The organism is Metabacillus sp. RB-C-LZQ-3-1 (genome assembly GCF_058315175.1).
The window spans coordinates 230686-288356 of sequence record NZ_JBZFLI010000002.1; the positions used below are offsets into that span (position 1 = coordinate 230686).

The following is a 57671-nucleotide window of genomic DNA, read 5'->3' on the forward strand; positions in this document are numbered from 1 at the left end:
AGATCAAAAAGAATTATTTCCTGTTACAATTTATTTGCGAAATTTAATTGCAGGTGTTTCGGGAGCTACAGCAGCAGGAGCAACTTCTGCCGATAACTTGACACAAATATCTGCAAATATTAAATCCGTAACAATGGTTTTAACGATATTACCGATTTTAACCATTTACCCATTTGTCCAAAAGTACTTTGTATCAGGAGTCATGCTTGGATCAGTTAAATAACAAAATGAGGGTTATCAATAGGTGGTTTTTATCCGTCACTTTGTGGCGATGAGACTCTCATTAAGAGAAAGCAATTACTTTCTTTTAATGAGCGTCTTATCGCCCTAATAGGATTGATAAATACGCTTAGATTAAAGGCTGTGTCAAAACGATTTGTTGATTTATAAGTTAGTTGGTACTCTGCAGAAAGGTTTTTACACAGTCAATAAAAAAGAAAAACATAACAAAGGGAGGAAAAGAAATGGGGAAAGGTCTAAAAGGGCTAAAGTCTGCATTTAGTGTGTTGGCTTTATCAGCACTTGTCATTGCTGGATGTTCAAACAATGAAACATCAAGTACAGAGGAAAGCAAAAATCAAAAGGGAGCAATGGAATCGTATAGTGTAGGGGATACATTTAAAGCAACTGAAGAATTCGAGCTTCCAATCCTTTTCATGGATCAACCTACATATCCTTACAAGAAAGATTGGCTTTTATGGGATCATATTAAAGAAACAACAAATGTTACATTAAAACCAACCATTGTACCTTATAGTGACTACACGCAAAAACGTAGTTTGTTAATAAGTTCTGGAGATGCACCACTCATTATTCCAAAAACTTATCCTGGTGAAGAATCTGCATTCGTTTCTTCTGGAGCAATCTTACCAATTAGTGATTATATGGATAAAATGCCGCATTTCAAAGATAAAGTAGAGAAATGGAATTTAGAGGATGAACTAGAAGGATTAAAGCAAAAAGATGGCAAGTTCTACTTATTACCAGGTTTACATGAGGCTGTGTGGCCGGATTGGACACTATTAGTAAGAACAGATATCTTTGAAAAGCATAATATAGAACTTCCAAAAACATGGGATGAATTATATGAAGCTATGAAAAAATTAAAAGAACTTTATCCGGATGTTACACCATTTTCTGATCAATTCAAGTTTAATAGTACACTTAATATCGCAGCGACCAACTTTGGAACAAAAGCTGGATGGGGATTTGGAAATGGCTTAACGTATAATGAGTCTAAGGATGAGTTTGAATACACAGCAACGACTGATGAGTATAAAGAGCTGCTAACATACTTTAACAAACTAGTTGAAGAAGGTCTTTTAGATAAAGAAAGCTTTACACAAGAAGACGATCAAGCGATTCAAAAGTTCGTAACTGGTAAGTCATTTATTATTAATGGAAATTCGCAAACAATCAATTTACACCGAAATGATATGAATAAAACATTAGGTGAAGGTAATTACTCAATCTCTAAAATTACTGTTCCAGGAGGTCCTGCTGGAGATTTAATGGCTGGATCCAGATTAGAAAACGGAGTTATGATTTCTTCAAAAGTAAAAGAAAGTGAAAACTTTGATGCGATCCTGCAGTTTATTGATTGGCTTTATTATAGTGATGAAGGTCAAGAGTTTACTAAGTGGGGTGTAGAAGGCACAACATATACAAAAGCGGAAGACGGTAAAAGAACTTTGGTTGAGGATATCAACTACAATGGTTTAAACCCTGCAGGAACAAAGGATCTTCGAAAAGATTATGGATTCTCTGGCGGTGTGTTTGCTTATGGAGGTACAACAGAATTACTTCATTCCATGATGAGTGAAGAGGAAATTAAATTCCAAGAAGATATGGCAAATCGCAAAACAGTCGTACCTGCTGAACCGCCGATTCCATATTCAATTGAAGATCGTGAGCAAGTAACATTATTAAGTACACCATTAAAAGATACTACAGACCAAAACACCTTGAAATTTATCATTGGTGACCGTGATTTAAGTGAATTTGATGCATTTGTAAAAGAACTTGAAGGTCAGGGCTTACAACAATATGTAGACCTTGCAAATAAAACATATAAAGAGTATAAAGAATCTAAGTAATATCTCTAGGTTGTCCCTTTTATGAGAAGAGGCAACCTCCTTTTCAATAAAACTATTAAAAGATGGTGATGAAGATGGAGGAAAAAAATCAATTTGGTGAAGGAGTCTTATTTACCTTTACAAATTATGTTTATGCTTTTTTATTAACAAATATATATTTCATATTAGCTAACAGTGTGTTTATCTTTTTCTTTATGACACTAGAGCCTTCATTTTCAAATATTCTTCTCTACTTTCTTGCTCTAATACCCACAGGTCCAGCGATTTCAGCTCTGTTTTATTCAATGGAAAAACTTGTGAGAACGAAAGAGCTTTCTCCAACACATGACTTTTTCTACGGATATAAAAAGAATATTAAAGATATTCTATCCATCTGGTTACCAATTCTTTTGGTTTACTTTATTTTATTCGTAGATTTACAGTATCTTCGACAAACACCAACTGAAGTAAATCAAATTTTATCCATTGTGATTTTCGTGCTTATTTTAGTTTGGACAATGTTGATTTTAAATGCAATTGCGATTAGTTCCCGATATAAATTTAGAATGAGAGATACTTGGAAACTATCCGTTTATTACAGCTTTTTAAAGGTGAAAAACACGGTAGGGAATATGCTTATTCTTTTTATTCTTGCCTTTGTTACAACAGTTACAACTGACTTTTTAATCCTTTTCGTTTCAAGCATTGTGGTATTTTTACTTGCTCTGAATACAAAAGAAATGCTCTCAGATATTGGGATGAACTTCTTAAAAACGAGTCCAAACCAAGCTAACCAAGATCAAAATATTTTCGCCAAAAATAACGAAAAGCAGGGATGAGGATCATGAGCATTAAAGTTAAAGATGTTGTGAAACAGTTGGAATCCCCAGCTGAAAATGTCGAATCAAAGGTGGATTCCCTAATATTTGGAGATGAGAATGATGAAGTAAAAGGAATTCTTGTTTCATTTATTGCTTCACAATATGTGATAGAATATGCACAAAAAATAGGGGCAAATTTGATTATTAGTCATGAAGGAATTTTCTTTAGTCATACAACAAATGAAAGAATTCTCAAAGATAATGAAGTATATACTGAAAAGCTTGAGCTTATTAAGCAATCTGAAATTTCCATTTATCGATTTCATGATTATGTTCATAAATACAATCCTGATCAAATAGCGGAAGGACTTGTTCAAAAATTAAATTGGAATTCATATGTTGAGGCATATAAACCAATATCGACTATTCTTACAATCCCTCCTATGTCAGGGGAAGAAATTGCAAAGTACGTAAAAGATAAGCTAGATATTCCATTTGTTCGAGTTGTTGGTGATTTAGCATCTTCATATTCAAGGATCGGTTTATTGGTCGGATACAGGGGAGGCGGTGAGACAGCCATACCATTATTCGAAAAAGAAGACCTGGACTTGATTATCATTGGAGAGGGACCAGAGTGGGAGACACCGGAATATGTTCGTGATGCAGTATTTCAAGGAAAGAAGAAGGCACTAATCATGCTCGGCCATGCTGTTAGTGAAGAACCAGGGATGGAATTTGCAGCTAACTTGCTTCAATACCATTTTCCCTCGATTCCAGTAACATTTCTTTCTGAAAAACAACATCAGATTAAAGTGATTTAGTGTCTTTATGAATAAAAGGAAAGCAAATTTCATATATTTTGAAAATATCAATGGTAGGCTATCTACCATACTAGTATATGTAGTATACATAATTTTCACCTTAATAAATTGATCAAATCTACAAGATCGAGATTTTTTAATAGGTAAATAGAACAAAGCAGGTTATGGTGATTTCCTCAGAAGGCGAGCATCCTGGCGCGAAAATCCAATCCGCACTACTTGTTAAATAGCAACAAATTACTGCCAATAAAACCAAAACTTTAATAAAAGGAGGCAATACCAATGAAAATTACGTTTCGATGGTTCGGGAGCAAAGATGATAGTGTAACTCTTGATCAAATAAGACAGATTCCAGGGATGGATGGCATCGTAGGTGGACTTCATGATATACCAGCAGGAGAAGTATGGCCGCTTGACCGAATTCTTGAATTAAAGAAAGAAGTAAATGCTAAAGGGCTAAATCTTGATATAATTGAAAGTGTAAATGTTCACGAAGATATCAAACTTGGTTTACCAACACGTGATCATTATATAGAAAATTATCAGCAGACAATCCGTCATTTAGCACAAGCTGGAATTAAAGTGATTTGTTATAACTTTATGCCTGTTTTTGATTGGATCAGATCTGATCTTGCTAAAATATTACCTGACGGATCAACAGCCCTTGCTTATGAAAAAGAGAAGATTGAAAGTGTAGATCCGGATGTTCTTATTAAAAAGGTAGAAAACTCATCAAATGGTTTTTCGTTACCTGGATGGGAGCCAGAAAGAATTAAAAAGATTAAGAGAGCGTTTGAATTATATAAAGATGTCACAGAAGAAGATTTATTTGATCACCTCCAATATTTCTTAGAGAAAATTATTCCTGTGGCTGAGGAACATGATGTAAAGATGGCCATTCATCCCGATGATCCACCATGGTCGATTTTTGGTTTACCAAGAATTGTGACGAATTTTCAGAATTTAGATAGAATTGTTAAGCTTGTTGACAGTCCATCTAACGGTTTAACATTATGTTCTGGATCACTCGGTGTGAATCCTAAAAATGATATCCCTGCGATTATGCGTTATTTCTCTAGTATTAATAGGATACCGTTTGCCCATATACGAAATGTGAAAATTGAAGAAAATGGAGACTTTGCAGAAAGCTCTCATAGAAGCTGTGATGGATCCTTAGATATTTACGAGATTGTAAAAGCTTTACATGATACTGGTTTTTCAGGATTTGTAAGACCAGATCATGGACGTATGATTTGGGGAGAGCAAGCACGTCCTGGATACGGATTATATGATCGTGCACTAGGCATTATGTATCTGCTAGGTATATGGGATAGCTTAGAAAAAGCCAGAGTGTCAGAGAGAAAAAAACGCGGAACCTCAAATTTATAATAAGGAATAGGAAAGATTAAGAGTTATTGGAGAGGATTCAGCAGACATGTTTATATAATGCCAATTAATAAAAATATAAATTTGAACTGTTATTTTGGAAGATTGGAGAGTTTTATATGTATATTGACCACAAACATAAATCATCTACAACAAGCAATCAGGTGTATGATGAATTAAAATCCCAAATTTTAAACTTGCAACTTGCTCCAGGTACAAGTATATCTGAAAAAGAAATGTCTGATAAGTTTAACGTAAGTCGTACTCCTGTCAGAGAAAGCTTTTTGCGACTAGCGAGAGAAGGTCTATTAAATGTGTTTCCTCAAAGGGGGACATTTGTTTCCCAAATTGACTTGAATTTAGTGGAAGAAGCAAGGTTTATGAGGGAACATCTAGAAAGAGCTGTTATTCGATTAGCTTGTGAGGAATTTCCTAAAGAAAAATTACTTGCTTTGGAAATGAATCTTAGTATGCAAAAAGTTTGTATTGAACAACAAGATTATCAAAAGATGTTTGAGCTGGATGAAGAATTTCACCAGACGATCTTTATCGGCTGTCAAAAGTATAATACATGGTCAGTTATTCAACAAATGAATGTACACTTTAATCGAAGTCGAATGCTAAGATTAGCAACAGACTTTAACTGGTACACAATCTTTTTGCAGCATAAAGAAATTTTTGAAGGCATCAAAGAAAAAAAACCTGATAAAGCCGAAAAATTAATGCAAGAGCATTTAATGCAAGCGGTTATTGACAAAGAATATTTAAAACGAACTTACCCGAATTATTTTAAATAGTATTTTTTTCAAGGTGCTTTCATGAACTTGACCTGCATAAAGCGCCTGATTTTTTTATTTATCATAGTTAGTAGGTATAAACATTGTAGTAAATGAGGGGGAAATATGAATAAAAAGGAACTTTTTAATGATGGATGGGAGTTTGCAAAAACAAGTTTAGATAGTGATCTGGATCATAATTTAATAAGCTTTGTACCTATAGATATCCCTCATGATTGGTTAATCTATGATACATTAAATCTGTATGAAAACAGTATTGGTTGGTACCGAAAAAAATTCACAATACATAAAGAAGATCATCAAATTTTATTATCTTTTGATGGAGTATATATGGATTCATCACTGTATGTGAATCATCAATATGCAGGCGAATGGAAAAACGGCTATTCTTCCTTTGAACATGATATCACAAATATGTTAGTAGATGGAGAAAATGAAATTTTACTAAAAGTTGTGCATCAAAGTCCAAACAGCAGATGGTATTCTGGAGCTGGGATTTATCGAAACGTATGGCTAAAAACACGAAATAATAATCATATTGTAACAGATGGAATATACATATCGACTAAAAAAGAACAAAGTAGATGGCAAGTAGAAATCGACACAGAAATTAACAATCATGATAATGTCGTTATTACTCATACTCTCTTGTATCAAGATGATATTATTGCTACTTCCTCAGATGAGGTTGCAGTAAAACCTTCATCTAGTGTAAATCAACAAGTTTTAGAGGTTGAGAATCCAGGACTATGGGATACAGATTATCCTCATCTATATGTGTTGAAAACTCAGTTATTTTTGAAAAACAAGAATGAAAATGAGAGTTTAGAAGAAATTGAGATTTTATCACAAAACATAGGATTTAGAGAAATTCATTTAGATCCGAGTGACGGATTACGCCTAAACGGAAAGAAAATGAAACTAAATGGTGTTTGTGAACATCATGATTTAGGAGCATTGGGAGCTGCATTTAATAAAACGGCTTTGAAGAGAAGATTTCTGATATTGAAAGAAATGGGTGTTAATGCTATTCGAACAGCTCACAACATGCCTGCTAAAGAACTAATGGATTTAGCAGATGAGATGGGTTTTCTTGTTGTAACAGAAGCATTTGATATGTGGGAAAGATTAAAAACACCATATGATTATGCAAGATTCTTTAAAGATTGGGCATATCATGATGTGAAAAGCTGGGTGAAGCGAGATCGAAATCATCCTAGTTTATTGATGTGGAGTATTGGAAATGAAATCTATGATACACACGCTGATGAAAGAGGCCAGGAAATAACTCAGATATTAATTCGGTACGTGAGAGAGTTTGATCCAAAGGGGAATGCAAGCGTTACCATCGGATCGAATTATATGCCGTGGGAAAACGCACAAAAGTGTGCGGATCTTGTGAAGGTAGCAGGTTATAACTATGCTGAAAAATATTATCAAAAGCATCATGAAGAGCATCCAGATTGGGTGATCTATGGTAGTGAAACGGCATCTTTAGTACAAAGCAGGGGTATTTATCATTTTCCTTTTGAAAAATCAATTCTCGCTGATGATGATGAACAATGCTCAGCACTAGGAAATAGTTCAACAAGCTGGGGGGCAAAGTCGGCGGAATCTTGTATTCTAGCAGAAAGAGATACACCATTTTCACTTGGTCAATTTATTTGGACTGGATTCGATTATATTGGAGAACCAACTCCATATCATACGAAAAACTCTTATTTTGGTCAGATTGACACAGCAACCTTTAAAAAAGATTCGTACTATATCTATCAATCAGCATGGACAAATTACAAAACAGCACCAATGGTACATATATTTCCTTATTGGAATTTTAATAAAGGACAAATGATAGATGTTCGAGTTTGCTCCAATGCGCCGAAGATCGAATTATACCTTAATGGTCGTAACATTGGTACACGTGATATAGATCATGAAAATGGTGAAGATCTAGTTGGATGGTGGAAAATTCCATATGAAGATGGTGAATTAAAAGCATTTGCTCTTGATGAAACAGGTAAAGTGATTGCGACAGATGTACGAAGGTCATTTGGTGATGCAAAGAAAATTTGTTTAAAACCTGATAAGAAAAATATCACAGCAAATGGTACAGACCTATTGTTTGTTGAAATATCAATGGAAGATGAACATGGAAACCCTGTTGAGGATGCATCAAGCCGTGTACATGTTCATGTGGATGGAGCAGGGCGACTAGTTGGATTGGATAATGGAGATAGTACTGACTTCGATCAGTATAAGGGAATCAGTAGAAGGTTATTTAATGGAAAACTAATGGTGATGATCGGTTCAATATTAGAACCTGGGAAGGTTTTTCTCGAAGTTTCTTCACGAGGGTTAGAAACACAATCTATTGAAATCGAATCTTTTCCAGCTCAAATTCGATCTATACAAGGAATCACTGTAGCTAGTAAAAATCAAGAATTGCCAATTGTTATGGGAAGTAAGGAAGAAATACCTATCAGAAAAATCGAGATAATAAGTGATTCTGGCCAATTCTTTAACAAATTTAAGACCGAATTGATAGTGCATGCAAAAATTCACCCAAATGATGCAACATATCAAGATGTTGAATGGAGTGTCGTGAACGAATCTGGAATAAAGTCGAATATAGCGACGGTTGAAGGAAATGGAAAGGAAGCAAAAGTCACAGCATTAGGGGATGGAGAATTTCGACTTAGATGTACAAGTAGAAATGGCACTGAAAAAATCAGGCTGATTTCACAACTGGAGTTTAAGGCAGAAGGACTTGGCAAAGCCTATAAAGATCCATATGAGTTTATTTCTGCAGGACTTTATGAGTATAGTAAAGGTGAAGTGACCAATGGGAACGAGAGAGGTGTAGCAACAAGCCGGGATGGTGAAACACAAGTAGGCTTCCGAGAAATAGATTTTGGTCCTTATGGCTCTGACACGATAACCATTCCAATTTTTGCATTGTCAAGTGAAGAATATTCCATCCAAATTTGGGAGGGCATGCCTGATGAAGAAGGAAGTGAATTACTGGCTGATGTCATATATCAAAAGCCTTCCAAATGGAATGTTTATCAAGAAGAAACTTATCAATTATCTAAGCGGCTTCGTGGAATTACATCATTATGTTTTGTTCTTAAGCAAAAGGTTCATATAAAAGGATTCATATTTGAGAAAAAGAATAGAGCGTTTGAAAAGAATATGGCGACAGACTGTGACCATTTATATGGTGATACCTTTACCATTACAGAAAACAGTGTAGATGGAATTGGAAATAATGTATCACTTGAATTCGAGAATTTGAACTTTACCGGTGAAGGCACAACGAAATTGACCATATTTGGTCGATCACATCATGATAAAAATACAATTCAGATTTTGTTTTCAGGTGACGAAGGAGAAACTAAACAGATCATTGAATTCGCAAAATCTGATGAATATGAAGAAAAGATTTTCAATATTGAAAAGATAACAGGCAAACAAAAAGTGACCTTCATTTTTTTACCAGGATGTCATTTTGATTTTGGATGGTTTTATTTTGAAAAGTAAACAATTATGATTAGAGGCGGATGGCAGTTAATAGTCGATTTCCATTTAAGGGAATCGACTTATTTGTCGCATATAGTCATTATATCCTATAAAAAGTAATCGTGTGAATAATTAACTAGGTGAATAGTCTATTTTTAGAATATCAGACAAAATGCATGGTTATTCTTTTGGAAAATTGATATAGTAATTTTAGTGGAAAAGATTTTACAATTAGGCTCTTTTCTAAAAGATTGTTGTTTTTTAATAAGTTCATTGAACATAAACTAATTAAGTTGATTGGAACGGATATGGGAGACTCATGAAGGCACTGTGCGACGAGGGGGGCTCACCGCCTGCCCTATTTAAGATGTGTATCGCTCCAATCAACCATTTTCACGAACTTATTACAAAGCAACAAAGTTTGGGAAAACAGCCTACAATTAATAGTAAGTGAAGGTCGGATACAATATGTTTTTAAAATCATCAATATTAGAAAGAGTTTTTTTTCAATCAAGGATTCCACAAATGATTTTTGAATATAACTTTAAAGAAAATGTAGCAAATGAGGCATTTTACCAATTCATAGGTTACTCAAAAGTGGAATGGGATGAATTAACGTTAGAAGATATTTCACATCCGGAAGATTATCAGCTTGATATGCAATTGTATCATGAAGTATTTACTGGAAAACGTCCATCTTATCAGATGGAAAAGCGGTATTTCCATAAATCGGGTGAAATAATATGGGGGTCTTTAAACGTAACAGCTATCGAAGATCCCTATTCAACTAAAAAGTATTTTTTAGCTCAAATATACGATATAACTGAACAGAAAAATCTGGAAAGAGTATTAACTGACAATGAACAGAAATATAGGCTATTAGCTGATAACTCATCAGATATTATCAATCTGTATTTACCAGATGGCAGATTTTTATATAGCTCACCTTCTATTACTCAAATTCTCGGGTATGAGACAGATGAACTAACCGGAGATGTCCCTTATCTTTATATTCATCCAGACGACATTTCTTATGTCAAAAAGAAGCATTTGTCTTTACTTGAAAACCGAAATCCTATTCTTATTACGTATCGATTTAAACATAAAAATGAATCATATATTTGGGTGGAATCAAGTGTTCGATCCATAGCGGATGAGCGAACAGGTGAAATGACCGGCTTAATTTCTATTTCGCGAGATATTACGAGCAGATTAGAAAAAGATAAGTTATTGCAAAAGTCTGAAAAATTAGCGGTTGTAGGACAGCTTGCAGCTGCCGTGGCACATGAAATTCGAAACCCACTTACATCGATTAAAGGTTTTATGCAATTATTTTCTCAAACAAAAGAATATAATAAAGAATATATGAATATTGTTCGTGATGAATTAGATCGAGTTGAGGATATCATTTCAGAATTTTTAACGATGGCAAGAACGCAGGCAGAAAAGAAAGAAGTGCTTGATGTAGATAAATTAATCAAACAAGTCATAACTCTCTTAAATACACAAGCTATTTTAGTTAATAAAGAAATTAAATATGAAAATGTGATTACAAAGCCGATTGTAAAAGGGGACAGAAGCAAGCTTAAACAAGTATTTTATCAAATCATTCAAAATGGATTAGATGCGATTGAAGAAAAAGGAACTGTCTATGTTAGAATGTCAAGTTATGATCATCTGTTAAAGGTTAAAATTATAGACAATGGTCGCGGAATTTCAAATGATCGTCTCAAAAACATAGGTGAACCTTATTATTCCATCAAGGAAAAAGGAACAGGCTTTGGTTTAATGACAAGCTATCAAATTATTGAAAATCATAATGGGAATATTGAGATCGATTCAATTGTTGGTAAAGGAACTACAGTATCTGTTACACTTCCAATGTGAAGAGTTGAAACAGAGGTGATAAAGAACATGTATTTCGTTGTTTTAGATTTAGGTTGCGCTGAGTGTGGAGAAAGCTCTAACATTCTTGGGATTTTTACTTCTATAGAAAAAGCTAAAAAAGCAAGAGATGATTATAAAACTGTGAATAAACTTGATGAGTATTCAGATCATGAATTTTTTATTTACAAAATAGATGCTTTAGATAAAGTGTACCAAAATAGTTTTGAACATTTAGTTGAAGAATGAAACAAATGACCTTTTTCTACATATATTGATTGAAAAAGGGGAATTTCCTTATGATAAAATATTATTGCTCAAAATGTATGTTATTACATGATCAAGAGCAAATGTGTATGAAATGTGGAAATTCAGAACTTAAACATATATCAATAAGTGTCCAAAATCAAAAGGAAAAGCAAATCGAGGAAAATGGGTATAAATGAATTTGATAAGAAGGCTCTCCAAGTACGGAGAGTCTTTTTATACTATCAGAAAGTATAAGATGATAGTGAAAAACTAAGGTTCTTTGGTAGCGATTACTTTTTTATCTGTAATTGATTACGAGTGGAGAGGGTTGATGAAATGAGGTGAACTTTGATATTTTGACCTCTAAGATGCCATTTGTCAGAGTGGCAACTATTTTTTTCTTTTCGATCGGAAATGGAAGGACGACCGTTCTTCGTCGCTCATTTCCAACTTGTTCTGAATCACAAACTGAGATATGGAGATGATCTTGATTAACTTCTAAGTTAATCCTTTCTATTGTCATTTCTTCTCCAAGCTCTGCTTCAACGATAAACTCTTCACCGGTTTCGAACAAATCAAGACGAAACGTTTGCTCATCTAGTAAATTTGTAAATGGATCTGTAAAAAATTGTGTCATCCATTCCTCGATACCGTTAATGTCCATTGGTTTCGAACATTTTTTTTTATTCATTTCAATTGACCTCCAAGACTTCTTCTCTAAAAAAACTAGATCCCTTTAACATTTACATTATTCAAAGAATCTTATTTTTGTGAGGGTTTTAAAGTCCATTGAAGAAAATTTGAGAAAAGATAACTAATGATAAATTCTGACAGCACTTGATTTTACTTCATTAAAATAAAAAAGAGAATGAGATTACCCATTCTCTACAGTTCCCTACATATCATGACTTTGATTGTTCTTTTGACGAGTATGATTTGCGTTTTTTACTTTTTTGGAGCCATCTAATGGTTCTGGTTGGCCGGGGTTGTTTCCTTTAGGTGCATTTTTGCGCATATCTTTTCCTGTATTTTTGTTTGTCATCTTAATCCCTCCTACCTAATAGGATGAGTCAAAAATAAAAAAACATGCGAAGTGAAGACTGAATAAATTGTTTAATAAAAGCACATCCTAATATATGGTACTAATTGATGATGAAAGGGAAGTGAAGAGTATGCCTTATAACAAAAATAACCAGCAATCATTTCAAGCAGCTCAACAAGGTGCAACCCAAGCATTTGATGCTTATAAAAATATTGTGAAGGATAGCTCAGATTATGGGCATCAACTTAAACACATAACAGAAGAAGTAAACGAAGCTTATCAACAAATTAATAATGCACTAGAAAATGCTTCTGAAACACAAAGGGAACGATTAGAACAATATCAACGAGATCTTGAGCAAATCATTCGCGATGTGAATCAAACAGAATAATACAAAACGACGGAAACCCGTCGTTTTTTGTCGTTATTAAAGAATCATTATTGATTTTTTTTGCGTTTTTTATTGTTCTGCTTTTGAGCTGCCGTTAGAGGTTCATTTTGTAATTCTTCATTATAGCCTGTACCAATTCCTTGAGCGCTTGCATCATTCATGCCCAATCTTACATGGTTTGCCTTACGTTTTGCCATTTCTTCGATCACCTCCCGCCTTAAAAATTAGCTTGTCACAATTCACAAGAAACATTCAAAATGGCATAGATTATCGTTTTTAGTAAAAAATTTAGAAAAAAATGAAAAGTTTTTATCCTTTTTACTTCAAAATTTGATATAGTAGAAAAGTAAAACTAGTACGCTTTCATAAGGAAACCTTATACATATCAATAACATCATTGTTATTTACTTATGTTACTAGTTGTATTAAGATTAAATTGTGAAAATTAATTAAAAATGGGGTACCATCCTTCGACATTTGTCGATCCTTGATCTTTTTAAGGGGGAGAATTTATGACTAATCAAGTGACTACGAAACAAGATGCTTTCCAAGCACGTAAAAATTTTACGGTTAATGGAAAAAAGTACAACTACTACTCATTACAAGCTCTAGAAGATGCTGGAATTGGTAACGTTTCACGCTTACCATATTCAGTAAAGGTTCTTTTAGAATCTGTTCTTCGTCAAGTAGATGGCAGAGTCATTACAAAAGAACATGTTGAAAACTTAGCAAAATGGGGAACAAGCGAATTAAAGGATATTGATGTTCCTTTCAAACCATCTCGTGTTATTTTACAAGACTTCACGGGTGTTCCAGCAGTTGTAGATTTAGCATCATTACGTAAAGCAATGGCTGATATGGGTGGAGATCCTGATAAAATTAACCCGGAAATTCCAGTTGACCTGGTAATTGACCACTCTGTACAGGTTGATAGAGCTGGAACTCCAGATGCTCTTCAATTCAATATGGATCTTGAATTTGAACGTAATGCTGAGCGCTATAAATTCCTAAGCTGGGCAAAAAAATCGTTTGATAACTATCGTGCAGTCCCACCTGCAACTGGTATCGTTCACCAAGTAAACTTAGAGTACTTAGCAAATGTTGTTCACGCAGTACAAAACGAAGATGGCGAATTTGAGGCTTTCCCAGATTCATTAGTTGGTACTGACTCTCATACAACAATGATCAATGGTATTGGTGTTCTTGGATGGGGTGTTGGTGGTATCGAAGCGGAAGCCGGCATGTTAGGACAACCATCTTATTTCCCAGTACCAGAAGTTATCGGTGTTAAATTAACTGGTGAGCTTCCAAACGGAACTACAGCTACTGACTTAGCATTAAAAGTAACACAAGTATTACGTCAACAGGGTGTTGTTGGTAAATTTGTTGAATTCTTTGGTCCTGGTGTGGCACAGCTTCCACTTGCAGACCGTGCAACAATTGCGAACATGGCTCCTGAATATGGTGCAACTTGTGGTTTCTTCCCAGTTGATGAAGAAGCTCTTAATTACATGCGCTTAACTGGACGTGATGAAGAGCAAATTAAAGTAGTTGGAGAATACTGTAAAGCAAATGGATTATTCTTCACACCAGAAAATGAAGATCCAATCTTCACGAAAGTAGTTGAAATCAATCTTTCTGAAATCGAAGCAAATTTATCTGGTCCTAAGCGTCCACAGGATTTAATTCCGCTTTCAATGATGAAGGATAAATTCCATGAACATTTAGTTGCTCCAGCTGGTAACCAAGGCTTTGGTTTAGAAGCAACTGAAATTAACAAAGAAATCACTGTGAAATTCAAAAGCGGTGAGGAAACAAAAATGAAAACTGGTGCTATCGCAATTGCTGCGATCACTAGCTGTACAAATACATCTAACCCATATGTACTTGTTGCTGCAGGTCTTGTAGCGAAAAAGGCTACAGAACTTGGCTTAGAAGTACCGAAATATGTTAAAACATCTTTAGCTCCAGGATCTAAGGTTGTTACTGGATATTTACAAAACTCAGGTCTTCTGCCACATCTTGAGCAGCTTGGCTTTAACTTAGTTGGTTACGGCTGTACTACTTGCATCGGTAACTCCGGTCCTCTTGCAGATGAAATTGAAGAGGCAGTTGCAGCTAATGATTTACTTGTAACATCCGTATTATCAGGTAACCGTAACTTTGAAGGTCGTATCCACCCTCTTGTAAAAGGTAACTACCTTGCATCACCACCACTAGTTGTGGCTTATGCATTAGCAGGTACAGTTGATATCGATCTACAAAATGATTCACTTGGTAAAGACAAAAACGGCAATGATGTATTCTTCAATGACATCTGGCCAACAACAAGTGAAATTAACGAAGTTGTTAACAAAACCGTAACACCTGAGCTATTCAGAAAAGAGTATGAGCAAGTATTTGATGATAATGCTCGTTGGAACGAAATCGAAACAACAGATGAAGCATTATATGTATGGGATGAATCATCAACATACATTCAAAACCCTCCATTCTTTGAAGGCCTGGAAGCTGAACCAGGTAAAGTTGAAACTCTTAAAGGTCTACGTGTTGTAGCAAAATTCGGTGACTCTGTCACAACTGACCATATTTCACCTGCTGGTTCAATCGGAAAAGATACACCGGCTGGACGCTACCTACAAGAAAATGGTGTAACTCCGAGAGAGTTTAACTCTTATGGTTCTCGCCGTGGTAACCACGAAGTAATGATGAGAGGTACGTTTGCAAACATCCGTATTAAAAACCAAATTGCTCCAGGTACAGAAGGTGGTTATACAACTTACTGGCCAACTGGTGAAGTAAAATCAATTTATGATGCTTGCATGGATTACAAACAAGATGGAACAGGACTTGTTGTATTAGCTGGCAAGGATTATGGTATGGGTAGTTCACGTGACTGGGCAGCAAAAGGTACAAACCTTCTAGGTATTAAAACAGTTATCGCTGAAAGCTTCGAGCGTATCCACCGCAGTAACCTAGTGTTAATGGGTGTTCTTCCTTTACAATTTAAAGAAGGAGAAAATGCAGAAGTACTTGGTTTAACTGGTAAGGAAACGATTGAAGTTGAAATCGATGAGACAGTAAAACCACGTGATTTTGTGAAAGTTACAGCTACTGATGAGGCTGGAAACAAAAAGGAATTCAAAGTACTAGTTCGTTTCGATAGTGAAGTGGAAATTGACTACTATCGTCATGGCGGAATTCTTCAAATGGTTTTACGTGATAAATTAAAAGGTTAATGTGTTATGAAAAAGGGAACGGATTTATTCGTTCCCTTTTTGTTGTATAGAATAATGATAAAATGTTTGAACATTGGATAACTGCTTTGACATCCAACTCCAAAGCACAGGATGTGCAAGTGCAGTCTTTGCGACAGGACGTTGCTATCCTAGACTGCCAGCGCCTATCGCCTATCAAACTTCAGATCATCTCCATTCGATAAGTCAACATTGGTTCGCATCGTTTACCCTGTTTCCTAAATCTTTAGTCGATGCTCCTCCAGTTTGTACGGCGATGACCAAGGCGCTTGCGCTTTTCTTATTGTTTTTGGCTAAAATACGAAAATTAATGCGTTATCATTGTTCTTTTCATAAAACCATGCTTAAATGAGAAATAAAGTATACATGAAAGGGCTATTGCATGTACGATGCACTTCAACTTGGACCGTTTACAATTCAATATCTGCTTATTATTTACATAAGTTCGATCTTGGCCACATATTTTATTTTAGATGGCTTCATACATGAATCGGAAGTAAAGACATTTTATAAGCAACATTATATGACTTTTTGGTTTATTCTTTTCATTACTTATAAATTTAGCATTGTAATATTCCAACCACAGCTACTCTTAACGACAAGGTGGTTTTTCTTTACAGGAGGGAAATCAGGTTTTTATCTTGGGCTATTACTAGGAGTGCTATTTTTAGTCTGGAAAAAACAAAAGGATAAGATACCTTATAAAGCCTTTATCAAATCGTTGGTACTTCTTTTTTTGTGTTTTACGGTAGTTTTTCAATTAACGAAATTTGTTGTGTTGTCTTTTCTTTAGGAGGTAAATAAATGAAAAAGGTTTTAGCAATTTCTATTTTAGTATTTCTTGTAGGGTATGCAATTTATTTCGCAATTAATCCTAGTAACCCAAAAGTAGGTGTATCGGAAGGTAGTACAGCACCTGATTTTGAATTAAAAACTCTTAGTGGAGACAGCCTGAGTTTGTCGAGTGTGAAAGGAAAAAAAGTCATCATCAACTTTTGGGCTACCTGGTGTCCGCCATGTCGATCTGAAATGCCAGATATGCAAAAAATTCAAGATGAACACAAGGATGATGTAGTTGTTTTAGCTGTAAACTTAACAAATTCTGAGAGCAGTGTAGATACAGTGAAAAAATTTGTGGACGAGTTAGAACTTACGTTTCCAGTATTATTAGATGAAAAGGGAGAAATCAATAATCAGTTTGAAGTCCTTTCATATCCAACTTCTTATTTTGTAGACGAAAATGGAGTCATTCAAACAAAATTTGTTGGGGCATTATCGTATGATCAAATGAATGAATTTCTTAATAATCTTTAACCGAGCCGATCAATATGGTTCGGTTTTTAATATTTCTAATTAAACAATTTTCATTGATCGCACTCTTAATAGACAGTAAGATCAATCGCAAGCTTTTAGAGTTTACTTAGAAGGTAAGGTGGGGGATAACTGCCCTGAAGGTCCGATGGTTTAAAAACTAAACCATCAATAGGGGGTGAAGAAAATCCCGCTGATAGAAATTTCACATTATTTTCACAACAATTGATTTAAAAGTCAGAAAATTGGGTATCCTTCTATTAAATAATACGGAGGTGTAATCAACATGAGAAAGACAAGAAAAAAATCATTTGAAGAGTTAGTAAAAGAAAATAAACAGCAATTATTACAAGATCGAGAAGCACTTGATTTACTCGAAGAGCGGTGGGAGCAGCGTATTCTTAAAAGGCTGGATTAAGGTTCAATCAAGAATTGAAAGGGCAATACAAATACCAATGATTTATCCAATCAGTTTTTTTAACAGGCTTTTCTAGTCATCGTTTCGTTTCATACAGGGTATTCTACTTGGTGAGGAGGCGATAACAATGGCAGGTCAAAATGATACTCAAACTCACTTTAATCCAAATCATGTAGGTACAAAACCGCGTGGTTTCGGTAATAATAAAGGGAAACAAATGCAGGATACATCTGGAAAACATGCTCAAGTGATTCAAACAAAGGGCGAGTAAATAGGTACAATCGTTAGATAAAAAATTCCCTATTATAAAACAAAAACGTGTTTAAAATCTTCTTCAAAAAAGCAGACTAACATTGTTTCATTGCATTTTAAATGATAATACACAATGAGAGGAAGGATACACGATGGCAAATCAAACTAGACCAAATCCAGATGACCGTTCTGATAACGTAGAAAAGCTTCAGAGCATGGTTCAAAACACAATTGAGAATATTGAAGAAGCACAAGATACCATGCAATTTGCTAGTCCTGAAGAGCGTGAGCGTATTGAAGCGAAAAATCTTCGCCGTGAAGAAAGCATCAACGCTTTACGTAATGAAATTAAGGATGAAGCACAAGCGCGTGAAAATGGCTATCGTAATGATCAGTAATTTAAACCAGGCTTTTAAGCCTGGTTTATTTTTTATGATCAGAAAGTATAAAAATTTTATGAATGACAGTATAAGAAAAGACTAAGGCTTTGGCCATTAGGACTTGGCTGTAAGCTAAGTTTTTCTAATTAGCCACCCAAAAAAAGTTATGATATCATTGTTTGAAGCAATGTTTTATGGAACAAGAGAAGCAAGGAGAGAAGAAAGAATGCACATATCTAAAGCAGAAGTTGAAGTACGGTATGCGGAAACAGACCAAATGGGTGTTGTATATCATGCGAATTACTTAATTTGGATGGAAGTAGGTAGAACAAAGCTTATTCAAGACCTTGGATTTTCTTATGCAGGAATGGAAGAACAGGGGATAATCTCACCAGTAATAGACTTAGAAATTTCTTATAAGAAACCTATGCGCTATGGAGAAACAGCTACAGTTCACACATGGATTGAGGAATATAATGGGATCAAGAGTGTATACGGATATGAAATATATTCACCATCAGGAGATCTTGCTGTTCAAGCAAAATCAAGTCATGTTTGTGTAAACAAAGATACATTTAGACCCGTAAAATTCAAAAAAATGTTCCCAGAGTGGCATGAAGCCTATGAGAAGGCGAAAAAGTAAATGGCATTTGGCATTTCCCGCAAGGAATTACATAAATGGAAGTATGATATTGATCAGGGGAATATATCTTTTTTAACTCATTTTTGGTTGGATGATCGCTTTCCAGATAGTCATTGTGTCACGAAGGTTGGCTGTAATGATATTGAAAAATTAGCTAAATGGGGAGCACATTATGGATTGAAGAAAGAGTGGATTCACCATTATAAACATTATCCTCATTTTGATTTAATGGGCACCACACAAATGAACATATTGAAGGAATACGGTCTTGACGATCATATTGAACGATTTAAATTACATAAAAAATAATGCTTATAACACAATAGAGGGAGATTTTCACTTGGTAATTGATACAACTGGAAGTGGAAATTCTCCCTTTTTCTGTGTCGTGCATTTATTTAACTTTAGCAATTTCTATTACATAAATGAATTATTTTAATTATAGTGAAAAACAGGCTCCTCGCCATCTTCATCTAAATCAACATGTAGATCATGTTCATCAAAATACCATAGATCACGGTTTTCAACAAAGAACGTTATGCCTTTACTTTCGACACTTGAGCCTATTTCTTCTGGGCTTTGCTTAACAACTCCAAGTGAAAAGCCTTTTTGCACATTACTACATCCACCATATCTAACAAAAAACTGGACCATGTCACCTTTCTCAAGCTGTAATTCATTTATATACCAATCTGCTGCTTTGTTATCAATGGTAATTTTCAAATCCGGAACACTCCTTTTCATTTTTCAACTTGATTTCATTATAATATAGATGCGTTAAGAGGGCTAATGATGAACCCTAAATGATAAACATAAAGAAGAGGATGAAGTAAAGGCCGAGTTTCTCCTTTCGAAAATACTCTTTCCTTACTTTATCCTCTCTTTTTATAGCCACTTGACTTTAGGTTCTGTTTTTTCAATAATCCGTTTAATATTTGCGCGATGACGATAGACAACAAAGCCTGTTAACAGGGTAATGACAATGATTAGTGGAATATCTTTTGTAAATAAGCTATAAATGATCCCATATACTCCTGCAAGCATTGAAGAAAGTGACACATATTTTGAAATATATAGGATAATAAAAAAGAAGGCTAACATCGTAAGAAACATAATTGGTACGTAAAGTAATAGTACTCCTCCTGATGTTGCAACTGCTTTTCCACCTTTAAATTTTGCGAAAATTGGGTATGTATGTCCAATTACGGCAAATATCCCAACTAATAAGGGACTTAGGTTCTCTAAACCAATTAATAAAGGCAAAGCTGCAGCTAGTGTCCCTTTTAAAATATCTGCACCTGTTACGAGTAAACCGGCTTTTATTCCCAGTGTTCGGAAAGTATTTGTACCACCTAAGTTACCGCTCCCGTGTTCACGTATGTCGATTCCATAACCAAGCTTGCCTACTATAAGGCCTGATGGAATGGATCCTAGTAAATAAGCTAAGATAAAAATAATGGCTTCAATCATGTTTGGACTCCTTTGCGTATTCTTCCTATATTCTATCATGACCAATGATAAAAACACTATGAGAGAATAAAAAAAGATAAAAACTCTCATGTTATAAGTAACATTGATACGACGTACATAGTATAAGAGTTGCGTTTTAATTCCATACAAAAGGTATCAAAACGTTTATCCTCCTCTTAAAAGGCAGTAAGACCCCCACCTCAGGATTTTGGATTATACAAAGAATCTTGAAGTGGGGATGGATAACTGCCCGTAAAGGTCCGATTCAACTAACCAACAGTGGAGATGAAGAAATCCCCACTGTTGGAAGTTTCACTTTATTATGTAACGATACAAAATCATTGTTTGCCACGGTTCTAACTTGTTATGATTGAAGGATAAAGGAGATGGATATAATGGGGATTGAAAATCCAACAAGAGAAGAAATAAGTCAAATTTTGAAAAATAGTAAAAGGATAGCAGTTGTAGGCTTATCAAGTAATCCTGAGCGTACATCTTATATGGTTAGTAAGGCGATGCAGGATGCAGGATATGAGATTATTCCTGTAAATCCTACTGTCGATGAAGTGTTAGGTCAAAAGGCAGTTGCTTCATTAACCGAAATTAAAGAACATGTAGACATTGTCAACGTATTCCGACGTTCAGAACATTTACTGGAGGTTGCACAAGAATTTTTAAAAATTGATGCAGATGTATACTGGGCGCAGCTGGGACTAGAAAATGAAGAAGCCTATCAGTTGCTTAAAGATAACAATAAAACCGTTATCATGAATCGTTGTATTAAGGTTGAGCATGCTATGACAAAGTAATTTATATGCTCATTTTTAAGAAAATCCTTGTCTTAACAAGGATTTTTTACTTTATTAAGCGAATAATGTTTCCTAAATCAAATTTACCATATACAATAAAGCATGGATAACAGGAAATGGGTAGGATAAAAAGCCTATGAAATTTTTGTTCTTGATTTTCTAATTATTTGTGGGGGTTGTCGATCTGCAAATTATTGTATAAAATACTAAAACATGCGTTCTTACGTGAAAAAGATTTAATTGTTTGTCACTGAAAGGGGTTTAAGTCGCTTGGGAAAGAAGCAGCAGTTTGAATATAATGATGATGCGATTCAGGTCCTTGAAGGTCTTGAGGCAGTCAGAAAACGTCCTGGTATGTACATCGGCAGTACTGATAGTCGAGGTCTGCATCATCTCGTATACGAAATCGTTGATAACTCTGTAGATGAGGCTTTAGCTGGTCACGGAGATCATATAATTGTCAAAATACATAAGGATAACAGTATTTCTGTTCAAGATAAGGGTCGAGGAATGCCTATTGGTATGCATAAACTCGGAAAACCTACTCCTGAGGTTATATTAACGGTCCTTCATGCAGGAGGAAAGTTTGGACAAGGTGGATATAAAACAAGTGGCGGTTTACATGGTGTAGGTGCGTCAGTTGTTAATGCTCTCTCAGAATGGCTTGTTGTGACCATTCAACGTGATGGCTTCATTTATGAGCAGCGCTTTGAAGATGGAGGAAAGCCGGTGACAACCCTAGAGAAAAAAGGGAAAACTAGCAAAACCGGAACAAAAATTCATTTTAAACCAGATCCGACGATGTTTAGTACGACTACGTATAACTTTGAGACATTAAGTGAGCGTCTCCGTGAGTCTGCCTTTCTTTTGAAAGGGTTTAAAATTGAATTAATAGATGAACGCCATGATCAATCGGAGGTCTATCACTATGAAACAGGGATTGAAGCGTTTGTAACATATTTGAATGAAGAAAAGGACGCTTTACATCCAGTGGTCTCATTTGAAGGAGAGCAAAATGGAATTGAAGTTGATTTTGCTTTTCAGTTTAATGATGGTTACTCAGAAAATATTTTATCCTTCGTCAACAATGTCCGTACAAAAGATGGCGGAACCCACGAGGCTGGTTCGAAGACAGCGATGACAAGAGCTTTTAACGAGTATGCAAGAAAAACGGGCTTGTTAAAGGAAAAGGATAAAAATTTAGAGGGTTCGGATATCCGTGAGGGACTTTCTGCTATTATTTCAGTACGAATTCCTGAGGAGCTTCTTCAATTTGAAGGACAAACCAAAGGTAAGCTAGGTACAAGTGAGGCTCGATCTGCGGTTGATGCGATTGTGTCCGAAAACCTTTCTTATTTTCTTGAAGAAAATCCTGATGCAGGAACTCTCCTAGTTAAAAAGGCAATTAAAGCGTTCCAGGCTAGAGAGGCTGCACGTAAAGCACGTGAAGAAGCACGAAGCGGAAAAAAACGAAAGCGTTCTGAAACGACTTTAAGTGGAAAGCTTACACCTGCTCAATCTCGAAACCCATTAAAAAACGAACTATACCTTGTGGAGGGTGATTCTGCAGGTGGTTCTGCTAAACAAGGCAGAGATCGCCGCTTCCAAGCAGTTCTTCCACTAAGAGGTAAAGTTATTAATACTGAGAAAGCAAAGCTGGCTGACATCTTTAAAAATGAGGAAATCAATACGATTATCCACGCCATTGGTGCAGGAGTTGGCGCAGAATTTTTAATTGAAGATATAAATTATGATAAAGTTATTATTATGACAGATGCCGATACTGATGGTGCTCACATTCAAGTACTGCTCTTAACATTCTTTTATCGTTATATGAAGCCTCTTATTGAGAACGGGAAAGTATTTATTGCCCTTCCGCCATTGTATAAAGTAAGTAAAGGTACAGGGAAAAAAGAGGTTATAGAATATGCATGGTCTGATGATGAATTAGATGACGCGATTAAAAAAGTTGGTAAGGGTTATATGATTCAACGTTACAAAGGTCTAGGTGAGATGAATGCAGACCAGCTGTGGGAAACAACGATGAATCCAGAGTCTAGAACACTTATTCGAGTAAAAATTGATGATGCTGCCCGTGCAGAACGTCGTGTTACCACACTTATGGGAGATAAAGTAGAGCCTAGACGTAAATGGATAGAAAATAACGTGGCATTCGGACTTGATGAAGAAACAAATATATTGGAAAATGAGCATTTATCGGTCGCAGAGGAGGTATAGGTTTTGGCAGATTCAGTAGAGATATATCGAGATTTACCTCTTGAAGATGTGCTTGGTGACCGTTTTGGACGTTATAGTAAGTACATTATTCAAGATCGTGCACTCCCAGATGCACGTGATGGATTAAAACCTGTACAACGAAGAATTTTATATGCAATGCATGTTGACGGGAATACAAATGATAAAAACTATCGAAAATCAGCAAAAACAGTTGGTAATGTTATCGGGAACTATCATCCACATGGAGATTCATCTGTATATGATGCTATGGTACGGATGAGTCAGGACTGGAAGGTACGTAATCTTCTTATTCAAATGCATGGTAACAACGGGAGTATTGATGGCGACCCGCCTGCTGCGATGCGTTATACAGAAGCAAGACTTTCAGCAATTGCTTCTGAATTACTGCGTGACATTGAAAAGGAAACCGTTGATTTTGTTCCAAACTTTGATGATACGAGTAAGGAACCATTAGTTCTTCCAGCGATGTTTCCTAACCTTTTAGTCAATGGATCAACAGGTATTTCAGCTGGTTACGCGACAGACATTCCTCCTCATCATTTAGGAGAAGTCATAGATGCGGTTATAAAACGTATGGATAAACCTTCATGTACTGTTGATGAGCTTATGTCTGTCATAAAAGGACCGGATTTCCCAACAGGTGGAATCATTCAAGGTGTTGACGGGATTAAGAAGGCTTATGAGACAGGTAAAGGGAAAATCATTGTTCGTGGTAAAGCCGAAATCGAAGAGATACGTGGTGGAAAACAACAAATCACCGTTACTGAAATCCCGTATGAAGTAAATAAAGCAAATCTAGTAAAACGGATCGATGAATTCCGAATCGAACGTAAGGTTGAAGGGATCGCTGAAGTCCGCGATGAAACAGATCGCACAGGTTTGCGCATTGTGATTGAGTTAAAAAAGGATGCAAATGCTGCAGGAGTTCTTAATTATTTATATAAAAACAGTGATTTGCAAATAACGTATAACTTTAATATGGTCGCGATTCATAATCGACGTCCAATGTTAATGACCTTACCTTCTATTCTTGATGCCTATATTGAACATCAAAAGGAAGTAGTATCAAATCGGTCAAAATACGAACTGCGAAAAGCGCAAGAACGACAGCATATTGTTGAAGGGCTTATCAAAGCCTTATCCATTTTGGATGAAGTTATTGCGACAATTCGTGCTTCAAAGGATAAACGAGATGCAAAAGATAATTTAATTCAAAAATATGAATTTTCAGAGCCGCAAGCAGAAGCGATTGTGTCTTTACAGCTTTATCGCTTAACAAATACAGATATTACAGCATTGAGAAATGAAGCAGAAGAGCTAGCAAATAAAATACAAGAACTAACAAGTATTCTTAATGATGAAAAAATCTTGTTAAAAGTCATTAAAAATGATCTTAAAAAAGTAAAGAAAACATATGCCGATGATCGACGCTCGGTCATTGAAGCCGAAATTGAAGAAATTAAAATCAATCTTGAAGTGATGGTAGCATCAGAAGATGTGATCGTAACTGTGACGAAAGACGGTTATGTAAAACGAACTAGCCAAAGGTCTTATGCAGCATCAAATGGTCAAGACTTTGGTATGAAAGAAAAGGATCGTTTACTTTCTAAAATTGACATTAATACAACAGATGTTGTGCTGTTGTTTACGAATAAAGGGAATTACCTATACTGTCCGGTGCATGAACTGCCAGATATTCGCTGGAAGGATCTCGGACAACATATTGCTAATATTATCCCGATCGACCGGGATGAAGAGATCATTAAAGCGATTGCTGTGAAAAACTTTGAAGATCCTCACTTTGTGACATTTGTGACAAAGTCAGGTATGGTGAAAAAATCAGAGCTTAGTCAATATAAAGCACAGCGATATTCAAAGCCGCTTGTTGCTGTTAATCTAAAGGGTGACGACACTGTAGTTGATGTTCACCTTACAACTGGTAATGATGATCTATTCTTAGTAACACACCTGGGATATGGATTATGGTTTACTGAAGAAGAAGTAAATGTCGTTGGTCCACGTGCTGCTGGAGTAAAAGGCATTAATTTAAAACAAGATGATTATGTTGTTAGCGGGAATGTATTAAAGCCTAACACTAAGGCATTTTTAGTGATTGCCACTCAACGAGGCGCAGTGAAAAAAATGTCAGTGAATGACTTTGAAAAATCATCAAGAGCAAAGCGTGGATTAATCATGCTAAGAGAACTTAAAAATAATCCACATCGAATTGTGGGAGCTGCAATCGTTTATCATAAAGAAGAGTTTTTCCTTAAATCAGAACAAGGTGTTAATGAAAGTGTAGATGTTTCAACATTAAGAGCAAATGATCGTTATAGTAACGGATCTTTCCTCATTGATGAGCAAGAGGCTGGACCTGTAAAGGAAACCTGGATAAAAAATATAGAAGAACATGAGAAATGATATAGCTAAAAGGGCTGATCCATTATATTTGGATCAGCCCTTATTTTCGTTATTTTTTTTGAAAATAATCTGTAAACGCGTGAACAATTTCAATACCTTGATACGTAAATAAACTTAAGGCTGTAACTGAAAACAACACGATTGGAATCATTCTTACGACAAACATCATTTATATAACCTCCAATTTAAAAAATTTATTTATTAGGGGATGATTGATATAAATGATTTTTTGAAAAATAAGATGATTGATAATAAACAGCATACAGGAATTGTCTAAACCGTTGTTTCCGAATAGAAAAATAGCCAAAAAGCAATAATGTTATCGCGATCAGTAGTGTATATTCAATTTCTGGTGCTGCGCTAAATAAATCGAAATGCTTATGATCTTCCTCTTCAAATGTTGTCAATCCAAATGCTGCGTCATTTTCTATGGCGAATACCTTACCAAGACTAATAGGATGATGGACTTGCGACATTGAAACAAGATGTATGCTAGATATGAAGATCAATAGCAAGAAAAAAGATTTAAGTAGCAAACGATGTTTCAATGAACTCACCCCTTTGCCATTTCATAGACCTATCTTAATCCTTTTTTTGTTCTTTGAAAAGATGTTTGTTTATTTCTTAACGTGAAATTGTGATGAAAAGGCTAACATCACTAAAAAAATAAATTTCAAATCATATCTGCTAATAAATGGTATAATTTAGATGTTTAAGATAAAAAAAGTTTTCTAGAGAAAAATAGGAGAAGTTATGAAAAAAGCTAATAAATGTTATAAGGTGTTTATTCCTTTTTTCGCATTTTTGATTTTCTTAGTTGGTAGTTTGATTTTTTTAAATACATATAAAGTAAATTATCAACACAAATTGCCACTAACCCTTTCAATAAACCACGATGATGTTGACTTAGAAGATATTGCTTATAAATTTTGGTTTGAATTGGTAATGCCTTATAAGGAAAGTCAAACTCCTCGTTGGGAGAGACTGGAGGATGTAAGGTTTAACAAGTTTCAACCCCTTGCTGGAGATACTAACGAATTCGCTATTGCAGTTTCATTTTGGGTAAAACCATCATCCGAATGGTGGAGTATTTATCATAATTGGGGTAATAAGGATAAAGATGGCACAATACATGATATACAGTGGACAATGAGAATAAAGAAAACTTCTACAAATGAATATACGTTGATTAGTATTGAGGAAACAGATAAGTCTATATCAGGCTTAGCACCTTTAAAAAATCACTTTCAAAAAGAAGCTGGAATCGATGTTAAAAGTGATAAAAATCAATATATGATTGAAGGTGACAAGTTGCGAATCACCTATAATAACGGAAAGGAATGGATTGATGTCCCTGTAAATGTTGACGAGCTATTTGCTGGAGATTATAACGGATCTAATAATCAATTAATTTCAGGTAGTTATCAAATTGATCCAGAACGAACAGCTTTTACTCTTATTGAGGAAAATAATAATCTAAGTAATGGAATTGTAAAAGTTATTTCTTCAATTGATCAAGGTAAGACTTGGCAGGAAAGTGTAATTCCTTCAGCTCTACCTTTTGTGAGACTTCGATTACTTGGCTATTCATCAGATCAAAATGGATATCTTATTTTAACAGGTGATCGCACGATGAGATATGAAGCACATGAAGTGTTTATTACATCAGACGGCGGAACGATATGGAAAAAGGTGAGTTCAGTACCAGATGTTTACAAGTTTGTAACAGATGGAGGCTTCATTGATCATCAACTTGGGTTCCTTTCATTTGGAAGTATAAATGTGATGGATAAACCGCCAAGACCTTATTTATTCAGAACAGAAGATGGCGGTGCTAGTTGGAGTGAGGTAAAGATTCCAATTCCACCCGAATATCAGGAAATATTTATCGAAGCTCAGATGCCTGTCTTTGATGGACAACACGGAGCTCTTTTAGTCAATCAAGGTCCAAGCGGTGATTTTCAAGGTGGTAAAGTAATGGCGCGATTTACTTCCTTAGACGGTGGAAAATCGTGGAGCTTTGCAAATCTAGTTTCCCCTGAATAAATGTAGTGACGTTCATATCAAATTAGGAATGAAACAAAATATCTAGAAATCATGTCTATTTCTTTGAATCTTGAAAAATGAGGTATTATGATGGCAGTGAAAAGTAAATGGAAACGTATGTACAAGGTTCTATCACTATTTTTTTCAATATTTCTCAAAATCTATTGGTACAAATTAAGCAAAAAGCCAGAAGCTGAGTGGGAAAAATTATGGATTGAGATCGGAAAGAAATTTCGTAAAACGTTATTTGAATTAGAGGGCTTACTAATTAAAATTGGGCAAATATTGAGTATCCGTTCTGATTTACTTCCTTCCGGTTTTATCAATCAAATACAGGATTTAACTGACAAGGTTCCACCTTCGAATTGGAATGAAATCGAAAAACAGCTTGAAAACGAATGGGGAGAAAAGCCAGCGTTCCATTTACATTCGATTGAGAAGCATTCCATCGCTTCAGCATCAATAGGAGAGGTGTATAAAGGAGTTTTAAAGGATGGTACAGCTGTTGCGATTAAAGTACAGCGGCCCCATATTCAGTCGATCATTCAAACAGACTTTCGAACTTTAGGGATCATTATATGGTTTGCTGACCGATTTGTGCCAGTACCAAAGGGTTTTATTCATTTTAATGTGTTATTCAAAGAATTAAAACAGGTGATCGAACAAGAATTAGACTTTCAAAAGGAAATGAAGACTCTTTTACACTTTAAGGAACGCTATCAATCCACTGATATTGTAAAAATACCATCTGTTTACACGGAATTGTGTACACCGAAAATTCTTGTCATGGAATGGATAGAGGGAATAAGGATCACGAATGAGCACCAAATTGATCAGCTCCCCTTTAGCCGAGAGGAGCTTGCTAAAAGATTGATGAGTGTTTTTCTTCCTCAATGGTTAGAGCCAGGAATGTTTCATGCTGACCCTCATCCAGGAAATATTCTTTTTTCAGCAGATGGTAAAGTCATATTATTAGATTTTGGCATGGTTGGAGAGATTTCCAAAAAGGACGCCACTTACTTTCAGAATTTAATAGGCAGTTTACTTGCTAAAGATTATCCAAAAGCAGTAGAGAGCCTGTACCATTTAGAGTTTTTACATTCCCAGACAGATTCTGGAACGATAGAAAGATTGTTAGCTGAACTGGTGTCCTTTGATCCAACTCAACTAAAGGAAGCTGACTTACTAGCATTGAAACTCGAAATGAATGATCTAATACAGGCGTTACCAATTCAAGTTCCAACTAGATTCGTATTTTTAGGGCGATCAGTTGTCACCATTGAGGGAAATATACGACAATTAGCGCCTGATCACGAATTATTAGAGCTTGGTAAGCCTGTTTTTATGAAATGGTTGCAAACGCAAGGTAGGAATAAATGGTCTTTTATATGGCATTGGGCCCAGTCTCAACCATTATTTAAAATCATTCATTCTGCAACCGAGTTCCTTCAATTACCTAAAAAGTACGAAATGCTAAAAGAAACCGAACAAAGAAGACATTTTCAATTTACTATGCTTGAAAATAATAAAAAGCACTGCTTTCAACTTGTTTTAGTCGGCTTAATTGGCATTGGATTTGGTATTGCTTCTTCTCATGCTATAATGTGGAAATTATCATGCGGGTTAACCTTCATCTCAGCCATAGGGTATATAATATGTGGATACAGATTAAAAAAATGGATGAAATATATGCAAGAAGCACGTTGAATATATAATGAATAAGGCTAAACTCGATCAAACCTGAGTTTAGTCTATTTGTTATGTTTTTATCACTAGTATAGGAAGCTAAACATTGCGTCTATACTTTAATATCGTTATCTATTTTTTGGGGGGTTCCAATTTGAATCGAAATAGAAACATTTGGGCAGGAGTCTTTTTTGGAATCGGGTTTGTCGCATTTATAGATGAAACTGTATTTCATCAATTATTACATTGGCACCATTTTTATGATCAATCAACAACAGATATTGGATTAATTTCAGATGGGCTTTTTCATGCTTTTAGCTGGTTTGCTACAGTGATGGGCTTATTTATGTTCGCTGATCTACGTCGTAAAGGGCAGTTTTCGATAAAAAGGTGGTGGGGAGGTTCCTTGATCGGATCAGGCAGCTTTCAGCTTTATGATGGAACGATTCAGCACAAGCTTATGAAAATTCATCAAATTAGGTATGTTGATTCCGTGATCGTTTATGATGTGGTATGGAATGCGATCGCTCTAATATTGCTCATATTAGGAATTTTTCTTGTCTATCATTCTAAAGAACAAGAAAAGCTAAATAGAGGTAAAATGACACATGATCAATAATTCTCATCAAGATAGTGTTTTTCATATTAGCCATTTATTTTTACTATTTCTATTCATCATGGTTGCAGGATATTTAGTCGCAACCATCTTATTATATCAGAAGGGGAAGAGATGGCCGATCATCCGATGTTGCTTATGGTTACTCGGATGGGCATGTATTGGTTCGACATTTGTTGGACCAATAGCAGATCAAGCTCTCCATCATTTTTTATTTCATATGATTGGTCATATTCTGATAGGAATGCTTGCACCACTTCTTCTTGTATTGGCTAGACCAATGACTCTGCTTTTTAACATTCTGCCAGTGAAGTATGCTCGCAGGTTAACAACAGTGTTAAAAAGTTGGCCATTTAAGGTACTTTCTGATCCAACTGTAACAGCGGTCTTAAATATTGGCGGGTTAGTGGTCCTTTATAAGACAGAACTCTTCCCGTTGATGCATGATCATTTCATTTTAGCCAGTCTCATCCACCTCCATATGTTTTTAGCAGGCTTTGCTTTTACTTTTTCTATTCTATGTATGGATCCAACAGCACATAAAAGGTCGTTTACATATCGGGCCATAGTATTAATTTTAGCCATTGCAGCTCATGGATTACTGTCAAAATACATGTATGCACATCCACCTCTAGGAGTTTCCCAGAAAGAAGCCGAATTAGGAGCGATGCTTATGTATTATGGTGGAGATGTGATTGATCTTGGGCTTGTTTATTTCCTTTGTCAAGAATGGTATCGCGTAAGAGGAAGAAGACTAGAAATTCATAAAAAGACATCTTATTATTTAAAAGGATAATTTCGTTCACTTCATATACCCCTTTCACAAACATATGGTAAACTTTAGCTAAAAAGGGATGTTTGAAGGAGGGGGAAAATGAAGAAAAAAGTTGTGTTAGCTGGAGGAACAGGTTTCATAGGACAATTTTTGAAAAAGAAATTTCTTGAACGAGGATATGAAGTAGTGATCATTTCAAGACGACCACAGCATGTTTCTTGGGAGAATGAAAAAGGAATAGTTGAGGCATTAAATCATGCGGAGATGCTTATAAACCTTGCGGGAAGATCAGTAAACTGTCGGTATAACGAGAAAAATAAGCAAGAAATTATGAACTCAAGATTACAAACGACTAAAAAGTTAGGAAAAGCAATTAAAAAGTGTACAGTACCACCTAAAATGTGGATTAATTCAAGCACGGCTACAATCTATCGTCACGCTGAGGACAGGCCGATGACAGAGGAGGATGGAGAAATTGGAACAGGTTTTTCAGTAGATGTCGCTACTGCATGGGAAGAGGTGTTCTTTTCATTTAACCTGCCAAATACAAGGCAAATAGCCTTGCGTATTGCGATTGTTTTAGGAAAGAATGGAGGAGTTATGACTCCATATCGAAATTTAGTCAAATTTGGCTTAGGCGGTATTCAGGGAAATGGTCATCAAAAATTCAGTTGGGTCCATGTAGAAGATCTATTTCGAATTGTCCTATTTTTACAAGATAGACAAGATCTTAAAGGTGTGTTTAACTGCTCAGCTCCGCACCCTGTTAGCAACCAAGAGCTAATGAAAAAACTTCGAACGATCATGAATATTCCTTTTGGCCTTCCTGCACCTAAATGGATGCTTGAACTAGGGTCAATCCTTATTCGTACAGAAACTGAGCTGGTGTTAAAAAGTCGTTGGGTTTTACCAGAGAGACTTGAAAAAGAAGGATTTATATTTACTTATGATAATCTTGATAAAACATTACATGAAATTTTAGTAGGTTAAAGGATATATATGTAAACCTTAAAGGAGCTATAACAGGGTTAGTCGTTCCTGCTTATATGGACATTGATTTGATTGAAGATTATTAAAGAATAAGCTAAGGTAAAAACATCTACAGATGGGAATAACCGAATTTGTAGGTGTTTTTTGCTCTTCTCTGAAATCGAAAATTTAGTGCTTTTCAAAGATTTTCCTTTTATCATATAACCAAAATCGCTATGATAGGGTATAGAAATGTGAGGAGGAGTTTTATGTTTGAGTTAAAGGACGTAACATATAAAGATATTTTAACTATACGTTCTCTACATATACCAATGGGGAAAATCACTTGTTTTGTCGGTGAGAGTGGTGCAGGAAAGTCTACGTTAATGAAAATGTTGAACATTATGATCTCGCCAGACCAAGGCGAAATTTATTATAGTGGTGAGAATGTAAGAGAAATAGATCCGATTCATCATCGAAGACGTGTGATTATGCTTGAACAGCAACCTACTATTTTTGAAGGAACTGTAAGAGATAATTTGAATATCGGACTAGTATTCTCTGGGAAAGATGAAAAACCAGATAAGGAATTGTTAAATGCATTACATCTGGTCTCTTTACAAAAGGAGTTAGACGAAGAGGCTCAGACATTATCAGGGGGAGAAAAGCAACGACTCGCTCTTGCGCGAGTATTTCTCATGGATGCAGAGGTCTATTTGTTAGACGAGCCAACATCTGCTTTGGATAAAGAAACAGAAGAAAAAGTTATGAAGAATTTTTTTTCAATTATGAAAGAGAGAAAGAAAACCGTTGTTTTTATTTCCCATTCAAACGAGCTCATCTCAACCTACGGTGAAAATAAAGTGACCATAGTAAAGCATGAGGTGAAGGATAATGGTTAGTGTAATAAGAGATATTGAACTATGGAGACTTGCGGCAGGATATTTATTTATTCTTCTATTAATTGTATTTGTGAAGTGGCGTGGATTAAATAGAGAAATTCGAATTGTCGTATCAACTGCTAGAATGACAATTCAATTAGTGCTTGTCGGATATATTCTTACATATATTTTTAAAGAGCCGAACCCTTTTCTTATTACATTTATCGTATTGTTTATGTTGACCTTCGCGATATTTAATACATATAAACAGGTAGGCACAAAATTATCAAAAAAATTAAAGCGAATAGTTGCGTTGTCCATGATAGTTGGTTCCCTAGTAACCTTATTCTATTTCAATGTTGTGGTCATTCATTTCCAACCATGGTATGAACCTCATTATTTAATCCCAATTGCAGGGATGATCATTGGTAATTCAATGACAGGGATCACACTTGGTGTGAAAAATCTCGTTGATGGGATGCAGAAGCAAAAACATCTTATTGAGGGAGCTCTCATGCTTGGTGCAACACCAGAAGCTGCAACAAAATCTGTTGTAAACTCTGCTTTTGATTCGGCTATTCTTCCAACAATTAACAACATGGTAGGAATGGGAATTGTGTTTTTACCTGGGATGATGACAGGGCAAATATTAGCTGGAATTGATCCGATCATCGCAATAGAATATCAAATTGCTATTCTTTTAGGTATCACAGGAAGTGTGGCTTTAACAGTTATGGTGTTTACAACCCTTGGATACAAAACATTTTTCAATAGTAAACAGCAGTTTAAGGTTTAAGAATGATTTGCTAGGAGGAGGTTTACATGAACCTCCTCCTAGCAGTATGTATGAACGCTTATCTATTAATTGGACGTTCTAGAGTTAGAATTTCATCCTCTAAAGAAGAGAACTGCTGATCAACAACATGCTTTGCATCCAATACTCCTGCATTATAAAAATGTGGTGCAAGTGACTCCTTCACAAAATCAAGTACTCGTTCAGCTGCAAACTCAGATATCTCCTCTTCTCGCTCTTGAGAAAAGAATTCTTGAATATCAGAAATCATTAATTGCTGCTGTTCCTTAGTAAGTTTAATAAACAATACATTCACCCCCTCATCATAGCTATACCATAAAACGTTTTTTTATAAAAGAATAGCTAATAAAATACTATTAAAAGATTTTTATTTTCCTCGAGGTTCACATCTTGACATGTTAAAGTAAATCCACATTTTATAAACGAATTTATAAGGATCATTCTTGTACTAAATAATGGGAGGAGTTAATTTGAATTCATGTGTGTTCTGTAACCCTGAGCTTGAATCAAACCAAAATATTGTGTTTAGTAACGAACAATGTATGTTTCTTCAATTAATTGAAGCACAGGTAAGGGGCAGTCAACTTGAAGGGGCTGGAGTCATTGTTCCCAAAAGTCATAGAGAAACAGTTTTTGAATTAACAGCTGAGGAGTGGGGAGCTACCTTTTCTCTACTAAAAGAAGTGAAAAAATATATTGATAAAAAATATAAACCTCAAGGCTATAATCTTGGCTGGAATTGCGGAGAAATAGCGGGTCAGCATATTTTCCATGCTCATTTTCATGTATTACCTAGATATAGAGATGAACCTTTAGCTGGAAAAGGTATAAGGTATCTCTTTAAAGGTGCTGAAAATAAAAGAAATGGATTTAAAGGAGATGAGAATAACACATAATTCTCGACCTTTAAAGAGAAAAACACGAGTAATGAACATCTAAATGTAAATTAAATTGTTCAAAATTAACATTTAAGGGTTGAAAATTTTCTAAATTCATTATAAGATTAGAAAAATCAGATAAATCCAATAATAAAACGCTGTGATCGGGAGTATTAAGGAATACTAATTGTTTAGAGAGCTGTCGGCTGGTGAAAGACAGTCAATTAATTCCCCAACTCGCCCAGGAGTGGTAGGACTGATATATGTAGGTCTTAACGGTTGACTACCGTAATAAAGTCTTTAAGTGGGTTCATTTTATTTATTAAAATGAATCAAAAAGAGTGGTACCACGTAGGCAAAGCCTGTCGTCTCTTATGAGATGATAGGCTTTTTATATTTTTAACGAAACAATAACTATGATGGAAAAGGTGGAAGTCAAAATGAAAAATATTGAAAAGTATTCTAGAGGTTACTTTATGCCCCCAGTAAAAAGTCTAAAATGGACTGAGAAGGAGTATATTACCGAAGCTCCTACGTGGTGTAGTGTGGATCTTCGCGATGGAAACCAGGCTTTGGTCGTCCCGATGAGCCTGGAAGAAAAATTAGAATATTTTCAATTACTTTTACAAGTAGGTTTTAAGGAAATAGAAGTTGGTTTTCCAGCTGCATCGGAAACAGAATATGCTTTTTTACGTGCATTGATTGAACAAGATTTAATTCCGGACGATGTGACAATTCAAGTGCTAACACAGTCAAGAGAGCATATTATACGTAAAACCTTTGAAGCTCTGGAAGGTGTAAATAAAGCGGTGGTTCACCTATACAACTCGACATCTGCCGCGCAGCGAGAGCAAGTATTCAAGAAATCGAAAGAACAAATTATTGACATTGCCGTAACTGGAGCAAAAATGCTGAAGAAATATTCTGCTGAAACAGAAGGGAACTTCCAATTTCAGTATTCCCCAGAGAGCTTTACAGGAACTGAAATGGAGTTCGCGCTTGAGATTTGCAACTCGGTTCTTGATGTATGGCAGCCTACAGCTAATAATAAGGTAATTATCAATCTCCCTGCTACTGTCTCGATGTCAATGCCTCACGTTTATGCGAGTCAAATTGAATATATGAGCGATCATCTTAAATTCCGGGACAATGTGATCCTTTCAATCCATCCTCACAATGACAGAGGAACCGGGGTTGCAGACGCAGAGCTTGGAATGCTTGCCGGAGCACAGAGAGTCGAAGGAACATTGTTTGGAAATGGGGAAAGAACAGGTAATGTAGACATAGTTACACTTGCATTAAACATGTATTCACATGGAGTCGATGCAAAGCTGAATTTTGATCATATCCCTAAAATTATTTCCGTTTATGAAAAGTTGACAAGAATGACAGTTCACGAAAGACACCCTTATGGAGGCGAACTTGTATTTACTGCATTTTCCGGATCCCATCAAGATGCCATTGCCAAAGGAATGAAATGGCGTGAAGAAAAAGATAGTCCACATTGGTCCGTACCTTATTTATTAATTGATCCAATGGATATTGGCAGAGAATATGAAGGGGATATTATCCGAATTAACAGCCAATCAGGCAAGGGCGGTATCGGTTATATACTTCAGCAAAAATATGGACTTGACTTGCCTGCTAAAATGCGTGAAAACTTTGGATATAGCGTTAAAAATGTTTCGGATCGCAAGCACAAGGAGCTTATGCCTAATGAAATTTATGATATTTTCATGAATGAATATGTAAATATAAATACACCTGTCGAGTTTATCGATTACAACTTTACTGCAAATGACCAATATGAAACGATCGTTTCGATTCGAATGAATAATGAAAAACATGAGTTTATCGGTACGGGGAATGGGCGACTAGATGCTATAAGCAACGTTCTTCAAACCCAATTAGGTATCCAATTTAAAGATTTAGTCTATAAAGAGCATGCGTTAGAAATAGGTTCTGGATCAAAGGCTGTATCTTATGTAGGGATTACGGCAATTGATGGTACAGTATATTGGGGCTGTGGGATTGACGTAGATATTATGACTTCATCTGTAAAAGCTTTGTTTAGTGCTATTAATAATATGGTGTCCGAATTAATTCCTGATGAAAGGGAGCTTATCCTTTCAAAAAAATAATCATATTTCGCGGAGGTACAATGAGTCTTAAGTAGGTCCTCATTGTATTGAGGCAAAATGGAGAATATTAAATGCCGATAAAATACTGAAATTTAGTAGGTTATCGGCTTTATTATTTATTAGAATTAAAAATATAAGTGAACATACTAACTTAAATGGGTCCATTCATTCACAATTGGGCAGGATTTTGTTGAAAAATTAGATGTTTTTTAAAGTTAATGATACAAAAATAGTTTAATGTCTTCATTACGATCAATAGTGGCAAGTAATATATCGCTTACATTTACGTTATATGTTGTTTTAATTTTATTTAATAGCCATTGTTCGTCTTTTCCAAGTTGTCTTAACTCATTGTAATAGATCTTTTGTTCTTTAATAATGATTTTAGGAAAATCAAACGGTTTTATTGTTGAATTGAAATTAGAATGAGTGATCGGCATGTGTTGAGGATAAGGGAATACGGAGATGCTACCTCCAGGTTCCCATAATGCTAGCGCTACTTTTTGAATATCTTCAGTTTTCTCCTTCCGCAGTTCAGATAAAAGAATATCAATTGATATTCTAGCTTTATTTAAATTTTTGAAATTAATTTTTCCATATTCAATTAGTGGTATGGGATCAGGATCAAAAATTTTTCGTAGTAGATTCCACCTTAGACTCAAATATACCCCTGTAAGGTATAAAATGACTAGTACGCTCATGGTAATCATAGAACCTTTTAACCCTAACTGTTCATCTGACAAAGGATGGGCAATAATGTTTCCTATTAGTAACGCCATAACAAAATCCAGAAATCTTAACTGTGAAATTGATCTTTGTCCCATTAGTTTAGCTACGATTACTAAAAAGAAGAAACCAATAATTGCTCTTAAGCTCCATTGTACGGCGTTAAGCGATTCTTGACCGCTAAAAAAATCCATAATTTCCACGTCCTGGTTCTCTAGTTGTTTATCAAATTGCATTTAGGTCATTGTTATTCTTTGCCTTTTAAAAGCAGATATGTGTTCAAAATTTATAACCTTTTACAAAATGAACATGTTAAATTTCATTTTCAAATATGCAAAAGGCAAAAATATAAATTATTTTTTCGGAAAAATAGGTATTATTCAACATCGGGCACATTTCCGCAATCACTATAAATCAGAATTTATGCCCGCTTTTTTGTTGTTCCAAACTATCCTATAACTGTACATAAACGTCAACAGCCCATTATTAATTTTAAAATCAACATAAATATGAAGACGAATAAAGTATTTTTTATATGGGAAAATATATAAAAAAAGAAAAAGTGATAACTCATGCAGATAATTTACCCAATAATCTTTTTACTAATTTCATTAAAATGGGAAAATGGAAAAATTGGAAACAATATTATCCTACTGTATTATTTATGGTGGTAGGAAATCTTCTATATAGCTTCTTGTTTAAAGATTATCCATTGTGGAGGTTCGAACATACTTTTGAAGAAAGGCTTCTTCCTACGAGGATGAGTATTGATTTGTTAAAAACCTTTACATCCTTTCCAATATTAGCTTTCACTTTTCTTTCGCTTTTTCCTGAGGAAAGAAATCTAGTGAAAATTCTTCTGCACATTCTGACTTGGACATTTTTATTTTGTGTAATTGAATTAATTTCTAAATCCTTAGGGATGATAACTTACCATCATGGCTGGAATATGTGGTGGTCATTAGTGTTTAATTTTGCAATGTTTTCTCTTTTATCCATTCACTTTAAAAGACCTATTATTGCATGGGTGCTTTCTGCTATTTATATTTTGTGTTTATGGAACATTTTTGAAATAAATTTTGAACTTCTCGAATAAATAAGGATATCTGATTGCATTTTATGTTAAGGCGGGTATTTAATACAGTTTAAAAATATCCTTAATATTTGTTTTAATTAACAATATCAATTGAATAAAAATCTCCATTGTTTTCATAAAATGTATATGATACAGTATCAACATCACTTATTAAAGGTGTTTAATAAGTTTTTATTCAGTACTTATTAAAGGCTTTTGATAAGTGTTTTTATTCGAAACTTATTAAAGTTCTTTAATAACTCTATTTTAAGGCGGTAATCCATGTGAATACGACTCCAAAAACATTGAGAACGGAAATCCTTCGCAGTATTCGTAAATCTCTTTTAGAGCTTGGAAGTGCAACTAAAGTAGAACTTAGCGATAAATTAGGAATTAGTTTCCCTACAATAAGTAAATTCTTAACTCAGATGGAAAAGAACGGAGAACTTTTTTCAGTTGGACTTGATGATTCCAGTGGTGGAAGAAGGGCAAAAAGGTATACATACAATCCGGAGTATATGTTAGGATTGGCGATTTTTTTAGAGGGGACAGAGACAAATTATATCGTCTTTAACTGTTTAGGAGAAATAAAGGATGCAGGTAAAACTTCAAGTGCATTAAAAGATGACAATTTAAAATTATTAACTGAGTGCGTTGAAGAATTAATCGAAAATTATCCGAAAATAAATTCTATAGCAATCGGTGTACCAGGTTCCGTTAATAATGGACAGATTATTTATATACCAGGGTATGAGCATCTTCAAAACTTTGATTTAAAAGGTTACTTGGAAAAACGTTTCTCACTGCCTGTTGTCATAGAAAACGATATGAATGCGGCAGTACTTGGATTTCATGATCGAAAGGCTTATAAGAAAAATAAATCACTTATTTATTTATATTCAGGACAAAATGGTCCAGGCGCTGGAATTATGGTAAATGGAGCAGTTGTGCGAGGCAGCACTAATTTTACAGGTGAAGTTTCATTCGTTCCACTTTATGATGACCGAAATTTTCAGCAGGCTGTAGAAACTGGAAATTGGACTAAGAAATCATTTATATGTGAGGAATATGAGATCGACGCCATTAGCAGGTTAGTAGCTTCATTTGTATCAATTATAAACCCTCATTCGATTATTTTTTGCGATGATGAAGTCAACCAATTTATCATAGACCAAATTGTTGAACGAAGCTTAAAGTATATTCCAGCAGAACATCTTCCCGAGTTTATTATGAGTGATTGGAAACAGGATTATTTATTTGGATTACAAAGTCTTGGTCTTGATCTCATAATCTCCGGTATTAGCAGTTAAAAAATTATTTAATATCGAAAAGGCGGGGTTTTATAATGGCTACATTTTTTTTAGTAATTATCTACTTGGCTTTTATTAGCTTGGGTTTACCTGATTCATTGTTGGGGGTAGCGTGGCCCACGATGAAATCGGACTATGGTGCGCCGCTTGAAACGGCCGGATTACTTTTTATGACGATTGCAGCTGGTACAATTGTCTCCAGTTTAGCTAGTGGAAGAATTCTTAATCGGTTCGGAACAGGTATTGTTACATTTTTCAGTTGTTTAATGACATCGGGAGCACTCCTTGGCTTTCATTTTGCCCATTCAATTTTCTGGTTGTTTATTTGCGCTATACCACTTGGATTAGGGGCAGGTGCAGTTGATTCGGGATTAAACAATTATGTAGCCTCACATTATAAAGCTCACCACATGAGTTGGCTTCATTGTTTTTGGGGAGTTGGAGCTACACTGGGTCCCATCATTATGGCTCAGTTTATTTCAGGGCAACATTCTTGGAGAAGCGGGTATCTAGTCATCGCCGGTCTTCAGTTTGCATTAGTTGTTATTCTATTTTTCACTTTACCTTTATGGAATAAGGTTGGAGGAAACAGCAATGGAATCTCAACTAATGAACCTGAAAATACAAAAAGCGGATTGGTTGATGATGATACGGATAACCGAAAACCTATGAAGATTAAGGGAGTTAAACTAGCTTTAGTATCTTTCTTGTTTTATTGTGGCGGAGAAGCAACGATGGGACTATGGGGAAGCAGTTACCTGGTAAATATGAAAGAATTATCCGCAGATGTCGCAGCAAGATGGGTTTCCTTGTATTTCGCAGGAATAACAGTTGGAAGGTTTATAACAGGTTTTATCACCTTGAAAATAAGTAACCGTACCCTTATTCGGATGGGGCAATGGGTTGCATTAGCTGGTGCCATGCTCCTATTCCTGCCATTGCCGGCCACTTTCTCACTTATCGGTTTTATCATGGTTGGATTAGGATTAGCACCTATTTTCCCATGTATGTTACATGAAACACCATTACGATTTGGACAAAAACATTCTCAGACAATAATGGGTTATCAAATGGCTGTTGCTTATACAGGTAGTACCTTTCTGCCACCTCTTCTTGGATTCATTGCAGCACACTTAACAATTGGAATCTTCCCATTTGTCATTGCAAGTTTCATTGCAATTATGCTATTAGGTTCTGAAAAATTAAATTTACTATTAAATAGGAACAAATTAATAAACGTAAAAAATAACAACTCCACAGTTATTTAGTCGGGTTTCTTATATTAAATCACGAGCAAGAATTTGAAAAACGCTAAAAAATAACACAACATTTGAGGAGAGTCACCGAGATCAAAATAGAGCATGTGGCAATCTGAGTAAAAGACTTAGAAGCTATGAAAAGGTTCTATGAAACGTATTTTAATGGGACTGCAAACTCAAATTATCATAATAAAGTTAAAGAATTTGAATCTTATTTTCTAACGTTTGACAGGGGTTCCTGTTTTAATAGTCCTTAAAAACAAGAAGTGGAAAAGTTGCATGTTTTCTTTAAAAAATGACGATTAGGAGATGTAAATAATGAAAACAGAAAAACAAAAAATGTTAAACGGTGAACTTTATAATGCTGCTGACCCTGAATTATGTAGAGAAAGATTGAATGCCAGAGAGTTAACAAGGTTATTTAATCACTCACTTGAAACAGATAAAAACCAAAGAACGGAATTATTAAAAAAACTGTTCGGTTCCACAGGAGAGAATATATATAGAACCGACGTTCCGATGTGACTATGGCTATAACATACACGTCGGTCAAAACTTCTATGCTAATTTTGATTGTGTTTTTTTGGATGTTTGTGAGATTCGGATTGGGGATAATTGCTTGATTGCACCAGGAGTTCACATTTATACAGCGACTCACCCGCTAAATACAAAAGAAAGAATATCAGGTGCAGAATATGGGGAACCAGTAAATATCGGTGATAATGTTTGGATTGGAGGGAGAGCTGTAATTAACCCTGGAGTTAACATAGGAAATAATGTTGTTATCGCTTCAGGTTCAGTCGTAACAAAAGACGTACCGGATAATGTGGTCATAGGTGGAAATCCTGCAAGGATAATTAAAAGGACCGAAGAATAGATTACAAGTTTAGGTGTAAATCATAGGATTTAATTAGTGGTGGTGACTGATATTGATAGAAATTTTATTGAGGATAAGGTAATGATTATCCATTAGAAATACTAGTCAGCATTAAACTAAAAGTAAAATATCAACTATCCAAACCGGAAAAATTTATATAAATTGGTTCAAATCCTATTTGTTAAAGGGTTTGAGCCGTTTTTTGTCATTCAAAAACCATGTCTCATTTCGAAAAAAAGAGAAAAATGATGAAATTAATGTTATAGTTAGAAAGAAATTTTAAAAGTGAGTAGGCGAATAACATGATTGAGATAAAAACATCGCAAATAAGTGATGGAGAATTCAATAGAGGGGTATTTGCTACATGTGATATCAAAAAAGGAGAGCTTCTACATGAAGCACCTGTTATTGCGTATTCAAATGACCAGCATCAACACATAGAGAAGACTATACTTGCTGATTATGCTTTTGAATATGGGATAAATCACACGGCTATCCTGCTTGGTTATGGAATGTTGTTTAACCATTCTTATCAACCTAATGCAACGTATGAAATTAATTTTGAAAATCACACATTTGACTTCTATGCTTTCACTGATATAAAAGCAGGAGATGAGATATTAATCAACTATAATGGTGATGTTGATGACAAAGAGCGGCTTTGGTTTAATTAGGGATAAAAAGGATAGAAAAATAAATCAGTAATTAGCTCTTAAATTGAAAAAATCTATCAAGTTTTCATGTGCATTTCAATATGGAAGAATGACTAAGGGCCTATATAGGTCCTTTTCTTTTTTTAATTCATACAAAATCGGTATCGCAAATAAACCCAATAGTGGATAAAATACTAATATTGAACCAGGACTATGTTTTCTTCTTATAAAAATAATTCTTAAGATAACCATCATTAATATTTTGATATATTATACGGAAATATATTGACAGAATTTTATGATACATATACATTTGAACGGTTGGGTATATTTGGATAATTAGAGCAAAGGAATGTGATTAAGATGAAAAAGAAAATTTACTTTAATCATGATGGCGGTGTAGATGATTTAATTTCATTATTTTTATTGCTTCAGATGGACAATGTTGAACTTACAGGTGTTTCGGTTATTCCTGCAGATTGTTATTTAGAGCCAGCAATGTTTGCGAGCCGAAAAATTATTGATCGTTTTGGTAATGGCGGTCTTGATGTAGCAGAATCAAATTCTCGAGGGAAAAATCCTTTCCCGCAAGATTGGCGTATGCACGCGTTTTATGTTGATGCTCTGCCGATTTTAAATGAGTCTGGAAAGGTTGTAACACCAGTAGCAGACAAACCTGCACATCTCCATTTAATACATACGATTTGTGAAACGGAAGGAAAAACAACTTTATTATTTACAGGACCGCTTACAGATCTGGCTCGTGCATTAGATGAAGCTCCTGAAATTGAAGAGAAAATTGAACGACTTGTTTGGATGGGGGGTACATTCCTTGAGGCAGGAAATGTGCATGAGCCTGAACATGATGGAACAGCTGAATGGAATGTGTTTTGGGACCCGGAGGCAGCCGCGCGTGTATGGGATACAAGCATAGAAATTGATTTAGTAGCACTTGAAAGCACAAATCAAGTACCACTAACTTTAGATATACGCAATCGTTGGGCGGCAGAACGCAAATATCTCGGTGTTGATTTTCTTGGCCAATGTTATGCGATGGTACCACCACTTGTTCACTTTTCAACGAATTCTACATACTATTTATGGGATGTGTTAACAACTGCGTTTATAGGCAAAAATGAGCTTGTAAAGGTACAAACGATTCATAGCATTGTACTAACAGACGGTCCAAGCCAAGGCCGTACAGTTGAAACAGCTGATGGACGACCAGTCAATGTTGTTTATGACGTGAATCGCGACGCGTTCTTCGATTATATAACTGACTTAGCAAGGAAAGTAGAAGAGGACAAATAAAATGATAGAAAAAAAACGAGTCATTATTGATACCGATACTGCCGGAGATGATACAATTTCAATATTAACAGCCCTTCACTATTTTCAAGTAGAAGGTATCATGGTAACGGGTGGAAATGTTCAATTTGATCAGCAGGTTGAAAATGCACTTTACACTGTTCAAATTGCAGGAAAGAGTGGACAAGTACCAGTTTATAAAGGGTATAAACGGCCATTAATGGGGCTCGGTGAAAATCAGCATCGCACAGTTGAGGATGTACATGGTAAGGATGGAATGGGGGATTCATTTTTTGAAAAAGCGGTCCAATCTCCTTCAGATGGATATGCAGTTGATTTTATGATCGAAACAGTTCTCAAAAATCCAGGAGAAATCCATTTATTAGCGATTGCACCGTTAACAAATATTGCAATGGCGATCAAAAAAGATCCGACCATTGTTTCCAAAATTCCGCATCTGTATATTATGGGTGGTACAAATAATACGTTAGGAAATATTACACCGAGCGCAGAGTACAATTTCTACGTAGACCCTGAAGCAGCAAAAATTGTTCTTCATTCAGGTATTCCAATCACAATGGTTGGGTGGGAAATGTGCACTCAATATTCAATTATGGATGATCATGATCATATTGAGATCGAAGGTTTGGCCACAAAAGGTTCGCAATTTTTTAAAGATGTCAATAAAGTTGTGATGAAATTTAATAAAAGTGTTCACAAATTAAATGGAACGACACATCCAGATACACTGCTGGCTGCTGTTGCAGCAAATGAAGAAATAATGACAAAATCGAATTTTTATCATGTAGATGTAGAAACAGCCGGTGAACTAACAAGAGGTTACAGTCTTGTGGATGTTAATAATCGTTTAGGGCGTAAAAAAAATGTTCGAGTTAGTGAAGGAATTGATCGAAATGCATTTAAAGAGATGTTAATGGAAGTATTAGGTGCGATAAATTAACGGACTTAATGTAATATTCGATTTGGATTTAATCAAGAACGGCTAATAGTAAAGGATGTAGGAAACACCAACTAATTCTTTGATATTACTTCCTGTGAAAACGATCAATTATCTAAACAAGTTCATTATGAATTGCTAGAGAGGATCATTTTAATTAATATTAAAGTTAAGGCTAAGAATTGAATATTGGCGACAATCGCATAATATTGAAGGAGGAAAACATGGAAGTTTTTTTAAAATATTTAGCAGGTATTGATAATCCCGACCATCGCAACCGAACAGAGGAAATATTAGCATGGGTTGCGGAAAAGTTCCCAAATTTAGAACCTCAAATCAAGTGGAATACGCCAATGTTTTCCGATCATGGCACATTTATCATTGGCTTTTCCACAGCAAAGCATCATTTAAGTGTTTCACCCGAAGAAGTAGGCATTTCGCACTTTGCTGATGACATTAAACAAGCTGGCTACACCGCTACGAAAGGCTTATTTCGAATTCCGTGGAATGAGCCGGTAAATTACGAATTGCTTGAGAAAATGATTGAATTTAATATTCAGGATAAAGCAGAATATACGAACTTTTGGCGGAAATAATATATCACACCTTATTATAAAACGCATGACACGAAAAAATATCATGCGTTTTTGCAACTCTTCTCTATTATTAAACTATGTTGCTGAAAGTCAAGCCGTTAAAAATCCTTGCTATCATAGGATTTTTACGCTTTCTATATTAAAAAGGAACTAATGAATCCAAACTACTATAAAAATCAACATTCAAGCTTAGATTTTGTACAACTCTGATATCGGGCAGGACTTTTTATGGTTAGCCAGTTTTTATAGTTGATCGTTTTTAGTACTATACTTGAAGTAGCCGTAGTAGATGTACGGACCAGCCAGTCGTGATTATACGACTATGCATATGTTATTCTTTTGTTAAACTTTCTCACCCTTAGTTCAATAACACTTTATTATTTACCACTACTTTTTAGTATAAGGATTAACTTTGTAAACCAGTAAGAAGTATATACTATTCCTATATCTAATAGAAATAGGAAAAATTGATTCATTCCTTTTCTAAATTCCACAAATCCCAAATACTCCTCAATTGAAGCGAATACGAATGCAAATAAAGCACTTAATATTAATGAATACAAGTAGAAATTCTTTTTATTATTTGCACAAAATTGGTATATAAGCAAGAAACCTACTGGTAATACTGATGCAGTGATATTTGTTGCGTTTGGTAATAAAGGTGTCAAAAAATATTTATGAATTAAGTAAGCGTTTCTTCCAAGAGCAATATCAATATAAGTCCAAAGCATATGAATTGTGTAACCAAAGAAAAATAACTCAAATATCCTTTTACGATCTACTTTAAAGTAAAGTATAATTAGAGGAATAACTAATAATGAAATAACCATCCAAAATTGCCAAGTTCCTAAATTAGAATATTCATTCCAGTAGGAATTATATATTGAATTTAGTTCATTTTTTTCCTCATATATTTTATTCCAATACTCGTTGTAATTCATAAAAGCACCCCCTAAACTAATCTCTATTATCTTTGTCCTAATGATTAGTTTTTAAAGCATGCTTTAGTTGATGAAGAACTGGAAATTAAATCCATTTATTGCATAATAGTTCCTTTTATGTAGAAAACCTTAAATTTAATGAAAATATAATGATGACAAATAAGTTAGAAGGTGTAGAGTATAGCTCTCCCAAGCTTATGGTGAGAATTTATTTAATTGAAGAGCCGCCACGAATCCAAGATAGGAACGATTTAAATTAATGAGGAAGAGGCTAAAACTGTGTGATCAAAAAAGTATGTCTGAAAGATTTATGGAGAAACTCTTCTTAAAACATAAAGGGGAATATCATAACCCATTTTCCTTCACGAGCCTTTTGCTCCATACCGATACGAACGCGTTCTGAAAGATTCTCGTGTTCCCATTGAGCGAGAGCAGCAACGATTGTAATAAACATACGATCCATAGCTGAAGTAGTATCGTATACGTCAGTAGCAATTTAAAATTTACAATTGTATTTATCAAATATTTCAAGGAGTATATCAGTCAATGACTGATCGTGTAAGTCGATCCAGACGATAGACTAAAACCAATCAACTAATCCTTGTTCGATACACTTTAGCATTCGCTTTAGATCAGGCCTTTTCATATCTTTGGCACTTATATAACATCATCAATAAAGAAATCAATTACAGTCCATCCTTGAGAAACACAGTAGGCTTTTACACGATCCGTTTGTGCTTGGATGGAATGTCCTTCCTTTGATTGTTCACCTGTACTTACCCTAATATAAATAGCTGTACGAATGAAAACACCTCATAATAATTATTGATTAATTAATAAAGGAATTTTTTGTAGATTTATTTCTAATATCAAAACACCGAAAAAGAACAATTGTTTTTTTTTGTTTTAAAATAAAACCTCTTATTTAGAAAAGGTGGAGAATAATATAAAATTTATATTGTATTTAATTACTTATATAGAAAAAATACAGATCTTTTCTTCTTCTGATATCCTAGACCCAACCAGCCTCAATAGTGATTCTACAAGTAGGGGACAAACAGTTTAGTTGACGGGATCAAGCCCCAAGAGCAGTTACGTTCTTGTATAATTAGTGATGTATGTTTATGTCTTTTATGTAATAATAATATTTTGAAGAAATGTAAATTTACAAATCATGCTAGTGAAAGTGGGAATCTTAATGGCGACGGGAACACATATAGTAGAAATTCCAGTAGATGTACAAGCAGTTTGGGATTATGTCAGTGATCTTGAAAAATGGGCAACGACAGTGCCAGCCTATAAAGAACATGAAATCATAAATGACATGCAATCTATTTGGATATTTGAAGGTAGTGTCAAAGGTATTAAAAAAACAATACAAGCGCAGGTAGATATTACCGAATGGAATGAACCTTCAAATATTAAGTTTGAACTAAAAGGCTTATCAGATAATTTTACAGGAAGCGGTCACTTTACTGCAGAAGATGTTAATGGTAAAACAACTATGACTTGTACAGTGGAAGTCCATGCAGGCGGATTATCGGGTGCGGTGTTAACACCAATAATTAAATGGGCTGTTCCAAAAGTAGCATCTCGTTTAACAGAATCTATTGCACGTAAAATTGCGGTATTCTCATAGTTTTCAAAGATTGAATGGGGAAGAAGGAGTAAAGATACTTTGTATAGAAATTATCATTGGGTGATGACTAATGATCTTAAGACATTTTCTTTTATACGCAAATGAAGATCAGGGAATAACAGAGGTACATAAAAATTTGTCGTTTCAATCAAGATGTGTAACATCACTTTACGAGAGATGTTTTTCGAAGTTTCATACAACCGATATTAAACAAATTAATGTCTTCTGTATGAAGGAATTTCCAAAGCCAAACTTGATCGTTGAAGGTGGTTTTTGCGATATAGAAATTCTCTATGATGTAAGTGGATTTTTGAAATTAGATAACGAAGAGAAAAAAGTAGTAATACTCGATAAGTTGAAGCAAGGTATTGATAAAGTAGTTGAACTGAATAACTGGGACTCCTCTCCGTTCGATGATGCTTATAACTGTGTAAAAGAATCTGGTTACAACACTAACTATGTTTGGAAAAAACCAAAGAGTAGCCAAAATCGAAACTATAAAGCAGAAGTTTTAATAGAACACGGTTTATATTCCTGTGATATATATTTGATAGTCAAGGATAAGAATGGACAAGAGATAACCCGAAAAAAAATAGCATCTGAGATGCCAGATGAATTAATATTTCGACGTCATTTAGGGGAACTAAAGTGGTTATCGAATAATGAAGTTGCTTTGATCAACTACTCTAAAACTAATTACATATCCATTCAGTTAAATGAATATCAATAAATATTCTTATTCAACCAACGGGTACTATGCTTCAATAAAGAGCAAGTCATTTTTCTTATTCTACTACCGAAGCAGGTTAAAGGAAGAAGGAATTAGAAAATAAAAGTAGAATCTATTTAAAGAAATTAAATTTGTTATTCTTAGTCAGAAGAGTTAAACAAAGTATTTAGGAGTTATAAGTTGAAAAATAAAAAAAGAAATAGAAACGGCTTTTTTAAAGATACCCTTGTTGAGTTTATATTTGAAGTGGTTTGGAACATCATAATGTTTATACCAAGAATGATAATTCGCTTAATAAGGAACATTTGGTGAAGTGATTAGTCAAAATAGAGCTAAAGGGTGCTTTTATGGAACAAGGGGGGTTGCTTCGGTAATCCTTTTTCTTTTTGTACTAACGAAGTTTAGGTAAAGTAAAGTTGAAAAAACTACTCTACTTAATTAATTATTAAGGTAATATATTCCAGGGAGAATCAAAATGGCTAAGGGAAAATTCAAAAATATAATATCAATAGGTGACGTTTTTGCTGTAAGTTTACCCGATGGTAGATATGGGGCTATAAGAGTTGCTGACCACATTGAGAATTCTTATCTTATTATCACAACCCCATATATTGGAACAGAAATCCCACCTATTGAAAATGAAGTTTTAGGTGATATTCTTCTACAAAATCGCTTTTTTTTCAATAATAGTCGTGCATTGATATGGGTTGAAGGGAAGGTACCTAAAGAGGTTATATACATTGGGAATATTCCTTTTACGGATAATAAAAGAAAAATAATATGTAACTCATTCGGTGGGAAATGGGACAAATCTGTTGGAATCGCAGTCTTTTTAGAGTGGAGGTGGGAAAATGATAGAGAAAACTTTGAGAAGGAAATTAGGGAAGGTGAAGAAAAAATCAAAGAAGAATATCATAATAAACCACAAAAACCTAAAAAAATGATGAAGGATGAAACCTTCTGGTCAATTATTTCCCTACTTAATTATGATGAAAATAATGAAGAAAAAATAATAGAACCTGCTGTTAATTCACTGGCAAAAATGAGTGTAAAGGACATTAAAGAGTTTGAAGAAGCATTGTCTTATAAACTATATTTATTAGACACTAAAGAGCACGCCATAAACATAGGAGAATATTCATATAATGAAATATCTCAAAAGCATTTTTCTGTGGATTCATTCTTGTATATTAGGTGTGCAGTGATTGCTGCGGGTAAAAAATATTTTGATGACTGTCTTCAGAATCCCCAAAATATGCCGAAGGATAACTCTTTTGAACTATTACTGTCTCTAGCATCTGAAGCATATCATAGGAGAACTGGAAAAGAATTTGAATATTTAGCAGGTTGTGATTATGAAACTTTCTCGAACGTTGCAGGTTGGAAGTGATTTTTGTTTTTACCTATTATATTGCACCTTCTTTTTTTCATTTAACGGAGTAGGTTTGTTTAAGAACGGTGTTTATCGAAAAGAGGAAGAAGTCGTCGCTTGAGTTTTAAAGAAGGATTAAAAATAATGGAATGGTTGGCTTATTATTTAATGCCTTTCTTTTGTATTGTTTTTGTTTTGAATTGCGTGGGTTTAGTAAAAAAAGAAAAGATGGAAATAATGCTAAAAACACGGTTGTATAACAATTACATTATATTGATAATTTAGACAATAATGAGTGTAACAGCATTAAGTTATTGAACTAAAGAGGAGCGATTGTTCAAGAAGAATAATCGCTTTGTTCTTATTGATCTAAAAAGTGCTGTTGAGTTGAAAAAGAAGTTATAATAGTTTTAGCTAATTTCTGAACAGGGAATAGTCATGTTTAACAAAGCATAAAAGGAGATGCTAAAATAAGCCGTCTGTATCTTTTTGGAATCTTCTTTTTATTTGTAACACTATCTGGGTGCTCGTATATTTCCCATATTGTTGACTCTAACGATAACGATGGCAATGAGCTAATAAATGATAAGTCTATTAAAGAAATTTCTACAGGGGCTATTGATCTTTCAGAAAAAGAAGATATAGTAGAAATCGCTGAAGCAACACTTGAAGAAAAACAAGAAAAGAATATTGGTAATAACTCCACTTCAACACTTAAACTGGATAGTGTTTCCCAAGAAGAAATGGAACTTTTAAAGGAAGCGTTGAGGATATACATATTTGATGAATATATGGGTAGCTCTAATTATGGTTATGCAAAGGGAGTTAATTGGGCTGAGAATTATTAGGATAATCTAACTGCAGAAGAGATTTGGAATGTTATAGAGGAATATAAAGAAATGAATAACAATGAAGAAGGAAAATTGTTTGATCGCTAGTTACCTTTCTGTGAATGCACCCATAAAAGATAATTGGGAAGAATTATTTTTAGAAAACTGGAATAAAAGCCCTTACCCTGATGATAGTGAAATAGAAACTTGGATTGATAAGGTGATTCAGTGTGGATCTATAAGGATACTTTGCCCTATACAGGTGAAAAAGACAATTTTCCATTCATAACATTAGGATAAGAGAACCGGTGTTTGGCACGGATAAAATTTCTTTAATAATAAGTTTTGTTTAATTAATAAATGTAAGTAATAATAGCTTGAATTTAAAATAAAGGCTGCTGTATATTTTATTCTTAATGATCTAGTTTCTAAAAAAAGAAATTATTTAAAGTTATAAATATAATATAGAGAAAATAGAAAAGTAGGTATAATATGAAATTTAGAGTAATTAAAGAGGCTATATTCGTAATTGGAACTTATACTTTTCTTCTTCTGTTCTTTTATAGTTTTATTGATACAAATTGGAGTAATGAGAAATTAAATTATTTCAATCCATATATAGGTATTTTGGGTTTGGTTGTTGTGGTTGGATATATCAAAAGGTCTCATACAGTTTTTAGCAAAGAAAAATTACCTCGGGATTAAAATTTTTGCCATAATTTTTAGTATACTATTACAAGTGTTTTTAGTATCTCAATTGAAATTCTAACGTATGCTTATTGAACTTAAGGGCAGCGATTCTTCATAACGAGGGATCGCTATTTTCTTCTTATACTAACAGTGCAGGTTAGCAGAAGAAGGTAAATAATATTAAGGATAGAAATAATTATTTTTATAAGCCATTTCTGATAAGTGAATTTACTACAAATGGAGGTATTTATGCCAATTTTAAAAATAGGAAATGTCTGTGTTAGGAAAGAGTCAAATGATGATACAGTTATCATCAAGGATTCTAATGCAATTAATGAGAGTGTTAAATATATAAATGAGTTTAATGTAAAGAATGTAGATATAGATGACTTTGATTGGGATGATTTAAATTTCCTAAAGGAGTGTTTATCAATTGAAAAGTTGTCGATTCTTAATCATTTTATAAAAGACCTTAGTGGAATTTATGACATAACAAAATTAAAAGTATTGTCAATAAATGAAACTACAACCAAGGCAGAATTTAGAATCGATGAGTTAAAGAATTTAGAGGAATTGTATGGAGAATTACCGAAAAACACCTTTGGTATTAATAAATTAAAAAGATTAAAAAAGGTGGAATTGTGGGGCTATAAACCAAAATCAAGAAACCTAAATGAATTTAAGAATATGAAAAGTTTAAATGTAATAAGTTTAACACAATCAAGAATTGATACTCTTGAGGGGATTGAAGGAATAGAAAATTTAAGAAGCCTTGGATTGTACTATTTAAGAACATTAAAGGATATAACATCATTGCAAGATGTAACGGCATCCATTACTGAATTGTTTTTTGAGAATTGTAAAAGCGTAGTTGACTTCTCTCCTATCCAGAATTTGAAGGAACTTGAAAAGCTTAAAATTTTATCCTGTGGAGATATACTTTCACTCAGCTTTGTACCAAAGCTAAACAAATTAAAGAGTCTTGTGTTTTCGGAAACCAATGTCTTAGATGGAAATTTAACTGTTTGTGAAGGAATTGAGTATGTTTACTATACGAAGCAAAACTTAAAAGCTAAGGAAACTAATTGAACAAAAAGGAAGTTCTTCTTCAACTCATAGGTGCTTTGCTTCCAAAAGGAGCAAGGCATTTTTCTTATTGGTCTAGGGAAGCAGGTTTGTTTTAAAAGGATAAACCAGAATAAGGATGAATATAGTTTAAAAAGGATATTTTAATTTATTTGGAGGGTATTTAATGAAACGTAATAATGAAGATAAGGAGAATAGCAAAAAATTACTAATAACACTATTTATTAAAGGGGGAATCTTATGAATATAGATGAGTTTTTAATAGGTTTGCCTACTTTTGACACCAACCGTCTGTTGTTAAGAAAAATAGAATTAAATGACCTTGATGATATATTTGAGTTTTCATCTGACCCGGAAGTTGCTCACCATATGACTTGGGAAGTGAATAGATCAAAAGAAGAAACGTTCAATAATTTTGTTAGTGTAGTTGTTGAGAATGATAAAAAAGGTCAATCTGGAGATTGGGCCATAATTCTTAAAGAAAACAAAAAGGTAATCGGTACTTGTTCTTTTATTGATTGGTCTAATGAACATAGTAACGCTGAAATAGGATACGTCTTAAATCGAAACTATTGGGGCAAAGGTTTCGCAACTGAAGCAATTAAAGAATTAATCAAGTTTGGCTTTGAAAAAATTGATTTGAAGAGAATTCAAGGCAGATGTGATATTGATAATATTGGTTCTGAAAAAGTAATGTTGAAGATTGGAATGAGTTTTGAAGGTACTCTAAGAAAAAACGAATTTATTAAAGGTGAGTTTCGTGATACAAAGATATTCTCTATTTTGAAAGAAGAATACTTCAAAAGCTAAAGTGTAGAGATACTTCAATAACGGGGTATCGCTTTATTACATATAAGGGTTTTTAGATATAGAAGGGAATTCCTTTTCATAAATAGAAATACAATATAGAGGTGATAGTGTGAAATGCTTTGGGTGCAGTTTAGCTAATAAGATGATTCCTGTAAATGTAGTCTACGAAAATATCTTTGTTTGTTGCATTTTAGACCATGACCCTTTTAATGAAGGGCACGTTATGATACTACCGAAAGAACACTATGAAGATGTTGATGAGCTAGATGTAGAAACCGCAAACGCCATTATACAGGCATCAAGGTTACTTTCAAAAGCTATAAAAGCACTATATAAACCTGATGGAATAACAATCTGTCAAAATGGAGGAATATTTAGCGAATTATCCCATTTTCATATGCACGTTGTGCCAAGGTATAAGAATCAGTCATTTGCTGATTTTTATTTAGAAACCCCTTCAAACAATGAATGTTTAAAAAATAAATTGTCAGGTACAAGGGATGAATTAGTAGAAGTTATAAAGAAAATAATTTAACCCTTATTCTTAACTAAAGGTGCGATTGTTCAAGAAAAATAATCCCTTTTTTTAATCGACTAGCGGTCTGTTTGCTTTCGAATTGAATATCCTTTCTCTGTCTGTTCATCTGTACATGCCCTAATGTAAATCGCTGTATCATGAAATCACCTCATAATAATAATTGATTAATTAATGAAGGATTATTTTGTAGATTTAATAGAATCTAAAACTTGTTCTAATTTATTTTAAAATAAAACCCCTTTTTAGAAAAGGGATGAAGAATATAATATAAAATTTATATTGTAATCATATATTTGGCAATAACGGTGGTTTTTAATGGATAATAAAGGATAAGTTGGGAAAGAATATCATCAAATCTTTTCAAACGAATGGTGGTTATTTTTTATGGAATGGGATTATATTTGGAAAGCGATATTAATCATTCTTGCAGGGACCGTACTTTTGAGAATTGCAGGTAGGAAAACAATTTCACAAATGACATTGGCTGAAACTGTTCTTATGATTGCTATTGGGACTTTGCTTATTCAACCTGTGGCAGGAAAAAATATTTGGACAACCTTTTTGAATGGTGGTGTTCTTGTCGGAACACTATTAGTATTGGAATTTATACAAATGAAATCTGACAGTTTTGAAAAAATGATTACTGGTAAAGCAAAGGTGTTAATTGATAATGGAACTTTGAATGAAAAAAACTTGAGGAAACTTAGGTTATCGGTGGACCAACTTGAAATGAAACTCAGACAAAACAGTGTATCAAAAATAAGTGAAGTAAAATGGGCAACGCTAGAACCAAATGGTCAATTAGGTTTTGAATTGAAACAGGATGCTCAGCCCATAACGAAAAAAGAATTTGAGGATTTTAAACAAACACTGATTAATTTAATACCTAGCAATTCGCAACTTACTCGTATAAACGAAATTTTAAACTTGATAAACAAACAGTATAAGGACGAAAGCCAGGAGGACATTTTTGCAGAAGTTCAGAATAAAGCACATAAAAATACTCCACCGAAGCTTTTACAATAACCTTGATAACGGCAGCACTGAGTTTAATTTGTTATATGGATTTCAATATATTATTGAAAGTAAAAAAAATTTTCAATTTTCAACTTAAAGAAGGTTTCAGTTAAATGAAAATGTTGTGAACTATTTGACTTAAAGTAACGTATGCTTTGCTTCAATAAGGAGCAAGGTATTTTTCTTATTTGACTAACAGTGCAGTTTAGTTAAAGAAGGATTAGGACTATATCGTATTGAAATAGTAAATAATAAAGGGGTTAGAAAGGCAAAGGAGAAAAAATAATGGATTACAAAGTTATTATAAATCTTCCAGTATCTAATAATGAGGTACCAGATTTAAGAGAGAGTGTTGGATGGGGAAGACGTGATAAAGATTATCCTGCTTTATTTGAACGTTGTAATTTTTTGGCTGGGATTAGAGCTAAGAATAATAAACTTATAGCATTTGGGTATGTTTGTGGAATGGGCTTGGAACATGGATATATGGAAGATATTATCGTACATCCTGAGTATCAAAAAAAGGGGATTGGAGTTAATTTGGTAAAGGAATTGTTACGAGAAGCAGAACGCTTTGGACTGGGAATTGTAACTGTATCCTATGAGGAAAGTAATACAAAATTCTACAAAACTTGCGGTTTTATACCTGGTTCAGGAGGATTATGGAAATCATCCAAATAAAAAGCGATACTCAACTAAAGGGTACAATATTTAAACAAAGAGTATCGCTTTTTCTTATTCAAGTAAATTGGTAGTTTACTTGAATAACAAAAAAGTAAAATGTTACTTTCTTTTAAATGTTAAAATGAAATTATTATCTAAAAATTTGGGGAAAACGACTAATTTCCGAAAAACATTTTCCCTAATTAGTAATGTAATATTTTATTTAATTTATGGAGCGTAAATTTAATGAATGTAAACATGATGCAAGAAGTTGGGAAATGGTCCCATACTTACAATCTTACTCTTGATAATAAGACTCTTTATGGTACTGCCAATAGAAGGGTAGCACTTGAAAAAAGGATAATTACATTAACTGATGAAAACAGCAAAGTAATTATAAATATAATAGAAAGAGGAAAATTATCCCATTTTATTGAAAAGCTACCGATAATTTCTTGGTTTAATTCAGTTACCTTTTTAATAGAAGAGGAAGGGGAAATTATAGGGGAAATAAACGCTCCTAAGAGTTTCATTCAAGAAAAGTTTTTCATAAATATTAATAATTTCAATTTTAGTTGTTATTATCATCGAAGTGGTTTAAAGGGTGACACATATTCCATTTTTAAAGGTAATAATCAAATTGGACGGTTAAAAAGAGAGAAAAAAGTTAAATGGAAAGCTCATACATATTATGGAGAGTTCGATTATGATACAGATTATAAGTACAATGCTATTTTCATGATACTCGTTGACGTACTATTGCACACTGAGGATATAAACATTAATGAAACTATTTATCAAAATGGCTACGAATTTTATTGGGGATTAGATAGTAGATTCGGTAAAAAACCGAACTTGAATTGGAAACCAAAACTTAAAAGTGAGTAGAGGCACCTATATTATTAGGTGTCTTATTTGTAGTATAAAAACTGCTTTTGCCATTTATTACTGCAAACTCATAAAAAAACTTTTTAATTTTCATACAGGTGCATTACTTCAATAACTATTTTCAGTGAAAGAGGAGCGATTCTTCAATATGAAGGACTGCTTTATTTTATTAAAGATCTACCACAGTTGGGCGCTTCAATTGAATAAACACATGAGAGGACTTCGGTTAAAGGACTTTTTTTATGCCGATAAAATAGCTGGAACTTGTTCATCAATCGGGCTATTTAATGAAGTAAGACTTTTAAATATATCTGGATATTTATGTTAACATGGTGCTTTGTGATAAAAAAGGGGGGCTGGTGCAAAAACTATTTGATGGAGACATAGAACCTACATGGCTGTTCAATGAAAGATTATGATGCAATTCCAAATAATTTATTTGATTTTTGCTATAATGACCACTATATAGGTTTAATTTTTACTAAATAGGGATTTGGAGGTGTGGAGTATGGAAAATAACGTTTTTGAACAGATGGCAAGAAGATATGATACAGAAGAAAGAATTGAATTAGCAAAAGTTATAGTTAAGGAAGTAAGACCACAATTACGAAATAGTAAATCAAAAACTTTAATAGACTATGGGAGTGGTACTGGTCTAATTAGTTTAGAATTATCAGATTTAGTAGATTCTATT

The 57671-nt window shown here is 34.3% G+C and carries 55 protein-coding genes, 2 pseudogenes and 1 other annotated feature (2 of these 58 only partly in view); of the genes and pseudogenes, 47 read left to right on the plus strand and 10 right to left on the minus strand.

The annotated features are described in order from the left end of the window. From AC4GZ8_RS04490 to AC4GZ8_RS04530, 9 genes are all read left to right on the plus strand, one after another. Positions 1-223, plus strand: the final stretch of a protein-coding gene (locus AC4GZ8_RS04490; protein ID WP_491080615.1) for a carbohydrate ABC transporter permease. Its footprint begins 647 nt before the window's first position; only the last 223 of its 870 coding nucleotides appear in the window; its start codon lies off the left edge, out of view; the stop codon is at positions 221-223. Positions 224-464: 241 nt separating this feature from the next. Beyond that, a complete protein-coding gene (locus tag AC4GZ8_RS04495; RefSeq protein WP_491080616.1) occupies positions 465-2096 on the plus strand; it encodes an ABC transporter substrate-binding protein in 1632 nt (543 codons plus the stop codon). 74 nt (positions 2097-2170) lie between these two features. Continuing rightward, complete coding sequence (locus AC4GZ8_RS04500; RefSeq protein ID WP_491080617.1) at positions 2171-2914, plus strand: DUF624 domain-containing protein; 744 nt, start codon at positions 2171-2173, stop codon at positions 2912-2914. A 5-nt stretch (positions 2915-2919) separates the two neighbouring features. Next, positions 2920-3717, plus strand: a complete 798-nt coding sequence (locus AC4GZ8_RS04505; RefSeq protein WP_491080618.1) for a Nif3-like dinuclear metal center hexameric protein — start codon at positions 2920-2922, stop codon at positions 3715-3717. A gap of 282 nt (positions 3718-3999) precedes the next feature. Beyond that, positions 4000-5106, plus strand: a complete 1107-nt coding sequence (gene uxuA / locus AC4GZ8_RS04510; protein ID WP_491080619.1) for a mannonate dehydratase — start codon at positions 4000-4002, stop codon at positions 5104-5106. A gap of 116 nt (positions 5107-5222) precedes the next feature. After that, positions 5223-5900, plus strand: a complete 678-nt coding sequence (locus tag AC4GZ8_RS04515) for a GntR family transcriptional regulator (RefSeq protein WP_491080620.1) — start codon at positions 5223-5225, stop codon at positions 5898-5900. Between the two features lie 105 nt (positions 5901-6005). Beyond that, positions 6006-9440 (plus strand): glycoside hydrolase family 2 TIM barrel-domain containing protein, encoded by a 3435-nt coding sequence (locus tag AC4GZ8_RS04520; RefSeq protein WP_491080621.1) that lies wholly within the window; start codon positions 6006-6008, stop codon positions 9438-9440. A 504-nt stretch (positions 9441-9944) separates the two neighbouring features. Next, entirely contained in the window at positions 9945-11306 is a 1362-nt protein-coding gene (locus AC4GZ8_RS04525; protein WP_491080622.1) for a PAS domain S-box protein, read from the plus strand. Between the two features lie 27 nt (positions 11307-11333). Further along, on the plus strand, positions 11334-11552 hold the full coding sequence (locus AC4GZ8_RS04530; protein ID WP_491080623.1) for a hypothetical protein: 219 nt from the start codon (positions 11334-11336) through the stop codon (positions 11550-11552). A 298-nt stretch (positions 11553-11850) separates the two neighbouring features. Here the strand turns inward: AC4GZ8_RS04530 and AC4GZ8_RS04535 are convergent, their stop codons facing one another. Further along, on the minus strand, positions 11851-12243 hold the full coding sequence (locus tag AC4GZ8_RS04535) for an Hsp20/alpha crystallin family protein (RefSeq protein ID WP_491080624.1): 393 nt from the start codon (positions 12241-12243) through the stop codon (positions 11851-11853). A gap of 204 nt (positions 12244-12447) precedes the next feature. Then, entirely contained in the window at positions 12448-12594 is a 147-nt protein-coding gene (locus AC4GZ8_RS04540) for a small acid-soluble spore protein P (protein WP_491080625.1), read from the minus strand. Positions 12595-12724: 130 nt separating this feature from the next. Here AC4GZ8_RS04540 and AC4GZ8_RS04545 point away from each other — a divergent pair, with 130 nt between their 5' ends. Further along, complete coding sequence (locus AC4GZ8_RS04545) at positions 12725-12985, plus strand: hypothetical protein (RefSeq protein WP_491080626.1); 261 nt, start codon at positions 12725-12727, stop codon at positions 12983-12985. Between the two features lie 47 nt (positions 12986-13032). Here AC4GZ8_RS04545 and sspO read toward each other — a convergent pair whose 3' ends face one another. Further along, entirely contained in the window at positions 13033-13182 is a 150-nt protein-coding gene (gene sspO / locus AC4GZ8_RS04550) for a small acid-soluble spore protein SspO (protein ID WP_216773322.1), read from the minus strand. Positions 13183-13497: 315 nt separating this feature from the next. Here sspO and acnA point away from each other — a divergent pair, with 315 nt between their 5' ends. From acnA to AC4GZ8_RS04585, 7 genes are all read left to right on the plus strand, one after another. Then, positions 13498-16224, plus strand: a complete 2727-nt coding sequence (gene acnA, locus AC4GZ8_RS04555; protein WP_491080627.1) for an aconitate hydratase AcnA — start codon at positions 13498-13500, stop codon at positions 16222-16224. Between the two features lie 822 nt (positions 16225-17046). Beyond that, positions 17047-17556 carry a TlpA family protein disulfide reductase gene (locus AC4GZ8_RS04560; protein ID WP_491080628.1) on the plus strand — a complete coding sequence of 170 codons (510 nt, stop codon included), beginning with the start codon at positions 17047-17049 and terminating at the stop codon, positions 17554-17556. 283 nt (positions 17557-17839) lie between these two features. After that, positions 17840-17971, plus strand: coding sequence for an FbpB family small basic protein (locus AC4GZ8_RS04565; protein ID WP_078434120.1), 132 nt, complete (start codon positions 17840-17842; stop codon positions 17969-17971). Between the two features lie 127 nt (positions 17972-18098). Continuing rightward, positions 18099-18242: an acid-soluble spore protein N gene (locus AC4GZ8_RS04570; protein WP_491080629.1), complete on the plus strand. Its 144-nt coding sequence runs from the start codon at positions 18099-18101 to the stop codon at positions 18240-18242. Positions 18243-18375: 133 nt separating this feature from the next. Continuing rightward, complete coding sequence (gene tlp, locus AC4GZ8_RS04575; protein ID WP_491080630.1) at positions 18376-18621, plus strand: small acid-soluble spore protein Tlp; 246 nt, start codon at positions 18376-18378, stop codon at positions 18619-18621. Between the two features lie 208 nt (positions 18622-18829). Further along, on the plus strand, positions 18830-19246 hold the full coding sequence (locus AC4GZ8_RS04580; protein WP_491080631.1) for an acyl-CoA thioesterase: 417 nt from the start codon (positions 18830-18832) through the stop codon (positions 19244-19246). After that, entirely contained in the window at positions 19247-19555 is a 309-nt protein-coding gene (locus AC4GZ8_RS04585; RefSeq protein WP_491080632.1) for a hypothetical protein, read from the plus strand. Positions 19556-19681: 126 nt separating this feature from the next. On the opposite strand, the gene AC4GZ8_RS04590 is transcribed toward AC4GZ8_RS04585, so the two are convergent. Both AC4GZ8_RS04590 and plsY read right to left on the minus strand, forming a co-directional pair. Further along, on the minus strand, positions 19682-19969 hold the full coding sequence (locus AC4GZ8_RS04590) for a HesB/YadR/YfhF family protein (RefSeq protein ID WP_491080633.1): 288 nt from the start codon (positions 19967-19969) through the stop codon (positions 19682-19684). A 162-nt stretch (positions 19970-20131) separates the two neighbouring features. Continuing rightward, positions 20132-20716: a glycerol-3-phosphate 1-O-acyltransferase PlsY gene (gene plsY, locus AC4GZ8_RS04595; RefSeq protein ID WP_491080634.1), complete on the minus strand. Its 585-nt coding sequence runs from the start codon at positions 20714-20716 to the stop codon at positions 20132-20134. A 395-nt stretch (positions 20717-21111) separates the two neighbouring features. Between plsY and AC4GZ8_RS04600 the strand changes: the two genes are divergently transcribed. The 3 genes from AC4GZ8_RS04600 (at position 21112) to parC (ending at position 26205) form a co-directional block, all read left to right on the plus strand. After that, positions 21112-21525 carry a CoA-binding protein gene (locus AC4GZ8_RS04600; protein ID WP_491080635.1) on the plus strand — a complete coding sequence of 138 codons (414 nt, stop codon included), beginning with the start codon at positions 21112-21114 and terminating at the stop codon, positions 21523-21525. Between the two features lie 270 nt (positions 21526-21795). Further along, a complete protein-coding gene (gene parE, locus AC4GZ8_RS04605) occupies positions 21796-23763 on the plus strand; it encodes a DNA topoisomerase IV subunit B (protein ID WP_491080636.1) in 1968 nt (655 codons plus the stop codon). 3 nt (positions 23764-23766) lie between these two features. Next, the gene (parC, locus tag AC4GZ8_RS04610) at positions 23767-26205 is read left to right on the plus strand and encodes a DNA topoisomerase IV subunit A (RefSeq protein WP_491080637.1); all 2439 of its coding nucleotides are present in this window, start codon (positions 23767-23769) and stop codon (positions 26203-26205) included. A gap of 194 nt (positions 26206-26399) precedes the next feature. On the opposite strand, the gene AC4GZ8_RS04615 is transcribed toward parC, so the two are convergent. After that, positions 26400-26753, minus strand: a complete 354-nt coding sequence (locus AC4GZ8_RS04615; RefSeq protein ID WP_491080638.1) for a hypothetical protein — start codon at positions 26751-26753, stop codon at positions 26400-26402. Positions 26754-26958: 205 nt separating this feature from the next. Here AC4GZ8_RS04615 and AC4GZ8_RS04620 point away from each other — a divergent pair, with 205 nt between their 5' ends. The 7 genes from AC4GZ8_RS04620 (at position 26959) to AC4GZ8_RS04650 (ending at position 33974) form a co-directional block, all read left to right on the plus strand. Further along, positions 26959-28251 (plus strand): WD40/YVTN/BNR-like repeat-containing protein, encoded by a 1293-nt coding sequence (locus AC4GZ8_RS04620; protein WP_491080639.1) that lies wholly within the window; start codon positions 26959-26961, stop codon positions 28249-28251. Positions 28252-28341: 90 nt separating this feature from the next. Then, on the plus strand, positions 28342-29958 hold the full coding sequence (locus AC4GZ8_RS04625; protein WP_491080640.1) for an ABC1 kinase family protein: 1617 nt from the start codon (positions 28342-28344) through the stop codon (positions 29956-29958). 103 nt (positions 29959-30061) lie between these two features. After that, a complete protein-coding gene (locus AC4GZ8_RS04630; RefSeq protein ID WP_491080859.1) occupies positions 30062-30556 on the plus strand; it encodes a DUF2243 domain-containing protein in 495 nt (164 codons plus the stop codon). Beyond that, complete coding sequence (locus AC4GZ8_RS04635) at positions 30546-31349, plus strand: cytochrome c oxidase assembly protein (RefSeq protein ID WP_491080641.1); 804 nt, start codon at positions 30546-30548, stop codon at positions 31347-31349. The genes AC4GZ8_RS04630 and AC4GZ8_RS04635 overlap by 11 nt, the downstream gene beginning before the upstream one ends. A gap of 78 nt (positions 31350-31427) precedes the next feature. Next, positions 31428-32318 (plus strand): TIGR01777 family oxidoreductase, encoded by an 891-nt coding sequence (locus AC4GZ8_RS04640; protein ID WP_491080642.1) that lies wholly within the window; start codon positions 31428-31430, stop codon positions 32316-32318. Positions 32319-32566: 248 nt separating this feature from the next. After that, positions 32567-33199: an ABC transporter ATP-binding protein gene (locus AC4GZ8_RS04645; RefSeq protein WP_491080643.1), complete on the plus strand. Its 633-nt coding sequence runs from the start codon at positions 32567-32569 to the stop codon at positions 33197-33199. Next, complete coding sequence (locus tag AC4GZ8_RS04650; RefSeq protein ID WP_491080644.1) at positions 33192-33974, plus strand: ABC transporter permease; 783 nt, start codon at positions 33192-33194, stop codon at positions 33972-33974. The genes AC4GZ8_RS04645 and AC4GZ8_RS04650 overlap by 8 nt, the downstream gene beginning before the upstream one ends. Before the next feature lie 58 nt (positions 33975-34032). On the opposite strand, the gene AC4GZ8_RS04655 is transcribed toward AC4GZ8_RS04650, so the two are convergent. Continuing rightward, positions 34033-34278, minus strand: coding sequence for a DUF2164 domain-containing protein (locus AC4GZ8_RS04655; RefSeq protein WP_491080645.1), 246 nt, complete (start codon positions 34276-34278; stop codon positions 34033-34035). Positions 34279-34462: 184 nt separating this feature from the next. Here AC4GZ8_RS04655 and AC4GZ8_RS04660 point away from each other — a divergent pair, with 184 nt between their 5' ends. Further along, on the plus strand, positions 34463-34888 hold the full coding sequence (locus AC4GZ8_RS04660) for an HIT family protein (protein ID WP_491080646.1): 426 nt from the start codon (positions 34463-34465) through the stop codon (positions 34886-34888). Between the two features lie 133 nt (positions 34889-35021). Next, positions 35022-35246: a binding site (T-box leader), on the plus strand. Between the two features lie 64 nt (positions 35247-35310). Beyond that, positions 35311-37011 carry a 2-isopropylmalate synthase gene (locus tag AC4GZ8_RS04665; protein WP_491080647.1) on the plus strand — a complete coding sequence of 567 codons (1701 nt, stop codon included), beginning with the start codon at positions 35311-35313 and terminating at the stop codon, positions 37009-37011. Positions 37012-37226: 215 nt separating this feature from the next. Here the strand turns inward: AC4GZ8_RS04665 and AC4GZ8_RS04670 are convergent, their stop codons facing one another. Further along, on the minus strand, positions 37227-37931 hold the full coding sequence (locus tag AC4GZ8_RS04670) for a DUF421 domain-containing protein (RefSeq protein WP_491080860.1): 705 nt from the start codon (positions 37929-37931) through the stop codon (positions 37227-37229). A gap of 422 nt (positions 37932-38353) precedes the next feature. Between AC4GZ8_RS04670 and AC4GZ8_RS04675 the strand changes: the two genes are divergently transcribed. The 8 genes and pseudogenes from AC4GZ8_RS04675 to AC4GZ8_RS04710 all read left to right on the plus strand — a co-directional run bounded on the left by AC4GZ8_RS04675 (position 38354) and on the right by AC4GZ8_RS04710 (position 45773). Next, positions 38354-38833, plus strand: coding sequence for a CBO0543 family protein (locus tag AC4GZ8_RS04675; RefSeq protein WP_491080861.1), 480 nt, complete (start codon positions 38354-38356; stop codon positions 38831-38833). A 263-nt stretch (positions 38834-39096) separates the two neighbouring features. Further along, the gene (locus AC4GZ8_RS04680) at positions 39097-40122 is read left to right on the plus strand and encodes an ROK family transcriptional regulator (protein WP_491080648.1); all 1026 of its coding nucleotides are present in this window, start codon (positions 39097-39099) and stop codon (positions 40120-40122) included. Between the two features lie 35 nt (positions 40123-40157). Further along, a complete protein-coding gene (locus tag AC4GZ8_RS04685) occupies positions 40158-41390 on the plus strand; it encodes an MFS transporter (protein WP_491080649.1) in 1233 nt (410 codons plus the stop codon). Between the two features lie 309 nt (positions 41391-41699). After that, positions 41700-42258: pseudogene (maa, locus tag AC4GZ8_RS04690) on the plus strand (maltose O-acetyltransferase). Between the two features lie 302 nt (positions 42259-42560). Continuing rightward, positions 42561-42932: an SET domain-containing protein gene (locus AC4GZ8_RS04695; protein WP_491080650.1), complete on the plus strand. Its 372-nt coding sequence runs from the start codon at positions 42561-42563 to the stop codon at positions 42930-42932. Positions 42933-43274: 342 nt separating this feature from the next. Further along, positions 43275-44222: a nucleoside hydrolase gene (locus AC4GZ8_RS04700; protein WP_491080651.1), complete on the plus strand. Its 948-nt coding sequence runs from the start codon at positions 43275-43277 to the stop codon at positions 44220-44222. Position 44223: 1 nt separating this feature from the next. After that, complete coding sequence (locus AC4GZ8_RS04705) at positions 44224-45180, plus strand: nucleoside hydrolase (RefSeq protein ID WP_491080652.1); 957 nt, start codon at positions 44224-44226, stop codon at positions 45178-45180. Positions 45181-45401: 221 nt separating this feature from the next. Further along, positions 45402-45773 (plus strand): iron chaperone, encoded by a 372-nt coding sequence (locus AC4GZ8_RS04710; RefSeq protein WP_491080653.1) that lies wholly within the window; start codon positions 45402-45404, stop codon positions 45771-45773. Positions 45774-46150: 377 nt separating this feature from the next. Here AC4GZ8_RS04710 and AC4GZ8_RS04715 read toward each other — a convergent pair whose 3' ends face one another. Together AC4GZ8_RS04715 and AC4GZ8_RS04720 are read right to left on the minus strand one after the other, a co-directional pair. After that, positions 46151-46714, minus strand: a complete 564-nt coding sequence (locus AC4GZ8_RS04715; protein ID WP_491080654.1) for a hypothetical protein — start codon at positions 46712-46714, stop codon at positions 46151-46153. Positions 46715-47042: 328 nt separating this feature from the next. Next, positions 47043-47518 (minus strand): annotated as a pseudogene (locus AC4GZ8_RS04720) (recombinase family protein); the annotation flags it as partial. A 394-nt stretch (positions 47519-47912) separates the two neighbouring features. On the opposite strand from AC4GZ8_RS04720, the gene AC4GZ8_RS04725 reads away from it, so the two are divergent. From AC4GZ8_RS04725 to AC4GZ8_RS04770, 10 genes are all read left to right on the plus strand, one after another. Next, positions 47913-48353 (plus strand): SRPBCC family protein, encoded by a 441-nt coding sequence (locus tag AC4GZ8_RS04725; protein ID WP_491080655.1) that lies wholly within the window; start codon positions 47913-47915, stop codon positions 48351-48353. Between the two features lie 70 nt (positions 48354-48423). Next, complete coding sequence (locus AC4GZ8_RS04730; protein ID WP_491080656.1) at positions 48424-49083, plus strand: hypothetical protein; 660 nt, start codon at positions 48424-48426, stop codon at positions 49081-49083. 475 nt (positions 49084-49558) lie between these two features. Continuing rightward, positions 49559-50473 (plus strand): DUF4240 domain-containing protein, encoded by a 915-nt coding sequence (locus AC4GZ8_RS04735; protein WP_491080657.1) that lies wholly within the window; start codon positions 49559-49561, stop codon positions 50471-50473. Between the two features lie 1751 nt (positions 50474-52224). Next, a complete protein-coding gene (locus AC4GZ8_RS04740) occupies positions 52225-53064 on the plus strand; it encodes a leucine-rich repeat domain-containing protein (protein WP_491080658.1) in 840 nt (279 codons plus the stop codon). A 237-nt stretch (positions 53065-53301) separates the two neighbouring features. Then, positions 53302-53871: a GNAT family N-acetyltransferase gene (locus AC4GZ8_RS04745; protein ID WP_491080659.1), complete on the plus strand. Its 570-nt coding sequence runs from the start codon at positions 53302-53304 to the stop codon at positions 53869-53871. Between the two features lie 142 nt (positions 53872-54013). Further along, entirely contained in the window at positions 54014-54406 is a 393-nt protein-coding gene (locus tag AC4GZ8_RS04750) for an HIT family protein (protein WP_491080862.1), read from the plus strand. Positions 54407-54793: 387 nt separating this feature from the next. Continuing rightward, positions 54794-55435, plus strand: coding sequence for a DUF421 domain-containing protein (locus tag AC4GZ8_RS04755; protein ID WP_491080660.1), 642 nt, complete (start codon positions 54794-54796; stop codon positions 55433-55435). 276 nt (positions 55436-55711) lie between these two features. Continuing rightward, positions 55712-56107, plus strand: a complete 396-nt coding sequence (locus AC4GZ8_RS04760) for a GNAT family N-acetyltransferase (RefSeq protein WP_491080661.1) — start codon at positions 55712-55714, stop codon at positions 56105-56107. 228 nt (positions 56108-56335) lie between these two features. After that, on the plus strand, positions 56336-56977 hold the full coding sequence (locus AC4GZ8_RS04765; RefSeq protein WP_491080662.1) for a hypothetical protein: 642 nt from the start codon (positions 56336-56338) through the stop codon (positions 56975-56977). 508 nt (positions 56978-57485) lie between these two features. Next, on the plus strand, positions 57486-57671 hold the 5' portion of the coding sequence (locus AC4GZ8_RS04770; protein WP_491080663.1) for a class I SAM-dependent methyltransferase. Its footprint extends 411 nt past the window's final position; only the first 186 of its 597 coding nucleotides appear in the window; the start codon lies at positions 57486-57488; its stop codon lies beyond the right edge, outside the window.

Coding starts and splice junctions, on each gene's coding strand:
- AC4GZ8_RS04520 (WP_491080621.1), top strand. CDS start 6,006: ATGAATAAAAAGGAACTTTTTAATGATGGATGGGAGTTTGCAAAAACA.
- AC4GZ8_RS04700 (WP_491080651.1), top strand. CDS start 43,275: ATGAAAAAGAAAATTTACTTTAATCATGATGGCGGTGTAGATGATTTA.
- AC4GZ8_RS04530 (WP_491080623.1), top strand. CDS start 11,334: ATGTATTTCGTTGTTTTAGATTTAGGTTGCGCTGAGTGTGGAGAAAGC.
- tlp (WP_491080630.1), top strand. CDS start 18,376: ATGGCAAATCAAACTAGACCAAATCCAGATGACCGTTCTGATAACGTA.
- AC4GZ8_RS04675 (WP_491080861.1), top strand. CDS start 38,354: ATGGGAAAATGGAAAAATTGGAAACAATATTATCCTACTGTATTATTT.
- AC4GZ8_RS04665 (WP_491080647.1), top strand. CDS start 35,311: ATGAAAAATATTGAAAAGTATTCTAGAGGTTACTTTATGCCCCCAGTA.
- plsY (WP_491080634.1), bottom strand. CDS start 20,716: ATGATTGAAGCCATTATTTTTATCTTAGCTTATTTACTAGGATCCATT.
- sspO (WP_216773322.1), bottom strand. CDS start 13,182: ATGGCAAAACGTAAGGCAAACCATGTAAGATTGGGCATGAATGATGCA.
- acnA (WP_491080627.1), top strand. CDS start 13,498: ATGACTAATCAAGTGACTACGAAACAAGATGCTTTCCAAGCACGTAAA.
- AC4GZ8_RS04500 (WP_491080617.1), top strand. CDS start 2,171: ATGGAGGAAAAAAATCAATTTGGTGAAGGAGTCTTATTTACCTTTACA.
- AC4GZ8_RS04560 (WP_491080628.1), top strand. CDS start 17,047: ATGAAAAAGGTTTTAGCAATTTCTATTTTAGTATTTCTTGTAGGGTAT.
- AC4GZ8_RS04540 (WP_491080625.1), bottom strand. CDS start 12,594: ATGACAAACAAAAATACAGGAAAAGATATGCGCAAAAATGCACCTAAA.
- AC4GZ8_RS04725 (WP_491080655.1), top strand. CDS start 47,913: ATGGCGACGGGAACACATATAGTAGAAATTCCAGTAGATGTACAAGCA.
- AC4GZ8_RS04670 (WP_491080860.1), bottom strand. CDS start 37,931: ATGGATTTTTTTAGCGGTCAAGAATCGCTTAACGCCGTACAATGGAGC.
- AC4GZ8_RS04760 (WP_491080661.1), top strand. CDS start 55,712: ATGGATTACAAAGTTATTATAAATCTTCCAGTATCTAATAATGAGGTA.
- AC4GZ8_RS04750 (WP_491080862.1), top strand. CDS start 54,014: ATGATTCCTGTAAATGTAGTCTACGAAAATATCTTTGTTTGTTGCATT.
- AC4GZ8_RS04685 (WP_491080649.1), top strand. CDS start 40,158: ATGGCTACATTTTTTTTAGTAATTATCTACTTGGCTTTTATTAGCTTG.
- AC4GZ8_RS04705 (WP_491080652.1), top strand. CDS start 44,224: ATGATAGAAAAAAAACGAGTCATTATTGATACCGATACTGCCGGAGAT.
- AC4GZ8_RS04710 (WP_491080653.1), top strand. CDS start 45,402: ATGGAAGTTTTTTTAAAATATTTAGCAGGTATTGATAATCCCGACCAT.
- uxuA (WP_491080619.1), top strand. CDS start 4,000: ATGAAAATTACGTTTCGATGGTTCGGGAGCAAAGATGATAGTGTAACT.
- AC4GZ8_RS04635 (WP_491080641.1), top strand. CDS start 30,546: ATGATCAATAATTCTCATCAAGATAGTGTTTTTCATATTAGCCATTTA.
- AC4GZ8_RS04695 (WP_491080650.1), top strand. CDS start 42,561: ATGATTGAGATAAAAACATCGCAAATAAGTGATGGAGAATTCAATAGA.
- AC4GZ8_RS04740 (WP_491080658.1), top strand. CDS start 52,225: ATGCCAATTTTAAAAATAGGAAATGTCTGTGTTAGGAAAGAGTCAAAT.
- AC4GZ8_RS04730 (WP_491080656.1), top strand. CDS start 48,424: ATGATCTTAAGACATTTTCTTTTATACGCAAATGAAGATCAGGGAATA.
- AC4GZ8_RS04715 (WP_491080654.1), bottom strand. CDS start 46,714: ATGAATTACAACGAGTATTGGAATAAAATATATGAGGAAAAAAATGAA.
- AC4GZ8_RS04645 (WP_491080643.1), top strand. CDS start 32,567: ATGTTTGAGTTAAAGGACGTAACATATAAAGATATTTTAACTATACGT.
- AC4GZ8_RS04755 (WP_491080660.1), top strand. CDS start 54,794: ATGGAATGGGATTATATTTGGAAAGCGATATTAATCATTCTTGCAGGG.
- AC4GZ8_RS04600 (WP_491080635.1), top strand. CDS start 21,112: ATGGGGATTGAAAATCCAACAAGAGAAGAAATAAGTCAAATTTTGAAA.
- AC4GZ8_RS04565 (WP_078434120.1), top strand. CDS start 17,840: ATGAGAAAGACAAGAAAAAAATCATTTGAAGAGTTAGTAAAAGAAAAT.
- AC4GZ8_RS04535 (WP_491080624.1), bottom strand. CDS start 12,243: ATGAATAAAAAAAAATGTTCGAAACCAATGGACATTAACGGTATCGAG.
- AC4GZ8_RS04650 (WP_491080644.1), top strand. CDS start 33,192: ATGGTTAGTGTAATAAGAGATATTGAACTATGGAGACTTGCGGCAGGA.
- AC4GZ8_RS04585 (WP_491080632.1), top strand. CDS start 19,247: ATGGCATTTGGCATTTCCCGCAAGGAATTACATAAATGGAAGTATGAT.
- AC4GZ8_RS04765 (WP_491080662.1), top strand. CDS start 56,336: ATGAATGTAAACATGATGCAAGAAGTTGGGAAATGGTCCCATACTTAC.
- AC4GZ8_RS04570 (WP_491080629.1), top strand. CDS start 18,099: ATGGCAGGTCAAAATGATACTCAAACTCACTTTAATCCAAATCATGTA.
- AC4GZ8_RS04640 (WP_491080642.1), top strand. CDS start 31,428: ATGAAGAAAAAAGTTGTGTTAGCTGGAGGAACAGGTTTCATAGGACAA.
- AC4GZ8_RS04580 (WP_491080631.1), top strand. CDS start 18,830: ATGCACATATCTAAAGCAGAAGTTGAAGTACGGTATGCGGAAACAGAC.
- AC4GZ8_RS04735 (WP_491080657.1), top strand. CDS start 49,559: ATGGCTAAGGGAAAATTCAAAAATATAATATCAATAGGTGACGTTTTT.
- AC4GZ8_RS04505 (WP_491080618.1), top strand. CDS start 2,920: ATGAGCATTAAAGTTAAAGATGTTGTGAAACAGTTGGAATCCCCAGCT.
- AC4GZ8_RS04620 (WP_491080639.1), top strand. CDS start 26,959: ATGAAAAAAGCTAATAAATGTTATAAGGTGTTTATTCCTTTTTTCGCA.
- AC4GZ8_RS04745 (WP_491080659.1), top strand. CDS start 53,302: ATGAATATAGATGAGTTTTTAATAGGTTTGCCTACTTTTGACACCAAC.
- AC4GZ8_RS04625 (WP_491080640.1), top strand. CDS start 28,342: ATGGCAGTGAAAAGTAAATGGAAACGTATGTACAAGGTTCTATCACTA.
- AC4GZ8_RS04545 (WP_491080626.1), top strand. CDS start 12,725: ATGCCTTATAACAAAAATAACCAGCAATCATTTCAAGCAGCTCAACAA.
- AC4GZ8_RS04495 (WP_491080616.1), top strand. CDS start 465: ATGGGGAAAGGTCTAAAAGGGCTAAAGTCTGCATTTAGTGTGTTGGCT.
- AC4GZ8_RS04515 (WP_491080620.1), top strand. CDS start 5,223: ATGTATATTGACCACAAACATAAATCATCTACAACAAGCAATCAGGTG.
- AC4GZ8_RS04525 (WP_491080622.1), top strand. CDS start 9,945: ATGATTTTTGAATATAACTTTAAAGAAAATGTAGCAAATGAGGCATTT.